Annotated in this window: 55 protein-coding genes and 1 riboswitch (2 of these 56 only partly in view); of the genes, 30 read left to right on the forward strand and 25 right to left on the reverse strand. The window is 54.4% G+C overall.

Features of this window, described 5'->3' with window-relative positions:
* Positions 1-296 carry the 3' portion of a sugar O-acetyltransferase gene (locus J2T37_RS01415; RefSeq protein WP_253353411.1) on the forward strand. Its footprint begins 301 nt before the window's first position, so the window shows 296 of its 597 coding nt (coding positions 302-597); its start codon lies beyond the left edge, outside the window; its stop codon occupies positions 294-296.
* A 146-nt stretch (positions 297-442) separates the two neighbouring features.
* Here J2T37_RS01415 and J2T37_RS01420 read toward each other — a convergent pair whose 3' ends face one another.
* From J2T37_RS01420 to J2T37_RS01430, 3 genes are all read right to left on the reverse strand, one after another.
* A complete protein-coding gene (locus tag J2T37_RS01420; RefSeq protein WP_253353412.1) occupies positions 443-1048 on the reverse strand; it encodes a hypothetical protein in 606 nt (201 codons plus the stop codon).
* Between the two features lie 67 nt (positions 1049-1115).
* A complete protein-coding gene (gene lapB / locus J2T37_RS01425; RefSeq protein WP_253353413.1) occupies positions 1116-2285 on the reverse strand; it encodes a lipopolysaccharide assembly protein LapB in 1170 nt (389 codons plus the stop codon).
* 17 nt (positions 2286-2302) lie between these two features.
* Positions 2303-2623: a LapA family protein gene (locus J2T37_RS01430; protein ID WP_253353414.1), complete on the reverse strand. Its 321-nt coding sequence runs from the start codon at positions 2621-2623 to the stop codon at positions 2303-2305.
* A gap of 358 nt (positions 2624-2981) precedes the next feature.
* On the opposite strand from J2T37_RS01430, the gene ilvE reads away from it, so the two are divergent.
* The 3 genes from ilvE (at position 2982) to J2T37_RS01445 (ending at position 4671) form a co-directional block, all read left to right on the forward strand.
* Positions 2982-3980: a branched-chain-amino-acid transaminase gene (gene ilvE / locus J2T37_RS01435; protein ID WP_253353415.1), complete on the forward strand. Its 999-nt coding sequence runs from the start codon at positions 2982-2984 to the stop codon at positions 3978-3980.
* 130 nt (positions 3981-4110) lie between these two features.
* Positions 4111-4308 carry a zinc-finger domain-containing protein gene (locus tag J2T37_RS01440; protein WP_253353416.1) on the forward strand — a complete coding sequence of 66 codons (198 nt, stop codon included), beginning with the start codon at positions 4111-4113 and terminating at the stop codon, positions 4306-4308.
* 15 nt (positions 4309-4323) lie between these two features.
* Positions 4324-4671: a hypothetical protein gene (locus tag J2T37_RS01445; protein WP_437179429.1), complete on the forward strand. Its 348-nt coding sequence runs from the start codon at positions 4324-4326 to the stop codon at positions 4669-4671.
* Positions 4672-4748: 77 nt separating this feature from the next.
* Here the strand turns inward: J2T37_RS01445 and J2T37_RS01450 are convergent, their stop codons facing one another.
* The 6 genes from J2T37_RS01450 to metK form a co-directional block, all read right to left on the reverse strand.
* Positions 4749-5573, reverse strand: a complete 825-nt coding sequence (locus tag J2T37_RS01450; protein ID WP_253353418.1) for an undecaprenyl-diphosphate phosphatase — start codon at positions 5571-5573, stop codon at positions 4749-4751.
* Between the two features lie 253 nt (positions 5574-5826).
* Positions 5827-6468 (reverse strand): thiol:disulfide interchange protein DsbA/DsbL, encoded by a 642-nt coding sequence (locus tag J2T37_RS01455; RefSeq protein ID WP_253353419.1) that lies wholly within the window; start codon positions 6466-6468, stop codon positions 5827-5829.
* Positions 6469-6483: 15 nt separating this feature from the next.
* Positions 6484-7542: an SPOR domain-containing protein gene (locus J2T37_RS01460; protein WP_253353420.1), complete on the reverse strand. Its 1059-nt coding sequence runs from the start codon at positions 7540-7542 to the stop codon at positions 6484-6486.
* Between the two features lie 165 nt (positions 7543-7707).
* Positions 7708-9204, reverse strand: coding sequence for a YifB family Mg chelatase-like AAA ATPase (locus J2T37_RS01465; RefSeq protein ID WP_253353421.1), 1497 nt, complete (start codon positions 9202-9204; stop codon positions 7708-7710).
* A 14-nt stretch (positions 9205-9218) separates the two neighbouring features.
* On the reverse strand, positions 9219-9542 hold the full coding sequence (locus J2T37_RS01470) for an accessory factor UbiK family protein (RefSeq protein WP_253353422.1): 324 nt from the start codon (positions 9540-9542) through the stop codon (positions 9219-9221).
* 154 nt (positions 9543-9696) lie between these two features.
* On the reverse strand, positions 9697-10866 hold the full coding sequence (gene metK, locus J2T37_RS01475; protein ID WP_253353423.1) for a methionine adenosyltransferase: 1170 nt from the start codon (positions 10864-10866) through the stop codon (positions 9697-9699).
* 183 nt (positions 10867-11049) lie between these two features.
* Positions 11050-11160: riboswitch (SAM-I-IV-variant riboswitch) on the reverse strand.
* 121 nt (positions 11161-11281) lie between these two features.
* On the opposite strand from metK, the gene J2T37_RS01480 reads away from it, so the two are divergent.
* Together J2T37_RS01480 and J2T37_RS01485 are read left to right on the forward strand one after the other, a co-directional pair.
* The gene (locus J2T37_RS01480) at positions 11282-12178 is read left to right on the forward strand and encodes a lysophospholipid acyltransferase family protein (protein ID WP_253353465.1); all 897 of its coding nucleotides are present in this window, start codon (positions 11282-11284) and stop codon (positions 12176-12178) included.
* A 293-nt stretch (positions 12179-12471) separates the two neighbouring features.
* On the forward strand, positions 12472-13185 hold the full coding sequence (locus J2T37_RS01485; RefSeq protein WP_253353424.1) for a Spy/CpxP family protein refolding chaperone: 714 nt from the start codon (positions 12472-12474) through the stop codon (positions 13183-13185).
* A gap of 117 nt (positions 13186-13302) precedes the next feature.
* Here J2T37_RS01485 and cysE read toward each other — a convergent pair whose 3' ends face one another.
* Positions 13303-14130 carry a serine O-acetyltransferase gene (cysE, locus tag J2T37_RS01490; RefSeq protein ID WP_253353425.1) on the reverse strand — a complete coding sequence of 276 codons (828 nt, stop codon included), beginning with the start codon at positions 14128-14130 and terminating at the stop codon, positions 13303-13305.
* 197 nt (positions 14131-14327) lie between these two features.
* On the opposite strand from cysE, the gene grpE reads away from it, so the two are divergent.
* The 6 genes from grpE (at position 14328) to J2T37_RS01520 (ending at position 19330) form a co-directional block, all read left to right on the forward strand.
* Positions 14328-14873, forward strand: coding sequence for a nucleotide exchange factor GrpE (grpE, locus tag J2T37_RS01495; protein WP_253353426.1), 546 nt, complete (start codon positions 14328-14330; stop codon positions 14871-14873).
* 331 nt (positions 14874-15204) lie between these two features.
* Positions 15205-17139, forward strand: a complete 1935-nt coding sequence (gene dnaK, locus J2T37_RS01500; RefSeq protein WP_253353427.1) for a molecular chaperone DnaK — start codon at positions 15205-15207, stop codon at positions 17137-17139.
* 829 nt (positions 17140-17968) lie between these two features.
* The gene (locus tag J2T37_RS01505; protein ID WP_253353428.1) at positions 17969-18241 is read left to right on the forward strand and encodes a hypothetical protein; all 273 of its coding nucleotides are present in this window, start codon (positions 17969-17971) and stop codon (positions 18239-18241) included.
* A 91-nt stretch (positions 18242-18332) separates the two neighbouring features.
* The gene (locus J2T37_RS01510) at positions 18333-18599 is read left to right on the forward strand and encodes a hypothetical protein (protein ID WP_253353429.1); all 267 of its coding nucleotides are present in this window, start codon (positions 18333-18335) and stop codon (positions 18597-18599) included.
* A gap of 125 nt (positions 18600-18724) precedes the next feature.
* Entirely contained in the window at positions 18725-18958 is a 234-nt protein-coding gene (locus J2T37_RS01515) for a hypothetical protein (RefSeq protein WP_253353430.1), read from the forward strand.
* Between the two features lie 174 nt (positions 18959-19132).
* On the forward strand, positions 19133-19330 hold the full coding sequence (locus tag J2T37_RS01520) for a hypothetical protein (protein WP_253353431.1): 198 nt from the start codon (positions 19133-19135) through the stop codon (positions 19328-19330).
* A gap of 119 nt (positions 19331-19449) precedes the next feature.
* Here J2T37_RS01520 and J2T37_RS01525 read toward each other — a convergent pair whose 3' ends face one another.
* Positions 19450-20853, reverse strand: coding sequence for a DEAD/DEAH box helicase (locus J2T37_RS01525; RefSeq protein WP_253353466.1), 1404 nt, complete (start codon positions 20851-20853; stop codon positions 19450-19452).
* Between the two features lie 240 nt (positions 20854-21093).
* Positions 21094-21870, reverse strand: a complete 777-nt coding sequence (locus tag J2T37_RS01530) for a FadR/GntR family transcriptional regulator (RefSeq protein ID WP_253353432.1) — start codon at positions 21868-21870, stop codon at positions 21094-21096.
* A gap of 640 nt (positions 21871-22510) precedes the next feature.
* On the opposite strand from J2T37_RS01530, the gene J2T37_RS01535 reads away from it, so the two are divergent.
* From J2T37_RS01535 to J2T37_RS01555, 5 genes are all read left to right on the forward strand, one after another.
* Positions 22511-22750 carry a hypothetical protein gene (locus J2T37_RS01535; RefSeq protein WP_253353433.1) on the forward strand — a complete coding sequence of 80 codons (240 nt, stop codon included), beginning with the start codon at positions 22511-22513 and terminating at the stop codon, positions 22748-22750.
* 173 nt (positions 22751-22923) lie between these two features.
* Complete coding sequence (locus tag J2T37_RS01540; protein ID WP_253353434.1) at positions 22924-23718, forward strand: Cof-type HAD-IIB family hydrolase; 795 nt, start codon at positions 22924-22926, stop codon at positions 23716-23718.
* 143 nt (positions 23719-23861) lie between these two features.
* Complete coding sequence (locus J2T37_RS01545; protein WP_253353435.1) at positions 23862-24266, forward strand: type IV pilin protein; 405 nt, start codon at positions 23862-23864, stop codon at positions 24264-24266.
* 314 nt (positions 24267-24580) lie between these two features.
* On the forward strand, positions 24581-26095 hold the full coding sequence (locus J2T37_RS01550) for a sodium-dependent transporter (RefSeq protein WP_253353436.1): 1515 nt from the start codon (positions 24581-24583) through the stop codon (positions 26093-26095).
* Positions 26096-26104: 9 nt separating this feature from the next.
* On the forward strand, positions 26105-26209 hold the full coding sequence (locus J2T37_RS01555; RefSeq protein ID WP_253353437.1) for a methionine/alanine import family NSS transporter small subunit: 105 nt from the start codon (positions 26105-26107) through the stop codon (positions 26207-26209).
* Between the two features lie 66 nt (positions 26210-26275).
* On the opposite strand, the gene pheA is transcribed toward J2T37_RS01555, so the two are convergent.
* The 7 genes from pheA to J2T37_RS01590 form a co-directional block, all read right to left on the reverse strand.
* Positions 26276-27358, reverse strand: coding sequence for a prephenate dehydratase (gene pheA, locus J2T37_RS01560; protein ID WP_253353438.1), 1083 nt, complete (start codon positions 27356-27358; stop codon positions 26276-26278).
* A gap of 146 nt (positions 27359-27504) precedes the next feature.
* Complete coding sequence (locus J2T37_RS01565; RefSeq protein WP_253353439.1) at positions 27505-28758, reverse strand: multidrug effflux MFS transporter; 1254 nt, start codon at positions 28756-28758, stop codon at positions 27505-27507.
* A gap of 493 nt (positions 28759-29251) precedes the next feature.
* Complete coding sequence (locus J2T37_RS01570) at positions 29252-30727, reverse strand: efflux transporter outer membrane subunit (protein ID WP_253353440.1); 1476 nt, start codon at positions 30725-30727, stop codon at positions 29252-29254.
* A gap of 63 nt (positions 30728-30790) precedes the next feature.
* Complete coding sequence (locus tag J2T37_RS01575) at positions 30791-31894, reverse strand: ABC transporter permease (RefSeq protein ID WP_253353441.1); 1104 nt, start codon at positions 31892-31894, stop codon at positions 30791-30793.
* Between the two features lie 23 nt (positions 31895-31917).
* Positions 31918-33045 carry an ABC transporter permease gene (locus J2T37_RS01580; RefSeq protein WP_253353442.1) on the reverse strand — a complete coding sequence of 376 codons (1128 nt, stop codon included), beginning with the start codon at positions 33043-33045 and terminating at the stop codon, positions 31918-31920.
* A 109-nt stretch (positions 33046-33154) separates the two neighbouring features.
* Positions 33155-34933: an ATP-binding cassette domain-containing protein gene (locus tag J2T37_RS01585; RefSeq protein ID WP_253353443.1), complete on the reverse strand. Its 1779-nt coding sequence runs from the start codon at positions 34931-34933 to the stop codon at positions 33155-33157.
* A gap of 448 nt (positions 34934-35381) precedes the next feature.
* Positions 35382-36389: an HlyD family efflux transporter periplasmic adaptor subunit gene (locus tag J2T37_RS01590; RefSeq protein WP_253353444.1), complete on the reverse strand. Its 1008-nt coding sequence runs from the start codon at positions 36387-36389 to the stop codon at positions 35382-35384.
* 178 nt (positions 36390-36567) lie between these two features.
* On the opposite strand from J2T37_RS01590, the gene J2T37_RS01595 reads away from it, so the two are divergent.
* Together J2T37_RS01595 and J2T37_RS01600 are read left to right on the forward strand one after the other, a co-directional pair.
* Complete coding sequence (locus tag J2T37_RS01595) at positions 36568-37215, forward strand: TetR/AcrR family transcriptional regulator (protein ID WP_253353445.1); 648 nt, start codon at positions 36568-36570, stop codon at positions 37213-37215.
* A 112-nt stretch (positions 37216-37327) separates the two neighbouring features.
* Entirely contained in the window at positions 37328-38857 is a 1530-nt protein-coding gene (locus J2T37_RS01600) for a helicase HerA-like domain-containing protein (RefSeq protein ID WP_253353446.1), read from the forward strand.
* A gap of 394 nt (positions 38858-39251) precedes the next feature.
* Here J2T37_RS01600 and rbsK read toward each other — a convergent pair whose 3' ends face one another.
* The 3 genes from rbsK to J2T37_RS01615 all read right to left on the reverse strand — a co-directional run bounded on the left by rbsK (position 39252) and on the right by J2T37_RS01615 (position 42947).
* Positions 39252-40160, reverse strand: coding sequence for a ribokinase (gene rbsK, locus J2T37_RS01605; protein ID WP_253353447.1), 909 nt, complete (start codon positions 40158-40160; stop codon positions 39252-39254).
* Between the two features lie 158 nt (positions 40161-40318).
* Entirely contained in the window at positions 40319-42304 is a 1986-nt protein-coding gene (locus J2T37_RS01610) for a DNA topoisomerase IV subunit B (RefSeq protein ID WP_253353448.1), read from the reverse strand.
* A 121-nt stretch (positions 42305-42425) separates the two neighbouring features.
* On the reverse strand, positions 42426-42947 hold the full coding sequence (locus J2T37_RS01615) for an RNA pyrophosphohydrolase (RefSeq protein WP_253353449.1): 522 nt from the start codon (positions 42945-42947) through the stop codon (positions 42426-42428).
* 361 nt (positions 42948-43308) lie between these two features.
* Between J2T37_RS01615 and J2T37_RS01620 the strand changes: the two genes are divergently transcribed.
* Positions 43309-44457, forward strand: a complete 1149-nt coding sequence (locus tag J2T37_RS01620) for a polyamine ABC transporter substrate-binding protein (protein ID WP_253353450.1) — start codon at positions 43309-43311, stop codon at positions 44455-44457.
* A gap of 262 nt (positions 44458-44719) precedes the next feature.
* Here J2T37_RS01620 and rpoD read toward each other — a convergent pair whose 3' ends face one another.
* The 3 genes from rpoD to J2T37_RS01635 all read right to left on the reverse strand — a co-directional run bounded on the left by rpoD (position 44720) and on the right by J2T37_RS01635 (position 49656).
* Entirely contained in the window at positions 44720-46675 is a 1956-nt protein-coding gene (gene rpoD / locus J2T37_RS01625) for an RNA polymerase sigma factor RpoD (protein WP_253353451.1), read from the reverse strand.
* Between the two features lie 254 nt (positions 46676-46929).
* Complete coding sequence (gene dnaG / locus J2T37_RS01630) at positions 46930-48711, reverse strand: DNA primase (RefSeq protein ID WP_253353452.1); 1782 nt, start codon at positions 48709-48711, stop codon at positions 46930-46932.
* A 345-nt stretch (positions 48712-49056) separates the two neighbouring features.
* On the reverse strand, positions 49057-49656 hold the full coding sequence (locus J2T37_RS01635; RefSeq protein ID WP_253353453.1) for a tetratricopeptide repeat protein: 600 nt from the start codon (positions 49654-49656) through the stop codon (positions 49057-49059).
* A 252-nt stretch (positions 49657-49908) separates the two neighbouring features.
* On the opposite strand from J2T37_RS01635, the gene hisC reads away from it, so the two are divergent.
* The 10 genes from hisC to J2T37_RS01685 all read left to right on the forward strand — a co-directional run.
* Positions 49909-50988 (forward strand): histidinol-phosphate transaminase, encoded by a 1080-nt coding sequence (hisC, locus tag J2T37_RS01640; protein WP_253353454.1) that lies wholly within the window; start codon positions 49909-49911, stop codon positions 50986-50988.
* A gap of 51 nt (positions 50989-51039) precedes the next feature.
* Positions 51040-51996 carry an imidazoleglycerol-phosphate dehydratase HisB gene (gene hisB / locus J2T37_RS01645; protein WP_253353455.1) on the forward strand — a complete coding sequence of 319 codons (957 nt, stop codon included), beginning with the start codon at positions 51040-51042 and terminating at the stop codon, positions 51994-51996.
* Positions 51997-52232: 236 nt separating this feature from the next.
* On the forward strand, positions 52233-53099 hold the full coding sequence (locus J2T37_RS01650; RefSeq protein ID WP_253353456.1) for an NAD(P)-dependent oxidoreductase: 867 nt from the start codon (positions 52233-52235) through the stop codon (positions 53097-53099).
* A 153-nt stretch (positions 53100-53252) separates the two neighbouring features.
* Complete coding sequence (gene hisH, locus J2T37_RS01655) at positions 53253-53897, forward strand: imidazole glycerol phosphate synthase subunit HisH (RefSeq protein ID WP_253353467.1); 645 nt, start codon at positions 53253-53255, stop codon at positions 53895-53897.
* 188 nt (positions 53898-54085) lie between these two features.
* Positions 54086-54829, forward strand: coding sequence for a 1-(5-phosphoribosyl)-5-[(5-phosphoribosylamino)methylideneamino]imidazole-4-carboxamide isomerase (gene hisA / locus J2T37_RS01660; protein ID WP_253353457.1), 744 nt, complete (start codon positions 54086-54088; stop codon positions 54827-54829).
* Between the two features lie 323 nt (positions 54830-55152).
* Positions 55153-55470 (forward strand): multidrug transporter MatE, encoded by a 318-nt coding sequence (locus tag J2T37_RS01665; protein ID WP_253353458.1) that lies wholly within the window; start codon positions 55153-55155, stop codon positions 55468-55470.
* An 80-nt stretch (positions 55471-55550) separates the two neighbouring features.
* Complete coding sequence (hisF, locus tag J2T37_RS01670; RefSeq protein ID WP_253353459.1) at positions 55551-56318, forward strand: imidazole glycerol phosphate synthase subunit HisF; 768 nt, start codon at positions 55551-55553, stop codon at positions 56316-56318.
* A 62-nt stretch (positions 56319-56380) separates the two neighbouring features.
* Positions 56381-56782: a phosphoribosyl-AMP cyclohydrolase gene (hisI, locus tag J2T37_RS01675; RefSeq protein WP_253353460.1), complete on the forward strand. Its 402-nt coding sequence runs from the start codon at positions 56381-56383 to the stop codon at positions 56780-56782.
* Between the two features lie 81 nt (positions 56783-56863).
* Positions 56864-57187, forward strand: coding sequence for a phosphoribosyl-ATP diphosphatase (locus J2T37_RS01680; RefSeq protein ID WP_253353461.1), 324 nt, complete (start codon positions 56864-56866; stop codon positions 57185-57187).
* A 180-nt stretch (positions 57188-57367) separates the two neighbouring features.
* Positions 57368-57671: the 5' portion of a histidine triad nucleotide-binding protein gene (locus tag J2T37_RS01685; protein WP_253353462.1), read on the forward strand. It continues 20 nt past the right edge of the window; the window shows 304 of its 324 coding nt (coding positions 1-304); the start codon lies at positions 57368-57370; its stop codon lies beyond the right edge, outside the window.

Genomic DNA, 57671 nt, shown 5'->3' on the forward strand with positions numbered 1-57671 from the left:
ACGTCTTCATCGCGCCCGACTGCGGCTTTTACACCGCTGGACACCCTATTGACAGCCAGCGGCGCAGTCAGGGCTTGGAATTTGCCCACCCGATTACGGTCGGCGACAACGTATGGATAGGCGGCGGCGTAAAAGTCATGCCGGGTGTGACCATAGGCAGCAATGTGGTGATTGCGGCGGGCAGCGTGGTTACCAAAAATATTCCCGACAACGTGATTGCCGGCGGCGTTCCCTGCCGCGTATTGCGCGAAGTTACCGAAAAGGATAAGGAAAATCTGCACCGTTTTGGCGAGTAACATCCGTCAAACATAGTGCAGCGCATATTGCCTGCTCACATCCCTTGCTGACCAAGCCCAAAGGCCGTCTGAAAATGACAAATCCCAAATGATTTGTCATTTTCAGACGGCCTTTTCCCTACCCAACGCATTAAAACGAAAAGCAATTATTTAAACGGGCAGCCGTCCGAGGCCAAACACCCGACCGTCATCGCCGTTGCCAGCGGCACCACCACCACCGCCGCACCCAAAATCACCGGCGCTCCAATCACCGTTTTCAGGCCGTCATTCAACAAATAACCGCGCTTGGTATGGCTCAGGCGGACTTGTTCGGCTTTGCGCCAACGGTGCTTCTGCAACATTTCCGCCTTGTTTGCCAGCGTTACCACGCGCCCTTGCGCATTGAAATGAATGACACGGTATTTTTGCCCGTAGGTTTGCGTCAGCTGCTCCTCCTGATGCGGCGTCAGCTTTTCCTGAAACGCCACGCGGTAGCCGATTTGCGCCGCCTGTTTTTCGTTGACACGGATTTCCATCGAAGTGCGCGTTTTCAGGCGTGCCAATGGCGAACGGATGAATCCGGCGAATTTGCCGATGTCCGCGCCGTCAAACTGATAATCGTACTTCTCTCCCGCCAAATAAAGCGTATTGCCGCTAATCATCGCCGCCTGTATCGTTTCCGTCTCGCTTTTGTGAACCCGATCGACGCTGCTGCATGCGCCCAACATGGCCATGCCCGCAATAACGGCGACACCATAATACTTGCTTTTCATACGGCCTCCTTGCGCTTCGCGCTGATACACAAAAGCCGCCGATAACGAATACCGGCGGCTTTTCCCGTTAGACCTCAATCTTATTCGGCGTAAAGGTTTCCCATTTGTTGCACGCCGGACAGTGCCAGAAAAAGACCTGTGATTTGAAATGGCAGTTGCGGCAGCGGTACATCACGCTTTTTTGCAACTGGCGGCCGATGACCGAACGCATCATGTCTGCATCGGCTTTCCATGTCGGATTCATGTCGCTGAGTTTCAAGCCCAATAAGCGGTACACGCCGCTCAAATCGGGTTTTTGCCGCACCAGCTCCACCGCCGTTTGCGCAGCTTCAGTTTCGCCTTTGAGCAGCAGCGATTTTTCATAAATGACATTAATCAAATCCAAATCGGGGAAGGTCTGCATATAGCCGATCAACTGGTTCAAACCCTCTTCTTTTTTGCCCTGCGCGGCATAAGCGTCGTAGAGCTTTTCGCCGACCATGCTCAAATAAGCGTGGTTTTGCTGCTCAATGGCGCTGTATGCGTCCACCGCTGCGGCAAAATTACCCTGTTTGAACTCGATATCGCCCAAAATCATATTGGCGCGGGTACATTTTTTATTCGCTTCCAACGCTTTCTGCACATTGTAACGCGCCACGTCAAAATTGGATTTGAACAAGGCCGTTTGCGCCAATTCGCAATAAAACTGCGCGATTTCAAACTGGTAAGTCTGCTCCTCATGGCTCAATAGTTGCGCCAATTCGATGGCTTTTTCCCAGTCGCGATCCTGCTGGTAAATGCTCATCAGGTGCTGGCGGGCTTCACGCGCCATATCGCCATCCTGTAAGCCGAGAAAAATCTGCTCGGCGCGATCGACCAAGCCTGCATTTTGGTAGTTTTCCGCCAATTCAAACAGCACGCGCTCGCGCTTTTCATTCACGGTATCGGGCGACTCCAGCAAAGCCTGGTGCATATTGATGGCTTTGTCGTTTTCCCCGCGTTGGCGGTAAAGTTTGCCCAAGGTCAGGTTCAATTCATAAGACTGCGGCTGCTGGTCAATCACTTCCGCCAACTCGCGTGCGGCGCGGCCGCTGTTACGGTCAACCAGCGCATCCAAGCTGCGGTAGAAACCGGCCGGAATGCTTTTGGCCTGTTTCAACACCGTTTTCATATCCACGCGGGCGGCAAACCAGCCCATTGCGAAAAACACCGGCAACAGGATAATCGGCAGCAAAATCATCCAAAGTTCGTTATCCATCATCTTCCTTTACTGTTTCAGGCTTTGGGCTGAGCGGCGTTATCTGCGGCAGGCGCAGGCGAGGCCGTCTGAATATCGTGTTCGCTTACGCGGGCAGATTTTTTCACTTCCGCACGCAGGCGGCCGTTTTCGCCGCGTAGCGACAGCAAACGGCCAAACAAGGCAAACATGCCGAACACAATCCCAATCACAAACGCGCCGAACAACACCACAATCAGCGGCAAATCCAGCAGCTGGCCGGGCAGGTAATAAAACGATACCGTTTGCGTATTGCTGACAGCCAGCAAAAGGAATATCAATAAAATCAGAATTTTAATGATATTGTAAACAATCTTCATGATAATCTCTCCATGATATTTTGCGCAGCCGACCGCCCGCAGATACATGCGCAGCAAAGGCCGTCTGAAAATAATTCGCGCTTAGTTTAAACGATTTAAGGCTTTTAGGATAGGAAAAGCCGCACCCTCCGCCCACCGCCGCCGCGTTCGCCCGATACCGCAACGCCGTTATATTGCTGACAATTCACCCCGTTTTTCTCAACCGCTTTTCCCGCCCGACAACCGTTTGCGCCGCGCCCGCCGTTAAAAAACCGTCAAAATCCGCCGCACCCCCCTTGCCAATCCCTTTGCTCAAGCGTATTGTTTAACCTTTTATTCTATGCAAATACTCTAATCAAAATAAGAAAGGCAATTCATCATGAGCAGACCCGTTCCCGCCGTATTCGGCAGCGTATTCCACGCCGAAATGCCCGTTATCGCATTCAAAGACGGCGCATGGCAGCCTGTCGAGTGGCAAACCTCCAAAGAGCTGACCCTCGCCCCGGGTGCGCATGCGTTGCACTACGGTAGCGAATGCTTCGAAGGCCTGAAAGCCTTCCGCCAAGCCAACGGCAAAATCGTGATGTTCCGCCCCACCGCCAATATCGCGCGTATGCAGCAAAGTGCCGACATTCTCCACCTGCCGCGCCCCGAAACCGAAGCCTACCTGAACGCTTTGGTGGAATTGGTCAAACGCGCTGCCGACGAGATCCCTGATGCGCCGGCCGCCCTGTATCTGCGCCCGACCCTGATTGGTACCGATCCGGTTATCGGCAAAGCCGGTTCGCCGTCTGAAACCGCGCTCTTGTATATTTTGGCTTCTCCCGTCGGCGATTATTTCAAATCCGGCTCGCCGGTGAAAATCTTGGTGGAAACCGAGCACATCCGCTGCGCCCCGCACATGGGTCGCGTGAAATGCGGCGGTAACTACGCCTCCGCCATGCCGTGGGTCTTGAAAGCCAAAGCCGAACACGGCGCCAACCAAGTCTTGTTCTGCCCCAACGGTGACGTACAGGAAACCGGTGCGTCCAACTTTATCCTGATTAACGGCAACAAGCTGATCACCAAACCGCTGACCGACGAATTCCTGCACGGCGTGACCCGCGACTCCGTCTTAACCGTCGCCAAAGACTTGGGCTACACCGTGAGCGAGCGCAACTTTACCGTTGACGAGTTGAAAGCCGCCGTAGAAAACGGTGCCGAAGCCATCCTGACCGGTACTGCCGCCGTGATTTCTCCGGTAACTTCTTTCGTGATTAACGGTCAAGAAATCGCCGTCCAAAGCCAAGAGCGCGGCAACATCCTGCGCAAAGCCATTACTGACATCCAATACGGTTTGGTTGAAGACAAACACGGCTGGTTGGTCGAAGTGTGCTGATTATCCTGCCGATGTAAGCGGTAACAAGGCCGTCTGAAAGATGTTTCAGACGGCCTTGTTTCAAAGATTTACCGATTTGGCTATAATGAATACCGCCTTACCAGAATAATTTGCTTAAAGGAAACACACCATGACCGCCGTCCGCGAAAATCCCGTTGTCGAAATCAGTCCCGCCGATTTGCCGCTGCACTGCTCCGGCCCGAAACATGAAACTTGGAACGGCCATCCGCGCGTTTTCCTGCCGATTCAGTCCAACGGCGACATCGAATGCCCCTACTGTGGCACTTATTATCATTTGAACGGCGAAATCCCGCACCACCATTACTGATTCCTAACCGCCATGCTGAAGTCTGCCCCTTTCCTACTGCTTGCCCTACTCTGCACCGCTTGCGGCTCCTATAAGGCCGTGCGCCCGGAAGCGCCCGTGCCGACCGTAGCCGAAGCGCAAAACTATTCCGTCCGCTACAAAGCCGCTGACGGGCAAACGGTAACGGCGGTTTATCTCAACAGCCACAGCCCGCTGGAAATGGAGCTGCACCAAGGCAACACCGTGGAAACGCTCAAGCAGTCCGCCACTTGGACGAAAGGCGTGGAATACAGCAATTTCAGTACCAAATGGAACGTGCAGGAAGGCTCCGCCACCCTGACGCGCGGCCAGAAAACCGTGGTCTTTACAGAAATTGTGGAATAGCATTCTGTTATTTTAATCAAAAGGCCGTCTGAAACCCGTTGCTTTGGTGTCAGACGGCCTTTTATAGTGCAGCGGTATTATTCCGCCCAGTTGACCCAGCCCATCGCCCATGTCAGCAAAATCAGGCCGCCGAACACGATACGGTAATAGGCAAACGGCACATAGTTTTTGCTTGCCACAAATTTCAGCAGCGCCTTGACCGCCAGCAAACCGGCGCAGAATGCGGCAATAAAACCCACCGCAATCAAGCCGATGTCTTCCAGCGTAAACAGCTTGTAATGTTTCACCACATCATAGCCTGTCGCTGCAATCATCATCGGCACGGCAAGGAAGAAGGAAAATTCAGTCGCGACTTTACGCTCCAAACCCCACAACATACCGCCCATGATGGTACTGCCCGAACGCGAAGTACCCGGCACCAAGGCGCAGATTTGCGCGCAGCCGACCACAAAGGCATCAATCGGGCGCATATCATCGACTTTGGTCACTTTCGGCGTTCTATTTTCCTGGCGTTTTTCTACCCACAGGATAAAGAAACCGCCCAACACCAGCATGGTAGCCACGGTAATCGGGTTAAACAGATACAGCTTAATTTGCTTGCTGAACAGCAAACCGACCACCGCCGCCGGCACAAACGCCACCGCCAGATTCAACACAAACCGGTTGGCCGTGCGGTCGCGCCCCAAGCCGCCGATGATGTGCGCAAAGCGCTGGCGGTATTCAAAAATCACCGCCAATACCGCGCCTAATTGAATGGCAATTTCAAATACTTTGCCGTTGCTGTGGAAATTCAGCAAATCGCCGAACACAATCAAGTGGCCTGTACTCGAAATCGGCAGGAATTCGGTCAAACCTTCGACTATGCCCAAAATCAGGGCTTTTACAAACAATAAAATATCCATTACATCTCTTTCAGACGGCCTTGATAACGGCCGGTTCAAACAAAGCAGGCAGCACCTGATGCGCCCCTAAACAAACGATATCCCGCATCATGAAACGGATTAAAACCTACCGCTTTTCGGTTTGGTTTCATTTCACCATGCAGCGCATATCGCCATACAGTTTACCCGGGCATGATTATATGAAACTTAAAAAATTCAAGCAGCCGTTACCGGCTGCCCGTTATTAATTTTGCGCTTATCGGTAGTCTGCGGGTCAGCGTCGGGCGGATTTTCCCGCGCCGCGCTCGCTTCTCACCTTAGCAATCAATTCGTCAATGGTCTTCATCCCGACCTCATAGCCGTTGTCGAATTTGACCTGATATTTGCCGCCGACAATGACCGTCGGCGTATTTTCAATGCGGTAGGTTTCCGTCAGCGTCTGCATTTTCTTGGCCTGCGCCGCGCTCACCGGCGAGTCGTAAGCCGCAATCAGCTTGGCGCCGTCAAATCCGCGCTGCGCCGCCGCCCATTGCTTGAAGGTGGCGCTGTCGGCCAAATTGATTTTCTGCTCGTAAACCGCTTTGAACACCGCCGGATTTGCCTGATGTTTCAAACCCGAGCTGTTAACCGCAGCGGCCACGCGCGCCAAGCCGAGCATTTCCGGCTGCCACACCACATGCTCGGTACGCAGATAAGTATCCGGCGCAAAGGTTTTGCTGTGCGCCAGCAAAACCGGATCGAGATGGTAGCAATGGACGCAGAAGTAGCCGAAAAATTCCAACACTTCCACTTTACCGCTTTGCAGCTGCGGCACCGGTTGCGCCAAAACCGTATAGTCTTTGCCCACCATTGCCGCCTGCGCTGCCGTCATGCCCAATAAGGCAACGGCGGCAGCGAATAATGCTTTCATCTTCATCAGGATTCATCCGTTTTACTGTGCCGCACGGGTAAAGCTGCTGACGCCGTTTTTCTGCAAGGTCTGCTGCACGCGTTTGGCCGCATCCTGTCCCATCACGCCGCTTTGTACGCGGTACACGTTTTTGCCGTTGGCGGTGCTGGATACCACACTGGATTGCACGCCCATCATCGCCAGTTTCGCACGCTGCGCGTCCGCACTGTCTCGGTCGGCGTATGAACCCATCTGCACGATAACTTTCTTACCTTTAGCGCCCTCTTTCACATTAGCTTTGGCGGCGTCGGCTTTACGGCCGTCTGAAGATTTGGCAGAAGCGGCTTTTTTCTCGGCCGGTTTTTCGGCGGCTTTGCGTTTCGCCTCTTCATTGGCCGCTTTACGGGCTTTTTCGATGTTGCCGCTGTCGAGGATTTGCTCAGGCGTCGGTTTGGCCGGTTTTTTCGTGGCTTGCGCTTTAGCTTTCTGCTCGGCAGCTTTTTTCTCAGCAGCCTTTTTCTCGGCCAATTTACGCTCGGCACGGGCTTTTTGTTTTTCGCTCAATTCGGCTGCGGCCTTTTTGTCGGCAGCCGCTTTGTCGGCTTTGGCTTTGTCGGCGCGTTTTTTCGCCAACTCAGCTTTCAGTTCGGCTTGGCGTTGTTTTTTGGCAGCCGCTTCTTTTTCCGCCGTCAGTTTGGCTGCGGCAGCAGCTTCGGCGGCTGATTGCTCTTCCTCAGCTTCTTGCGCACGCTTGGCTTCTTCGGCTTCACGCTCCTCCGCCGCACGCTGTTGCGCTTCTTTTTCACGCGCAGCTTGGGCAGCAGCCTCGGAAGCGGCTTTTTCTTTCTCTTCAATCAAATCGCGCAAAGGATCGTCTTGCGTACTGGCCGGTACAGGCTGCGGCTCGGGCGCCGGTTTGGACGGCTCCTGCGGTTTCAACACTTCAGGTTTCTCCGACGGCTGGGTGCGCTGGCGGTCTTTAAACACGTTTTGATTGCTTTCGCTTAGGAAAAACAAAATCCCGACAATCACCGCCGTTGCCAGCAGCAGACCGGCCAAAAAGCCGGACAGACCCTTACCATGTTGTGTTTGCTTATTCATACCATAACCTTAACTATTTTCAGACGGCATCGGGCGCTACCACTGCCGTGTCTCCAAAGCGCACATTCTATCAATATCTGCTATGTTCGGCAAAACCGCGCCGACGGTTTACATTCTTTTTACGCCGCACGCAACGCCATAAGGCAGAGGCCGTCTAAAAACGCCTCACAATGCGCGGCGGAAGCCGACGGCTTTTAATACATGCACACGCGACACTTCTTCATCGCCCGCCAAATCCGCCAGCGTGCGCGCCACGCGCATAATGCGGTGGAAGCTGCGGGCGGAAAGGGAAAGTTTTTCCAACATCGCGCCCAATGCCTCCTGCGCTTCTTTTTGAATCCGCGCCACGGTTTCCAATTCGTTGACACCCAAAGCGGCGTTGACCTTGCCCTGCCGCGCATATTGGCGCTCGCGGGCGGCGCTGACGCGCTGCAACACGCTCGCGCTGCTATCGCCCGCCGCCTGCTGCATAAGTTCCGCCGCCGACAGGCTGGGGACTTCAATCGTCAAATCAATGCGGTCGAGCAGCGGGCCGGAAATTTTGCTGCGGTAGCGGGCAATGCTTTCGGGCGTGCAGCGGCAGGGTTTGCTCGGATGGCCGAGATAGCCGCAAGGACAAGGGTTCATCGCCGCGACCAATTGAAACTTGGCCGGATACACCGCCTGCCGTGCCGCACGGGAGATGTGGATTTCGCCGTTTTCCAGTGGCTCGCGCAATACTTCCAACACTTTGCGGTCAAATTCGGGCAATTCGTCGAGAAACAATACGCCGTGGTGCGACAATGAAATTTCGCCCGGACGCGGGTCAGAGCCGCCGCCCACCATCGCAGCGGAACTGGCGCTGTGGTGCGGCGAACGGAACGGGCGCGTGTGGTCGAGCTGCTGCTGGTGGTTGGGCAAAAGCGAACGCAACGCCCACGTTTCCACCAATTCGTCTTCGGTCAGCGGCGGCAAAATGCCGGGCAGCCGCTGCGCCAGCATGGATTTTCCGGTACCCGGCGGCCCCATCATCAGCAGGCTGTGTCCGCCTGCGGCGGCGATTTCCAGCGCCAATCGCGCGGTATGCTGGCCTTTGACATCGGCCAAATCGGGCAGCCTGCCGTGTTCAGACGGCCTGCCGCCCGTGTCGCACACAGCTTGCGCCAAAGGCTCGATACCGTTGAGGTGCGCCGCTACCGCACCCAAGGAATCCGCGCCGTACACGGCAATATTTTTCATCACCGCCGCTTGCTTGGCGTTTTCAGGCGGCAACACAAACGAGCGCCCCGCCTGCATGCCCTGCCACGCCATTGCCAAGGCGCCGCGCACGGGGCGCAGCAAGCCCGACAAAGCCAGCTCGCCGGCGAATTCGTATTGCGCGAGTTTTTCGGAACTGATTTGGCCGGAAGCGGCCAGAATGCCGACGGCAATCGGCAAATCGAAGCGCCCCGACTCTTTGGGCAAATCGGCAGGGGCGAGGTTGACGGTGATTTTTTTGGCGGGGAAATCGAAACCGCTCTGCACAATCGCCGCCCTGACGCGGTCGCGGCTTTCCTTGACCTCGGTATCAGGCAGGCCGACGATGTTAAACGCAGGCAGGCCGTTGGCGAGGTGGGCTTCCACCTCAACCAAGGGCGCATTCATGCCGCTGAGGGCGCGGCTGTACACCAGTGCGAGCGACATGGGTTCAGACGGCCTCAGATATTGTCGTTTTCAACCGCTTCGGCGGCTTTTTCGGCAGCCTGCTCCACTTCGGCGGAAACGGGCGCTACCGCTTCTTCCGCCGGATTTTGCGCGGCTTCCAAACGCGCCAGACGCGATTCCAATTCAATCAGCTTGGTACGGGTTTTAATCAACACCTGCTGCTGGATGTCGAATTCTTCGCGGGTGACCAAATCCATTTTGTTAAACGCGCTGCCGAGCATGGCTTTGACGTTTTTTTCCACGTCTTTGGCGGGGCTGTTGGCGATGGTTTCGCCGATTTTGGAAGTCACTTCGTCAAACAGGTTTTTGCCGAACATTTTGAGCCGTCCTTTTGGTTTACTGGTTTACTTGGAAATAAAAAGAAACAATGGGCTTATTGTATAAGGAAAAAGGCCGTCTGAAAATGTTAATATTTTCAGACGGCCTTTTTTACCGGAAAACCTGCGCGTTCAAGAGAAAAGCGCCATCGGTTTACAAACCGGCAGCCGCACGCAGCTCGGCGGCTTTATCGGTACGCTCCCAAGTAAATTCCGGCTCTTCGCGACCGAAATGACCGTAGGCGGCGGATTTGCTGTAAATCGGGCGCAGCAAATCGAGCATTTTCACAATCCCTTTCGGGCGCAGGTCGAAGTGTTCGCGCACGATTTTAATCAACTCGGCTTCGTTGAGTTTGCCCGTGCCGAAGGTGTCGATGGCAATCGACGTCGGCTCGGCAATACCGATGGCGTAAGACACTTGGATTTGGCACTGGCTGGCCAAGCCTGCGGCCACAATATTTTTCGCCACATAACGGCAGGCATAGGCAGCCGAACGGTCCACTTTAGACGGGTCTTTGCCGGAGAACGCGCCGCCACCGTGCGGGGCTGCGCCGCCGTAAGTATCGACGATAATCTTACGGCCGGTCAGACCGCAGTCGCCTTTGGGCCCGCCGATAACGAATTTGCCGGTCGGGTTAATCAGGTATTTGGTGTCTGCGGTCAGCATTTCAGACGGCAATACCGGCTTGATAATCTGCTCGATGACCGCTTCGCGCAATTCGTCGTAGCTGACGTTTTCATCGTGCTGCGTTGACAACACCACGGTATCAATGCGCTTGGCTTTGCCGGTTTCGCTGTCGTAAACCACAGTAATCTGCGCTTTGGCATCCGGACGCAGCCACGGCAGACGACCGTCGCGGCGCAGCTCGCTTTGGCGCTGCATGAGGCGGTGGCTGTAATAAATGGCAAACGGCATCAATACCGGCGTTTCATCGCAGGCATAGCCGAACATCAAGCCCTGGTCGCCCGCGCCCTGATCCAAATCCAAACCCTCGCCTTCGTTCACACCTTGCGCGATGTCGGGCGACTGCACGCCGTAGTTGAGCAAAACTTTGCAGCTTTGCGCATCAAAGCCCAATTCGGGGTCGTTGTAACCGATACGGGCAATGGTATCGCGCGCCACTTGCTCGTAATCGACATCGGCGGTGGTGGTGATTTCACCGGCCAACACACACAAATCGGTTGCCACCAAAGTTTCCGCCGCTACGCGCGCTTTCGGGTCTTGCGTAAAAATCGCGTCCAAAATCGCGTCGGAAATCTGATCCGCCACTTTATCGGGATGGCCTTCAGACACAGACTCGGAAGTAAACAGAAATTCGCTCATTGTAGATTTTCTTTCTTAAACAATATTTTTGCGCAACAGCCCGCCGGTTTCAGACGGCCTGCCGCTTCATCAAACAAACAGCGGAAATCATAGCAAAATCCGCCGACCGACACCACTCAAATAAGATCTATTCTTATTCAAGCAGCAGGCATTCATTTTCAACAGATAAAAAAATGCCCGCATTAAGCGGGTCTGGATTGCTCGAAACGAGCCACATCGGTTTCGCAACCGTCCACCTTACCTTTCCGAGTGAAAAGCAGGTTGGCATGGAATTCCCAACTCTTAATGCAAGTGCGGATATTAACAGATTCATTATCTTAACGCAAGGCAGGCAGGCCGTCTGAAATTTTGGTTTCCTGCTAATTTCCATTACAATCCGAGAAAATGTTTCTACCGCATGAAAAATAACAACGCTATGCAAACCCTGATTACCCTGCTTTTCAAATTTTTCGCCGCCCTGCCGCTGCCGCTTTTGCACAAACTCGGCAACGCATGGGGCGCTTTGGCTTACTGCCTGCTGCGCAAAGACCGCGAGCGTGTGTATGCCAATATGACCCAAGCCGGTCTGCATCCGACCGCCTCCGATGTCAGGGCCGTGTTCCAAGAAACCGCCAAAGGTGCGCTGGAATTGCCGGTGGCGTTTTTCAGACGGCCTGAGGCCATCGAAACCCTGTTTACCGAAATCCATGGTTGGGAACACGTCCAATCTGCGCTGGAAAACGGCGAAGGTTTGCTATTGATTACGCCGCACTTGGGCAGCTACGATTTGGCCGGACGCTACATCAGCCAGCAACTGCCCTTCCCACTGACCGCCATGTACAAACCGCCGAAAATCAAAGCGTTTGACGCCATCATGCAGGCGGGGCGCGTGCGCGGCAAAGGCAAAACCGCGCCGACCAACCTGCACGGTGTGAAACAGGTTATCAAGGCGCTGCGGGCGGGCGAGGCGACCATCGTTTTGCCCGACCATGTGCCCGCACCGGAAGAAGGCGGCGACGGCGTATGGGCGGAATTTTTCGGCCAACCGGCCTTTACCATGACGCTGGCGGGCAAACTGGCGCAGGTCAAAGGCGTGAAAACGCTGTTTTTCTGCGGCGAGCGCCTGCCCGATGGTAAAGGCTTCGCCCTGCATATCGAACCGCCGCAAGGCGAATTGAACGGCGATAAGCAGCATGACGCGCAAACCGTCAACCGCAATGTGGAATATTGGATACGCCGCTTCCCGCAGCAGTATCTGTTTATGTACAACCGCTACAAGCACCCCGCCGGAGCGCCGCTGCCGCCCGCGCCATCCCAATCATTCGACCGATAGCAGGAAAACTTGATTTTCCATGCGGGTAGCTGATGTTTGCATTCATTTCAAAGTCCAAAGGCCGTCTGAAACCTTGCATTTTCAGACGGCCTTTGCCGTTTTGTTTACCCTTTCTGACAAAACCTGCCGACAATCCGCCGCTGCATTTCTATCGGCGGACGTTTGTTTACATCGGCAAAAACGCTTTTACGCAAACACAAACCGCCTTAACCCGCTTCTTGTTTATGATTCGCCCCGTTGTCTGAACGACATCCACTTTACAGAAACGACATCCACTTTACAGAAAGAAATCCATGAAAAAAATCACTTTAGCTGCTCTGACCATGATGACCGTTGCCGGCCTGGCTGCCTGCGGTCAAAAAAACGACCAACCCACTCCGCCGGCACAACCGACCGCCGCTTCGCAACCTGCACCGCAAGGCCAGCCGGGTGAAGCGCCTGCTCCGCAAGGTCCGCAAGGCCAACAAGGTCCTGAAGGCCGCGGCCCGCAAGGTGCGCCTGACCAAGCCCGCATGCAGGACGGCATTCCGCCGATGTTCGCCGACTTGAACCTGAGCGAAGAGCAAAAAGCGCAAATCAAAAAAATCCTGAATGACAACAAACCGGCACAAGCCGAAGGCAAAGACGACAAACGCGCCGAATTTGAAAAACAATTCGAAGCCCGCCGTACCGCCGAAGCCGCTTTGCTGAAAAACGCAACTTTCGATGAAGCCGCTGCGAAAAAACTGATTGAAGAAGGCCAGCAAAACAAAGCCGAACGCGACGCCAAACGCGCCGAAATGGAATTGAGCATGCTGAAAACCCGCCACGCCATTTTCCAAGTGTTGACACCTGAACAACAGCAAAAACTGCTGGAACGCAAACCGATGGAAGGCAAACCGGGTGAAGGCCACGGCAAACCGGGCGAACACAAAGGCCCGCAAGATCCTGCCCCTGAAGGCCGCGGCCCGCAAGGTGCACCGCACGACGCTCCGCCGCCTGCTCCGCAACAACAACCGGCTAAATAATCCGGTCGGGTAAACCCATGAAAAGGCCGTCTGAAACGTGAAATCCGTTTCAGACGGCCTTTTGGTATCCGGCTTCTATGCTTAAGCGTTACACCCAATCATAAAAACCATTCAAGCTCAAATCACAAAATCCAAACCGGTATAGTCGATATTCTGATTCATATCCTGCGCCGGTATTTTATTGGAACGCCCTACCGGTCTGGCCGGCACGCCCACTACGGTAATCGAAGCGGGGACATCCGCCACCACTACGCTGCCGGCGCCGATTTTGGCGTTTTCGCCGATACGGATATTGCCCAACACCGAAGCATTCGCGCCAATCATCACGCCGTCTGAAACTTTCGGATGGCGGTCGCCACTTTCTTTGCCCGAACCGCCGAGGGTCACGCCGTGCAGAATGGAAATATTGTTGCCCAATACCGCTGTTTCGCCGACCACAAAACCGGTGGCGTGGTCAAGCATCAGGCCGTGGCCGAAGCGGGCGGCGGGATGGATATCAACGCCGAACACTTCCGACATGCGGTTTTGCAGGAAATAGGCCAGCGTTTGGCGGCCGCTCTGATACAACCAATGGTTAATGCGGTGCGCCTGAATCGCGTGGAAACCTTTGAAATATAAAAGCGGCAGCGAATATTCGTCACAAGCGGGATCGCGCTCGTACACGGCTTTCAAATCGGCTTCCACGCAGTCGATAATGCGGCTGTCGCTGCTCAAAGCCTGCAAATACATTTCGTAGAGAATGCGCGCGTCCATTACCGTGCTGGCGAGTTTGCTGGATAAATGGTAGGCCAAAACGGAAGCCAGCGAATTGTGGCGCAACACGGTTTGGTGTAAGAAACTGGCCAAAAGCGGTTCGGCTGCAACCGCCGCTTCGGTTTCTTCGCGGATGGTTTGCCACAAATCGAAATCGGGGGTGTTGATGTGATTGTGTTTTTGGTTTTTCATGGTGCGTATGCCGTCTGAAATGGTTATGCGGGCTATCTTACCGTTTATCGCGCATGAATCATAGCGGATTAACGCATAAGTTTATAACGCCCGATTCTATCATTGCGGCAAACACGGCGGCATGGCTTGAAATCTGTTCAGACGGCCTTATATGCTTACCAACACCATTCAAACCTATTTCGATAAAGGAAGCCGACATGAGCGAACAAAACCAACCGATTGAAGAAGAAAAAGTAACGGACGCCGCCGCAGAACCTGCCGCCCAAGCGCAAGACACGCCGCCTTCTTACGAAGACTTGCAGGCGCGTGTGGCCGAATTGGAAGGCCAGTTGAAAGACGAGCAGCTGCGCGGTTTGGCCAACGAGCAAAACCTGCGTCGCCGCCACCAGCAGGAAATCGCCGACACGCATAAATTCGCCGGTCAGAAATTCGCCGCCGAAATGCTGCCGGTAAAAGATTATTTGGAAATGGCACTCTTAGACCAAAGCGGCAATTTCGACGCTTTGAAAATGGGCGTGCAAATGACCTTAAACGAATTGCAAAAAGCCTTCGATGCCACCCACATCAAAGAAATCAACCCGCAGCCGGGCGACAAACTTGACCCGCACCACCATCAGGCCATGCAAACCGTGGTCAGCGAGCAAGAGCCGAACACCATCGTGAATGTCTTGAAAAAAGGCTACACCCTGTCCGACCGCGTTTTACGTCCGGCGATGGTGGTTGTGGCGAAAAAAGAAGATTGAAAGTGCCGCCTGATTTTATTTGTCAGGCACAAAATTTTCAGACGGCCTTATCCGCTTGCGGTTGAAACCCTTATCCTGTTGGAAGATTGTTCCGATTCATCGGAAACAACACCCCGGCAGGAATCTGATAAAAGGCCGTCTGAAAGATAATTTCACAGGCTTGTGGATAATTAAATCAAGCATTTGAATTGAAAAATAAAAATATCGCATATTTTTTTTCATTTCCATACTTGAAATACGCTGAATCAACCTTATCTACAAGCCAACAGAACGAATGTTCTACCCGGTTTATTAAATATTTATCTATTTTTATTTTTTGGAGCAAACAATTATGGCAAAAGTAATCGGTATCGACTTGGGTACCACCAACTCATGCGTGTCCATTTCTGAAAACGGCCAAACCAAAGTGATTGAAAACGCCGAAGGCGCGCGCACCACGCCTTCTGTCATCGCCTACCTCGACGGCGGCGAAATTCTGGTCGGCGCTCCGGCCAAACGCCAAGCCGTAACCAATGCGAAAAACACCATCTATGCGGTTAAACGCTTAATCGGTCACAAATTCGACGACAAAGAAGTGCAACGCGACATCGACTCTATGCCGTTTGAAATCGTTAAAGCCAGCAACGGCGACGCTTGGGTAAAAGCGCAAGGCAAAGAGCTGTCTCCTCCGCAAGTTTCCGCCGAAGTATTGCGTAAAATGAAAGAAGCTGCCGAATCTTACTTGGGCGAAAAAGTAACCGAAGCAGTGATTACCGTACCGGCCTACTTCAACGACAGCCAACGTCAAGCCACCAAAGACGCCGGTCGTATCGCCGGTTTGGATGTGAAACGCATCATCAACGAACCGACTGCCGCCGCATTGGCTTTCGGTATGGATAAAAACAGCAAAGGCGACCGCAAAATCGCCGTGTATGACTTGGGCGGCGGTACTTTCGATATTTCCATCATCGAAATCGCCGACGTTGACGGCGACAAACAATTCGAAGTATTGGCTACCAACGGCGATACCTTCTTGGGCGGCGAAGACTTCGACCAACGCCTGATTGACTACATCATTGCCGAGTTCAAAAAAGACCAAGGCATCGACCTAAAAACCGACGTGATGGCGCTGCAACGCCTGAAAGAAGCGGCCGAAAAAGCCAAAATCGAATTGTCCAGCGGCCAGCAAACCGAAATCAACCTGCCGTACATCACCATGGACGCGACCGGCCCGAAACACTTGGCATTGAAAATTACCCGTGCCAAACTGGAAAGCCTGGTTGAAGATTTGATCGAACGCTCTATCGAGCCTTGCCGCATTGCCTTGAAAGACGCAGGCTTGAGTACCGGCGACATTGATGACGTGATTTTGGTCGGCGGTCAAAGCCGTATGCCGAAAGTGCAAGAAGCCGTTGAAAAATTCTTCGGCAAAGCGCCGCGTAAAGACGTGAACCCGGACGAAGCCGTGGCCGTCGGCGCAGCCATCCAAGGCGAAGTATTGGGCGGCGGCCGCAGCGACGTGTTGCTGCTGGACGTGACCCCGCTGTCTCTGGGTATCGAGACTATGGGCGGCGTGATGACCAAGCTGATTCAGAAAAACACCACCATTCCGACCAAAGCATCACAGGTATTCTCTACCGCCGAAGACAACCAATCGGCCGTAACCATCCATGTGTTGCAAGGCGAACGCGAGCGTGCTTCTGCCAACAAATCGTTGGGTCAGTTCAACTTGGGCGACATCGCACCGGCTCCACGCGGTATGCCGCAAATCGAAGTGACCTTCGACATTGACGCCAACGGTATCCTGCACGTTTCCGCCAAAGACAAAGGCACCGGCAAAGCCGCCAACATCACCATCCAAGGTTCTTCCGGCTTGAGCGAAGAAGAAATCGAACGCATGGTGAAAGACGCAGAAGCCAATGCCGAAGAAGATAAAAAACTGACCGAACTGGTCGCTTCACGCAACCAAGCCGAAGCCCTGATTCACTCAGTGAAAAAATCTTTGGCCGACTACGGCGACAAACTTGACGCTGCCGAGAAAGAAAAAATTGAAGCCGCATTGAAAGACGCCGAAGAAGCCGTCAAAGGCGAAGACAAAGCCGACATCGACGCCAAAGCCGAAGCTTTGGGTACTGCCAGCCAAAAACTGGGCGAAATGGTTTACGCCCAAGCGCAAGCTGAAGCCCAAGCTGCCGAAGGCGGTGCACAGGCTGAATCATCTTCTGCCAAAAAAGACGATGACGTAGTCGATGCAGATTTTGAAGAAGTGAAAGACGACAAAAAATAATTGAGGCCGTCTGAAAAAAGCGCGAATCTTAGGATTCGCGCTTTTTTATTTTCTACTTTTAGACTGCGCTCCCTTTAAGCCCATCCCATCCGGGTTAAAACTTCCTGCTGCATTTTTACCGTTTTCCCTCATAAATTCTCTTTCAGACGGCCTTTTTCAATTTTTCCTTCTAAACCTTATGCTATTTTCGCTCGAAAACAACGCCGGTTTACACCGCTCAGACTTAAGATACCCCCAACGATAAGCCAAATAAGCGCTGTCGTTTTCCATAATTCATCGACAGATTGATAGAAAGAAAAAAGAGGACATCATGAAAAAACTCATCACTTTCTCCATACTCTTATTCATCTCCGGCACGCTGATGGCCGCACCGGAATATCCCGAGCCGCAACCCCAACCGCACCCTGAGGCCGTACAGCCCGCACCTAAAAAAGCACCGCCCCGCGTCCGAAAAGCGCCACCCAAACCGCGCCGCGTTACATCACCGCCGAAACCACGCCGTGCTGCCCCTCCCCCTAAACCACGCCGTGCCGCACCGCCGCCCAAACCCGCACCGAAACCGGCACCGGCGCCCCAACCGCACCCCATTCCTGAAGAATAGCATCCAACCCGGCGGCAGGTTAAAACTTCCTGCCGCTTTTTTTTAACCCATTCCCTTTACAAATCCCCGTTCAGACGGCCTGTTCTGCGTTTTATCAGATAAAAATTATTTCAATTTCGCCGAGCGCTAACGCTGATTAACACTCGAAATAGTAAGATACAACCAATGGAGCAACGGCAACAATGCTGCTCTTTCCCTTACCCCTTACACTAAAGAAGAGTGTTTATCATGAAAAAAATTCTGACCGCCGCCGTATTGTTAGCCTTTTCCGGCAGCCTGTTGGCTGCGCCCCAATCCAACGAACCGCGTCGTGACGACCGTCCGGCTCCGCAGGCGCAACAGCAGCAAAAACCCAAAGTCGAGCAACGCCGCGAACAGCGCCAACAGGTGCGCCAAGAGCGCAACAACCGCCGCGAACAAGTACGCAAAGAGCGCCAACAAAAACGCGAAGTGCGCAAAAACAATAAACAACAACGCCCGCAACCGCGTCCCGAGCGTTAATCTGACCGACAGCAACCTTTGCAACCCGCCTGTTTTCAGACGGCCTGCATATTCCCAAACCGTTTAGGTTTGATTTCAAAAGGAAAATATCATGAAAAAACTGCTGACTTTTGCTACCCTGCTGATGGTATCCGGCGGTCTGATGGCTGCCCCGGGCGACCACGAACCGCAACCGCCGCGCCCTGACCGTCCTGCCGCAGTAAAACCTGCGCCGAAAAAAGCTCCGCAGCGCAAAGTACGCCGCGCACCGCGCAAAGCCGTGAAAAAAGCACCGGTACGCCATGCCCGTAAAGCTGCGCCGAAACCGCGTCGTGAGCAACCACGTCCGCAACCGCGTCCGGCTCCGGATCAACGCTAATCCGTATCCGATAAACCAAACCCTCAGTCCGGGAAAGCCGGTTTCCCTGCTGCCCGGACTGATATATACTCTGACAAGTCGGTCTGTCCGACACACATTCACTTAAAATTTTGAAAGAGAATCCCATGAAAAAATTGGCTACCCTTGCTACCCTGTTGCTGGTTTCCGGCGGTCTGATGGCTGCTCCGGGCGAACCTGCGCCGCAACACCAACACAAACCGGCTGCCGTGAAAAAAGCTCCGGCTAAAAAAGCACACAAAGCCCCAAAACGCCAAGTGCGCAAAGCCGCTCCGAAAAAAGCCGTAAAAAAAGCCCCGGCCAAACGCGCCCATAAAGTTGCGCCCAAACGCCACCACTAATCGCTGAATATGGGGCGGTTTCGGCCAATGTCGGGACCGCCCCATGTTTATTGACATTTAGCCCTCCTTTACATTGTTTTTAAAGCAGGTTAACACCGTTTAATCCGAATGGGCATTATGATTTACCCGCCTTACGGCAATGTCCGACTGACTTTATTTTAGAAAGATTCCAACATGAAAACTCTGACCAAACTGGCTTCCCTGGTAATGATTTCCGCAGGCTTGGTAGCTGCGCCGATGGCTTCTGCCGCGCCAAAAAAAGCACCGGCTAAAGTAGCAGTGAAAAAACAAAACAAAAAAGTCGTAAAAGCCAAAAAAGCAGCGCCGAAAAAAGCGGCTAAAAAAGCAGCTAAACGCGCCGTAAAACGCTAATCCGCCACGGTTACGAATAGAAAAGGCCGTCTGAAAAAATATTCAGACGGCCTTTTGCATATCTGCCGCTATTCAAGCATCAGATAAAAAAGCGGCTGGTAAACATACCGGCTGCTTTTTTATTTACCGTAATTGGGCTGCAACAGCGCACAAGGCTGGCGCTCGCCCCTGCGGTGGCGACGGCTGCTGCGGCCGGCGATTTTGCCGCAGGCCGCGCCCGGATCGTTTTTATCCGCAGACGCTTTATCATGGCGATCGTTGTAACACTCGTTGCGTTCGTTGCGGGAACGGTCGCTGCGCTCGCTTCGGCTGCTGCGGTTTTCAGACGGCCTGCGCTCGGCGGGCGCGGCTTCGGCAGCTTCAACGCCCCACCAGCTCGGTTCAAAACCTTCAATGCGTTCCACCACCAAATCGTTGCCGGTCAGTGCTTTGATGGCTTCAAACATTTTCTGTTCGGTTTTGTCCATCAGCGAAATGGCCACGCCATCGGCACCGGCGCGACCGGTACGGCCGATACGGTGCACATAGTCTTCCGGCTGCGTCGGCAGCTCGTAGTTAATCACAAACGGCAGCTCGGCGATGTCCAGACCGCGTGCGGCTACATCGGTCGCCACCAAAACGCGCAGCGTGCCTTCTTTAAAGGCGTTCAGCGTTTCCAAACGGGTTTGCTGCGATTTGTCGCCGTGGATGGATTGGGCGGACACATTGCGGCGCACCAAATCGCGCGTGACCTGATCCACGCTCTGCTTGGTTTTGCAGAACACAATCACTTGATTCATGTCCAAATCGACAATCAGGCGCTCCAGCAGGTTGCGTTTTTTCAGGGTGTCAACGGCGATGATGTGCTGCTCGACATTGGCATTGGTGGTGTTTTGCGCGGCCACTTCCACCAGCTCGGGCGTGTTCATAAAATCTTGCGCCAGCTTGCGGATGGGCGGCGAAAATGTGGCGGAAAACAGCAAAGTCTGGCGCTGCTTGGGCAACATCTGCATGATTTTGCGGATGTCGTCGATAAAACCCATGTCCAACATACGGTCGGCCTCGTCCAAGACAACGATTTCTACTTTGCTCAAATTGATGTTTTTCTGCTTCACATGGTCGAGCAGGCGGCCGACGGTGGCGACGACGATTTCGCAGCCAGCGCGCAAATCGGCGGTCTGCTTGTCCATGTTCACACCGCCAAACAAGACGGTATGGCGCAAAGGCAGGTTTTTAATGTAAGCCTGCACGTTTTGGTCGATTTGGTCAGCCAGCTCGCGGGTCGGCGTCAACACCAGCATGCGCACGGGGTGCATGGCGGGCGAAGTGCTGGGGGTTGCGTAGCGTTTCAGGCGCTCCAAGCTGGGCAGCATAAAAGCGGCGGTTTTGCCGGTACCGGTTTGGGCAGCGGCCAATAAATCGTGTCCGGCCAATGCCTTAGGAATAGCGGCAGCCTGAATCGGGGTCGGGGTTTCATACCCCTGCTGGGTCAGGGCGGAAACGATTTCGTTGCCCAACCCGAGTGATGCAAATGGGTTCATAATCAATCATCTTTCGTTCAGACGGCCTGCATGATGGTAAGGCCGTCTGAAAAACAGGAAGCCGCAACAGTTTCATCAAAGCTGCGGCTGAAAACGGAATCGGATAGCCTGCGCCGGATATGGGCGGGCAGTGTTCCGATTATGCCACAAAATGCTGTCTTCTACCTTATCCATTTGGTAGTTGGGCGCAATCTGAGGCCGTCTGAACATCGGCGGATTCAGACGGCCTCGGGGTGGAAGCGGCTACCAATTTTTGACTTTGTCCAAGTCGTTGGAGGCCAGGGTATCGGCGTGTTCCTGCCGGATTTGGTAATCGCGTTCCAGCTGGATACGCTCGGAAACATAGGTCAGATGGGATTGCGCAATGGCGGCAGCCTGCCCTGCGTCTTGCTGGCGGATGGCCTCAAACAGCATGCGGTGGTGCTGCATCAGGGTCGGGCGCGGGTTATCCGATTGGTTGACATGCACAATGCCGCTGCGCGTGCGCTGATACAGCATACGCAGCAAGCCGCCCGACAAGTGGCCGAACAAAATATTATGCGTGGCGTCGGCAATCGCCTGATGAAAGCTGACATCGGCTTCGGCCTGATGGTCGCGGTTGCCCTCTGCGCAGGCGTTTTCAAATTTCTGCAACCAAAATTCAATCCGTTTCAAATCCGCTTCGGTACGCCGCTCCGCCGCCAAAGCCGCCATGCAGCCTTCCTGCTGGCGGCTGAAATCGTAAATATCGTGTTCCCAGTTAGAATGTTTGCCCAACAGCTCCTGCCAACTGTGTAAAAAATCCTGTTTGGGGCGGGCGGAAATATAATAGCCGTCGCCCTGCCGCGCTTCCAACACGCCCTGCGACACCAAAACACCCAGCGCCGCCCTGACCGACGGACGGGACACGCCGAACTCCGCCGCCAGCGTACGCTCCGGCGGAATCCTGCTGCCTTCGGGGTATTCGCCCTCAATAATCCGTTCTTCCAAAACGGCTAATACTTGATCGCTGACTTTTTGCGGTCTGATAAGTTTGCTCATGGATGGTCTGCCTTTGTTTGATTTGGGTTACGGATTCAGGCGGGAAGCCGCTGCTGTTCCGTATTGTCTTTATTTGGATTGGATACTTAAATTGGTATAACCAATTCGGGCGTTATTGTAGCACGAATCCCGCTTTTCTCCCCAACCGTTCATGTTTTACCCGATACACCAATCTTTAGCATATTTTTCAGACGGCCTTTTCTTTTCAAAGTCTTATATCCTTTTCTAAAAACTGAATTTTTTAAAAACGATTAAAATATATTTATATATGAATAAAAAACAAACCCTCCCAATCACAATCTATTCCCTTAATTTCCATCCTCAAAAAATCTATGCCCCAATCTTTTTTCAGTTTATTTTCCGGAAACAAAAAATCAAATAAATCCTTGAATAAAATATATTAAATATTTAAATATTAACTTTTCTTACAAATTTTCGGCAGTAAAATTACATCTTCCACGGAAACCAATTCTATCCGGCAAACTCTTACATCTGTGGCCGCCATACCACATCCTCAAGATAATATGTTTATATGTTATTAATAGAGATGATTTAAGCTTATAATGCATGCACGCCAAGCAACAGGGCTTAAATCCCTCTCTTTTTATAGCAATCCCCCTCAATTCAGGAATATACGATTATGAAAACTTTATTGATTTCCATCGCAGCTTCTGCACTGCTGCTGACTGCTTGTGCCAGCAACAAAACCGAAAACGCGCCGAAACAGCCGCAACAAATCAGCGTGGAAGAGGCGCTCAACCAATGCAAACAAGCCGCCGGTGACAACCAAGACCGCGCCACCTTCGACTCTTGCATGAAAGACAAAGGCTTCCTGCGCAAATCCGACGCACAAGCCCAAACTCCTGCTGCGGCGCAATAACCTCCGCCCGCGCTAAGTTATCAAGGCCGTCTGAAATTGTTTTTCAGACGGCCTTGACGTATCTCCATTCCTGCAAACAGCAGCAAATCATACCGCTTTTCCCGCAAGATTCGCCCTCTTCCCGCCGCTGTTATACAATAGAGGCCGTCTGAAACTTTCTACCGGCTCCCGACATGCAGAATCCTAAAATCGTATTTTTCGATATTGACGACACCATTTACCGCAAATATACCGATACCCTGCGCCCTTCCGTGGCGCAAGCCATGAGCGCTTTAAAGCAGCGCGGCATTCTTACCGCTATTGCCACCGGCCGTGCGCCCGTGGCGATTCCCGCCAAAATTCAGAATTTGATTCGGGAAGCCGGCATTGATTTGGTGATTACCATCAACGGCCAGTATTGCGAATTCCGCAACCAACCGCTGCGCGAGCGCCCGCTGGATACCGACACCATCGCCAAAATGTGCCGCTTTTACGACAGCAAAGGCATTGCCTATGCCTTTGTCGGCAGCGACAATATCGCCGTTTCCGAACCGACCGAATGGGCAGAAGAGGCGCTGGCGAAAATCCTGCCGGTGCACCTGACCGACAAAGATTATTACCTCAACCATCCCGTATATCAGATGTTGGTGTTTTACGACGAATCGCAAGATGCCGAGATGAACGCGGAAGCGGCCAAAGCCGGTTTGAAAAACGTGCGCTGGCACGCCAAAGCGGTGGACACGCTGCATGCGGAAGAATCCAAAGCGCAAGGCATCGCCGCTGCCGTGGGCATGTTGGGCATTGATATGCAAGACGTGATGGCTTTCGGCGACGGCCTCAACGATGTGGACATGCTCAAAAGCGTCGGTTTCGGCGTGGCAATGGGCAACGGCACCGAGCAGACCAAAGCCGCCGCAAAATACGTCTGCCCGAGTGTGGATGAAGACGGCGTATTGCGCGGTTTGCAGGCTTTGGGCGTGATTGATTAAATACACTTAGGCTGCTTTCTGCTGCTTTTTTCAGACGGCCTAAACCGGTATCATACTTATTTGTCATGCATATTATCTAACAACCCAAACAGCCTCCGGTAAAACGCTCGGCGGCTTTTAACTGATTCTTCGCAAACAAACCCATGAAATCCAAATCCCAAGGCTTTACGCTGGCCGAAATGATGATTGTTGTATTGGTTTTGGCTATTTTGGCCACCATCGCCTATCCTTCCTACGCCCGCTATATCCGCCAAACCCGTTTGAACAACGTGCGCGCCGACCTGATTCACAACGCCAAAGCGCTGGAGCGCTATTACGCCCAGAAAAATACCTTCGTCGGCTTCAGCGCCAGCACCCTGACGCAAAACGATTATTTCGACATCAGCTTCTCTTCTGAGGGCACGGCTTCCGGCTTTACCCTGCAAGCCATCCCCAACAGCAGCAACAGCGACGAAACCTGTACCGTGTATATCAACGACAGCGGCATTCTGTGGGCGGTTTCCAGCGGCTCGGACGACTGCCCGGGCTACGACCGCCTGTCTTCATAAATAAACAGCCGTGTTCTCATCGCGGCCGTTCCGCCCCTTTCAGGCCGTCTGAAACCACCAAACTGAGGCGTGTTTCAGACGGCCTTTTGCGGCGAAAACTTGCCAGAATACAAACTTTTGTTTACGATGTAGCCCCGTTTGCAGCCCATTATTTACCTTTGCGGTCACAAACATAAAGAAACCGCCGCCCGGCTGTTCCTTTTTTATTAACGGAAATGACCGATAACAATAAGCAACCGTCGCAAGGCGGCAACGGCTTATCACGGGTTGCGCTTGCAAGACCGTTTCAAACACCTGATTTTGAGGATGACATTATGTCCGACAACACTCCGCAACGGGCGACGTTTGCCAGCCGCCGCTCGTTTATGTTTGCTGCCATCGGCTCTGCCGTCGGCCTCGGCAACATCTGGCGCTTCCCCTACATCGCTTACGACAACGGCGGCGGCGCGTTTATGATTCCCTATCTGGTGGCGCTGCTGACCGCCGGCCTGCCGCTCTTGTTCCTCGACTATGCCATCGGCCACCGCTATCGCGGCTCGCCCCCTATGGCGTTCCGCCGTATCAGCAAAAAATTCGAGCCCTTCGGCTGGTGGAACGTGATGGCCAACGTCGTTATCTGCCTGTATTACGCCGTGATTCTCGGCTGGGCGGCCAGCTACACCTTCTATTCCTTTACCGGCGCATGGGGTGCAGACCCGAAAACCTTCTTTTTCGGCGATTATCTGCACATGGCCGACCAAGTGCATTGGGGCTTTGATTTTGTCGGCAAAATCGTCGGCCCGCTGATTGGCGTGTGGCTGTTTACCCTGATTATCATGGCCTTGGGCGTAGAAAAAGGCGTGGCGCGTTCGTCATCCTTCTTTATGCCGCTTTTGGTGATTATGTTTGTGCTGCTGGTCGGCATTTCGCTAACGCTGCCGGGCGCTGCCAAAGGCTTGGACGCGCTGTTTACCCCCAACTGGGACAAGCTGAAAGAACCGGGCGTATGGATTGCCGCCTACGGCCAGATTTTCTTCTCGCTCTCCATCTGCTTCGGCATCATGGTTACCTATTCTTCTTACCTGAAGAAAAAATCCGACCTCACCGGCACCGGCATGGTGGTCGGTTTTGCCAACAGCAGCTTTGAAGTATTGGCCGGTATCGGCGTGTTTGCCGCGCTGGGCTTTATGGCGGCGGCTTCCGGCAAAGAAGTGGCCGATGTAGCCGGCAGCGGTATCGGCCTGGCCTTTATCGCCTTCCCGACCATTATCAACCAAGCGCCGATGGGTGCCTTAATCGGCGTATTGTTCTTCGGCTCGCTGGTGTTTGCCGGTCTGACCTCCATGATTTCCATCTTGGAAGTGATTATTGCCACCGTGCAGGACAAATTCAAACTCGGCCGCGTATCCGCCACCTTTGCCGTCGGCGTACCGATGGCGGTGATTTCCACCGTCTTGTTCGGCACGACCACCGGCCTGCCGGTGTTGGACGTGATGGACAAATTCGTCAATACCTACGGCATTGTGGCCGGCGGTATGCTCTACATCGCCGCGCTGATTTTGACCAAACGCCTGCCCATGCTGCACGAACACATCAACAGCATTTCTTCCTTCAAGCTGGGCAAAATCTGGTATGCCTGCGTCGGCCTGACCACTTTGGTTTTGGCCTATATGCTGTACCAAGACACCGCCGGCCTGCTGGAGAAAAACTACGAGGGCTATCCCGACAGCTTCCTGCACATCTTCGGCTGGGGCTTGACCATTACCTGTATCATTCTGTCTTTCGTTTTGTCGTTCCTGCCGGGCGGCAAAGACAAAGAGCCGTTTGACGCCGACAAAGAACACGAATAAGGAGCCGACATGAGTACCACAGCGATTGTGATGATGATTATTTCCCTGCTGGTGATTTGGGGCGGTCTGGTGTTTGCCCTGTTGCGTCTGCCTAAAGACCAGTCTGCAGAATAAGCCGACGCTCAAAATAAAATGCCGTCTGAAAACCATTTTCAGACGGCATTTTCTATGCGGCAAAACTTACAATACTGCCGTAGGATACGAACCAATCACCTTCACAAACGACGCACGTTCGCCCAACAGTTTCAAAGCCGTTTGTACTTTTTCATCGTCTTTATGCCCTTCGATGTCGATGAAAAACAGGTATTCCCACAGCGCCGATTTGCTCGGGCGGCTTTCAAATTTGGTCATAGAAATGCCCGAATCGGCGAAAATCTGCAATACGCCCAATACCGAGCCGGAGCGGTTGGGGGTAGAAATCACCAGCGAAGTTTTGTCGCTGCCGGTAGCAGTCGTGTCCTGATGGCCGAGCACCAAAAAACGGGTGGTGTTGTTCGGCTCGTCTTCGATACATTCAGCAGCCATGTTCAAACCGTAGATTTCAGCAGCGGTCACACCCGCGATGGCGGCCAGCGTGCCGTCGTCGGATTCGGCCACCAAGCGCGCGGCTTCGCCGTTGCTGGACACCGGTACGCGTTCGGCATTGGGCAGATTGCGGCCAAGCCAGTCGTTGCATTGCGCCAATGCCTGCGCGTGGGCAAACACTTTGGTAACACCGTTAATCTCATGGCTGTTTTTGCGCAATAGATTGTGATGGATGCGCACCACCACTTCGCCGCAGGCTTTCAGCGCGGACACGGCCAGCAAGTCTAAAGTGCGGCCGATAGAGCCTTCGGTAGAGTTTTCCACTGGCGCCACCAGATAATCCGCCTGACGCGTTTCCACCAGTTTGAAACAATCGTCAACCGTGGTGCAAGCCCGGGTGTGCGCGGCATGGCCGAAATGCTTGATGGCGGCCTGCTGGGTAAAGGTTCCGCGCGGGCCGAGGTAGGCGATGGTCAGCGGACGCTCCACCGCCAGACATTCGCTCATGATTTCGCGGAACAGGCGGGCAACGGATTCATCCGGCAGCGGCCCTTCGTTCAGGCTCTGAATGCGGCGCAACACGGCGGCCTCGCGCTCAGGACGGTACACCGTGCCCGTACCTTTCAATTCGCCGATGGTATGTGCGTGGGTGGCGCGTTGGTTTAAGAGCTGTAAAACAGTGGCGTCGATTTCGTCAATCGCGTCGCGGTGGGGTTTCAAGGGGTCGTCAATCGACATGGCTGGCTCCCGCTAAAGTTCATGAATGGCGTAGATTTTAGCATTAAAAAGGCCGTCTGCGCGGGATGGGCGCAATCTTTGCTTGCCCGTTGCCCCGTTCAGACGGCCTTGTTATCGTAAAATAGCAATAAACCCATTCAGACGGCCTATTTAAACGCCTCTTTATTCTTATCGTTTTCAATCCATGCCTGATGTGAGCAGCCCCACAGCAGCACAATACCGCACACTGTCGACGTCAGCATCATGCCCGCCATCACCAGCGCCGAACCGTTGTGCAGCCAAGTGGTCAGCAAGCCCATGCTCGCGCCAATCACCGACTGGCACACGCCCAGCACCGCATTGGCGCTGCCGCCCTCGGCCTTAAAGTAAGCCATAAAACAGGCCTGCGTATTCGCGCCGACCAAACCCTGCGTGCCCACGGAAAACATCACGCACATCACCAGCGCCCACAAAGGCGGCAGTTTCAGCAGCAAAACCAGCAAAACCATCGTCAGGTTGGCGGTAAACTGCATGATAATGCCCCAGCGCAGGATATTCTGCGGGTGGACACCCGTTTTCAAGCGCCACGCGGTCACGCGGTTAAACGTCGCCATCGTAATGATGTTCAGCGCAAACACCAGCGCGTAGCCGTGCGACGACAGGCCGTAGAGCTTCATATACACAAACGACGATTCGGTCAGAAAGGCAAACATCGAGGCAAAGCTGAAGGCTTGGAAAAACAGAAAACCCATCGCTCCGCGCGTACTCAAAACCCGTTTGAAACGCCCCGCCACCACGCCGAAAATATCCGCGCCGATTTTATCGGTTTTCACCGGCGCAGGCAAAAAGCGCCGGATTAACACCAGCAGCAACAGGGTATAAACCATCAAAAAGCCGAAAATCGAGCGCCAGCCGCCAATCATCAGCAACACCGAACCCAACATCGGCGACATCAGCGGCACAATCATCAGGATAATGCCGATGAGCGCAAACATCTGCGCTGCCTGACGGCCGTCGTAATAATCGCGCACCGTCGCGCCGACCACCACCACCGTCATGCCCGCCCCAAACGCCTGCACCGCCCGCAACAGCAGCAGCTGCTCCGCCGACGTGATAAAAATCAACCCGATGACGCTGACCAAATGCACCGCCAGCCCCGCCAGCGCCACCGGCTTGCGCCCCTTGATGTCCGACACCGAACCGCCGATGAGCTGGCCGAAGGCCACGCCGAACAAAAACATGCCCAAGCTTTGCTCAATACGGTGGATGTCCGCACCCAGCGCCTGCGCCATTTCGGGAATGGCGGGCAGATAAGCGTCGGTAGAAAACGGCATCAGCGCCACCAACATCGCCATCAGCAAAGCCATCTGCTTTTGCGGCAGCGGAAGCGGCAGATTGCCGTTTGTTTTGGGTTCCGTCATAGAATCCTCTCGTTAAGAATAAAATAAACCGCGCTAGGGGCTGTTGGCCGTTCATCCGTGAAACAGATTTTCGAGTAAAAAAGCGCGGATGCAAGGCCAAAAGCACAGCAAGGTTGAACACCTTGCGCGCATTTTCAACGCAGCAGACACGCTTTTTTGCCGAAAAGATGTCGCAGATGAACGGCCAACAGCCCCTAGATGATTGAATCAAAATAGAATAGTGGCGGGATTATACACGATTTTCAGACGGCCTTTAAGCTATTCGATATACGGACGTACCCGTAGGGTGGGCACTCGTTGCCCACGCGATTATCAGAAATAAATCGGTTGTCCGACCCGTTCACAAACCAATATAAGAAACCGAATACCGCGTGGGCATAAATGCCCACCCTACACGGATTTGCTTGCTGCTTGGGCTTTCCAATCCTTTTACGGCAAATGCCGTCTGAAAACTCATGATTTTCAGACGGCATTTTCCTTATCCGCGCCCCGTTTACTGCGCCGTGTCCGGCACATTGCCCACGGCTTTATTGATGGCGACATAGCGCGTATTCAGACGGCCCAAGCTGTCGGCCAAATCGCGCCGCGCCTGCAAATAGCTGCGCTGGCTGTCAAGCACGCTTGAAAAATCTTCCATGCCGCGTTTGTAGCGCGCCTCGGTCAGGCGGTAGGCTTCGCCTGCGGTGGCGGCACGTTTTTGCAGGGCTTGGTATTGCTGCTGCTCGGCGGCGTAGGCGGTCAGGGCTTCGTCGATTTCTTTCCATGCGCTCAAGACGGTTTTTTGGTAGGCAACGGCGGCTTCCTGCTGTTGCAGCTCGCGCAGTTTGACGGTGGAGACTCGGCGGCCGTGGTCGAAAATCGGCAAATCCAAAGTCGGGCCGATCGACCAAGTGCGGCTGCCCCACTCGCCGAAACTGCTGCCGCTCAAGGCTTCTGTGCCGAATTTCGCGCCGATGCGGATGCTCGGATAGAGCGCGGCTTTGGCCACGCCGATGTCGGCGGTGGCGCTGTGCAGCTTGGCTTCGGCGGCGAGGATGTCGGGACGGCGGCGGGCGACTTCGGAGGGCAGGCCGATGGCCAAATCGGGCAGTTTGGCGGCGGGCATGGTGCGGCTGTCGTCCAATAAATCGTTTAACACGCCCGGCCGTTCGCCCAATAATAGGGTCAGCTTGCCGATATAGGCGCTCTCCTGCGCCTGCAATGCGGGCAGTTGCGCTTGCAGGGCGGCCAGCTCGGTGCGCTGGCGCTGCATGTCGATGTGGTTGTTCATGCCTTTGGCAACGCGGGAGGCGAGCAAATTGGTCTTTTCAGTCAGGGCGCGGATGTCTTCTTTCATCAGGCGGATTTGCGTTTGCGTGGTGCGCAGCTCGGCATAGTTTTGCGCCACTTCCGCCGCCAGCGTCAGCCGCGCCCAATCCAACAGCGCACCCTGCTCTTGCACTGCGGCGTCGGCGGATTCGACGCCGCGGCTGATGCGCCCCCATAAATCAGGTTCCCACGAGGCGTCGAAACCGACTTGATAAAGATTATACGGCGAGGCCAATGCGCCGATATAGCGGCTGCCGTTACTGCCGCCGAGCAGATTAATCATGCGTGTGCTTGAGCCGTCTTCGCTCAAGCGGTTGCGGGTGGCGCTGCCGCTCAAGTTGACATCAGGGCCGTATTGCGCGGCGGTGCCGACGCGCTGCATACGCGCTTGGGCAGAGTGCAGCGCGGCGGTTTGTACGTCCAAACCATTGGCCAGGGCGTGGCTTTCCAGTTGGTTGAGCACGGGGTCGTTCAACGCCGTCCACCAGTCGGCGAGCAATACGGCGTCGCTGATTTTGGGCAGCTGCAAGGCAGTGCCGTTGTGCTGGCCTTGCCAAGTATCGGCGCTTTCGACTTTGGGTTGTTGGAAATTCGGGCCGACGGTACAGGCGGAGAGAGCGAGTGCGGCGGCTAAGGGAAGCAGGCGGGAAATGGGTTTCATGATGTTTTTTCCTGTTTTCCGACGGCCTTGAAATCGGGAAAGGCCGTCGGAAAAATAAGGTTTTTACGACAATTTATTGCGGAACAGCCATGCCGCCAGCGGCAGGGTCAGCGCGGCAATCACAATCAGCGGGATAAAGTTGTGCGCAATCTGGCCGAATCCCGCGCCCTCCAGATAGACGCGGCGGATGATTTCAATACCGAAACGCAGCGGGTTGACAATGGTGGCCGTCTGAAGGATTTGCGGCATGTTTTTCACCGCTGTCAGCATGCCCGAGAGCAAAATCATCGGCATAATCAGCACAAAAGTGTACAGCATGGCTTGCTGCATAGTGGACGACAGCGCGGAAATCGACAGGCCGATACCCACTGCCGCCAGCGTAAAGCTCAACAGCCCCAGATACATCAGCCACAGCGAACCGGCCATCGGCACTTCAAACCAAAAACGGATAATCAGCAAAATCAGCGTCGATTGCAGCAACCCGACGCACACCGAGGGCACGGCCTTACCAATGAGGATTTGAAACGGCGTCAGCGGCGTCACCAAAAGCTGGTCAAACGTACCCTGTTCTCGTTCGCGCGCCACCGACAAAGCCGCCAGCAGCAGCGTCTGCATCACGCTGAGGGAAGCAATCAGCGCGGGCATAATCACCCAGCGCGTTTCCTGATTCGGGTTGTACCACATGCGCCGCACCACGGTGATTTGCGGGGCTTTGCCGCTGCGTTCCTGATTGTAGGCCGCCACGATATTCGACAGATAAGTGGCGGCGAAACCGGCGGTGGTCGAGTTGCGCCCGTCGAGAATCACCTGCAAGGGCGCGGCTTGGCCGTCTGAAAGCCTGCTTTCAAAATCAGACGGAATGCTCAATACCAATAAGGCCTTGCCGCTGTTGACGGTATCGGCGATCTGATTGGCCGAGTCCAGCGTCGCCACGCGCTCAAACACGCCCGTACCGTCCAAATCCGCCACCAGCTTCGTGGCAGCCGCACCGTGGCTCTGGTCAAGCAGCGTGTAAGGCACATGGTTCAAATCGTAAGTGGCGGCGTAGCCGAACAACAGCGATTGCAGCAACACCGGCACAAACAGTGTTACGCGGTTGGCAGGGTCTTTAAAAACCGCCAAAAATTCTTTTTTAATCAGGGCAAAGATTTGCCAAATGGTTTCCATAATATTTCCGTTTTCAGACGGCCTTAATCCAGTTTTTTACGCAACATCCGCGCCGACAGCCAAACCAAGGCCGCCGCATACGCCGCCAAAATCAGACAGTTTTTCACAATCATCGGCCAGTAGTTTCCGCCGAGGAACAACATTTTCACCAGCTCCATAAAATACGTTGCCGGCAGCGCATAGCTGATGGTCTGCATGACTGCCGACATATTGCGGATGTCGAACACAAAGCCCGACAACATCATCGCCGGCATAAAGCCTGCCATCATCGCAATCTGGCTGGCTTGGAACTGGTTGCGCGTAATACCCGAAATCACCAGCCCGGTACACAGCGACACCAACAGATACAGCATAGACGACAACACAATTACCCCCAACGAGCCGCGCATCGGTACTTCAAACAGCCAATACGACATGCCCAAGCACACCGCCACATCTATCATACCGACAAACACATACGGCGTGAGCTTGGCCAGCGCGATTTCCATCGGGCGCACGGGGGTGACAAATAAGGATTCCAGCGTGCCGCGCTCCCATTCGCGCGCAATCAGAAGCGAGGTCAGGAACGCGCCGATTAAGGTCAATACCAGCACCAGCAGACCGGGCACTAGATACCAAGTGCTGATAGAAGCCTCGTTAAACCACATCCGCTGCACGATGGTCACGCCGCTGCCGCCCGATACGCCGCTGCGGTCGAGCGCGTGTTGCGCCCACATCGCAATCGCGCCGTTGACATAGCCCTCGACGGTCTGGCCGGTGGTGGCATCCACCCCGTTTAAAATCAGCTGCACTTGGGCATTGCCCGCTTTCAGGCGCTCATCAAAATCCGACGGCAGGCGCACGATCGCATCGACTTTGCCGTTTTCCAACAAGGTTTCGGCCGTCTGAAAATCGCCGACGCGGATGGGGTTGAGGTATTTCGAACCTTGCATGCCCGATAATACGTTTTGCGCCGTCGGCGTGGGATTGTCGAGCACCACCGCCACCGGCGCGTTGCTCACGTCAAACGACAGGCCGTAGCCGAACAGCAGAATCAGCGCTGCCGGCAGCAGCAGCCCCACCATCAGATTGCTCTTGTCGCGCAACATCTGATGGGTTTCCTTTTTTACCAAAGCGGTGTAGCGGCGGATAAAGCCGGTCAGGTCAAACATGGTTTTGCTTTCGTTTTCAGACGGCCTTTAAGCCGTAGGGTGGGTTTTAACCCACCATCACATGTTACTTGGCGGATAAATGGTGGGTTAAAACCCACCCTACCGCTTTTCAGACGGCCTTTCCCCGCCCCTGCTCCACAATCGCGATAAACGCGCTGTTCATATTCTGCGCCGCTGCGCCGCCCGCCTGTTGGCGCACTTGGTCTGGCGTGCCGATGGCCAGCAGCTTGCCCGCGTCCTGAATCATAATGCGGTCGCAGTATTCGGCCTCTTCCATAAAATGCGTGGTGATAATGATGGTCACGCCGCTTTGCGACAGGCGCGTAATCGTGCGCCAAAATTCGCGCCGCGCCAAAGGGTCAATGCCGCTGGTGGGCTCGTCGAGAAACAGAATACTCGGTTCATGCAACAGCCCCACCGCCATCGACAGGCGCTGTTTGTAGCCGGTGGGCAGAATGCCGCTGAGCGCGTCGCCGTCCAGCTCGAACTGTTCCATCACGGCATTTATCCGCGTCTGCAAACGCTTGCCGCGCAAGCCGTAAGCACCGCCGAAAAAGGTCAGGTTTTCTTTCACCGACAAATTGCCGTAAAGCGAAAATTTCTGCGCCACATAGCCCAAATTGGCACGGGCTTGGGCGCGGGCGGTGCGCAGGTTCATGCCGGCCACTTCCAAATGGCCGCTGCTGGCGGGCAGCAGGCCGCACAACATGCGGAAGGTGGTGGTTTTGCCCGCGCCGTTGGGCCCGAGCAGGCCGAAAATCTCGCCTTTGGACACGGCAAACGAGGTGCTGGCGACGGCGGTAAAATCGCCGAAGGTGCGCACCAAATCTTTGACCGCGATAATCGGTTTATCGTTGTCGGCCTGTTTTTCAGACGGCCTTTCCGCCGTATCCGACTCATCCGAGGCCGTCTGAACGCCCGAACCGTGCGCCGCTCCATGCGCCGCCGCGTGTTGGCGCAACAGCAGCATAAAAGTGTCTTCCAATTCCGCTTTGCGTGGCGTAACGGTCAAATCCGGCAGCAGCGCGGCGATGTCTTGCTCCGTCGCGTCGGGCTGGCGCACAAAATCCACCGCGCCGCCCTGTGGCACGGCATCAATCACCACATCCGCTGCGTCATACAGCTTGGCCTGAACTTCCCGCGCCGGTACGCCTTGCGGCGGCATCACGCGAAAGGTCATGCCTTCGGTGCGGCTTTTAAGCGCGGCGGGCGTGCCGTCGGCCAACACCACGCCCTGATTCATCACAAACACCTGCTCGCAACGTTCGGCCTCGTCCATATAAGACGTACTTACCAATACGCTGAGTTTTTCCTCTTCCACCAGCTGCATGACGATTTTCCACAAATCGCGGCGCGACAGCGGGTCAACGCCCACACTCGGCTCATCCAACAGCAACAGCTCGGGCGTGCGCACCAGCGTGCAGGCCAAGCCCAGCTTCTGCTTCATCCCGCCCGATAGCTTGCCCGCCGGACGGTCGGTAAAACGCTGCATATCCACCATTTCCAGCATTTTTTTAAAACGCGCCGCGCGTACATCTAGCGGCACGCCGTGCAAATCGGCATACAGATCCAGATTTTCCTGCACGCTCAAATCTTCATACAGGCCGAAACGCTGCGGCATGTAGCTGATTTTATCCTGCACCGTCTGCGGGTTTTGCGCCACATCCGTACCGAGCACGTTCAGACGGCCGCCGTCGGGCTTGAGCAGCCCGGCAATCATGCGCATGACGGTGGTTTTGCCCGCCCCGTCGGGGCCGACCAGCGCGGTTAAGCGGCCTTTTTCCACCGACAGGCTCACCCTGTCCACCGCATTGAAGGGCTTACCGTCGGGGGCGTTGAAAATTTTAATCAGGCCGTCTGAAACGACGGTGTGGACGGGTGTGTTCATAGAAATCAGTCAAATATTGCTGTTTTGGGTTCAGGCCGCAGCACTGCTCGGTGTAGGTTGGGATGAAATCCCAACAGAAATCTAGGTATCGTTGGGTTTACAACCCAACCTATACGCTATTTAACGTGAGTTCAGGATAAACGTTTTGAATATTTTATTATTTTCAGAATCATACGAAATCCCAGCAGACAGAAAATCGCCAGATTTTCGTCATTAGCTGCGCAAGTCCGCTACGCTACCCCCGCGCAGGCGGGAATCCAGACGTTTGAGCTTCTGATACTTTAAAAACATTACAGAAATACTGGGCTTCTGGATTCCCGCCTGCGCGGGGGTAGCGTAGCGGACTTGCGCAGCTAATGACGAATCCTCGCGGATCCTGTCTGCCGGAAGAAACACGTTTCTGAAATTTAAAAAAATATTCTATCTGCTTATCCCGAACTCACAGCCTTTAATGCGCCGCCACCGCTGTATGCAGTTTCACCGTCGCCGGCTGCCCCATGCGCAGGGCATTGGCCTTGTCATCGACGTTAACGCGCACTTCATACACCAAACTCGAGCGCAGCTCGGTGGTCTGCACTGCTTTGGGGGTAAATTCGGCGACCGAAGAAATATAGCCGACCGTGCCCTTCACCGGCTTATCCGGCGCGGAATCGGTGGTTACGTCCGCGTTCATGCCCTCGCGCACTTTGTCCAAATCAGTTTCGCTGACATACACGCGCACCCATTTGGGCGAGGACAACGCCAGCGTATAAACCGGCGTTTGCGGTGAAGCCATATCGCCCGGCTCCAGCAGGCGCGAGCGTACCACCGCATCGACCGGCGCTTTCAGTTCGCCCTGACCGATTTGGTAGTCCAGCAAATCTTTTTTCGCCTTCAAGGCTTTCACTTGCGCGGCAGCAGCAGCGATGTCTTCCTTGCGCAGGCCTTCTTCCAGCAAACGCAGTGCGTCGCAGCTCTCGTCGGCCTGCGCCTGCGCCACTTTCAGGGCGCTTTTGGCCGCGTCCAACTCGTGTACGCTGGTGGCCTTGCCGTCGGTATCGGCCGCAATCGCCTGCAAACGCGCCAAATCGCCTTTGGCCTGAACCACCTGCGCCTCGGCCGCTTTCAGACGGCTTTGCCCTTGGGTAATTTCCTGACGGCGCGAACCGTTTTTCAAACGCTCAAAATTGGCCTGCTGCGCCTGAATCTGCGCTTCGGCATCGGCTTTTTGCAATTCCAGCGCCTCAGTGTCCAAATGCCCCACCACCTGCCCGGCGGTCACTTTATCACCCTCGTTCACCAGCAATTCGCGGATACGGCCGCTGCCGTCAAACGACAGCGATACCTGGCGGATATCCACATTGCCGTTTAACACCAGCTCGGCGGGGTTTTCGGCAGTATGGTGCTGCCAATAATAGATACCGCCGCCAATCAGCGCGGCGGCCGCAACAGCGGCAATTACGGTTTTTTTATTCATATTCGGCGTTTCCAGAAGGTTTGAAGGCGGTGTATCCGCGCTCCGGTCTGTTCAATACCGCGCATGATAGCACAGCCGCACTATAATTTAAAATAATTTTAAACTAAATTTGAATTAAATTTAAATTTCGGGCAAAATAGGCCGTCTGAAAACCCTGTTCAACGCATACAAATCAATAATGACAAATTCCTCTACCAACACCCCCCGCCCCAGCCGCACCGACGGCGCCGCCACCCGCGCCCGCATTCTCGAAACCGCAGGCGAGCTGATTGCCGCCAACGGTTTCGCGCAAACGCCGAATAAAGCCATCGCCGCCGCCGCCGCTGTCGATTTGGCTTCCATCAACTACCATTTCGGCAACCGCAACGGGCTGTATCAGGCCGTGTTGCAGGAAGCGCACAAGCGGCTCATCAGCCTCGAGCGCCTGCAACAGACCGCGCAAAGCGGCCTCAGCGCGGAAGAGAAACTGGCCGAGCTGATGAATCAGGTCGTACACAATCTCTTAGGCAATACCGGCTGGCCGGTGCGCATTATGGCGCAGACGCTGCTCCAACGCAGCGAAACCCTGCAACTTTTGGAAAGCGAAGTTTTGCCCAAAGCCGCCCTCGTGCGCCAAATCGCCGCCGACATCAGCGGCCTGCCCGCCGATTCCATCGAACTGCGCCGTTGTATGCTGAACATCGTATCGCCCATGTTTGCCCTGTTTTTGTTTCAAGACGGCCTTCCCGCCCCGCTGCGGGGAATCGAACAAGATTCCGAAGCGCTGGCGCGGCATTTGTGCCGCTTTGCCGTGGCAGGGTTGAAAGCAGCGGGCTCGGATAGGTAATCCTTCAAGCAAAGTCCGTCTGAAAACAGTTTTCAGACGGACTTTGCCGCGCTTGCCCTCGCCTCCGTTTCATACGAAAATACCCCTTTGCAAACACATTAGGACAACCGTCATGACCACTTTCCCCATTGCCCGCGCGGGCGACAGCGTATTGGAAATCCAAGGCAAAATGGCCAACCGCCACGGCCTGATTGCGGGCGCGACCGGCACCGGTAAAACCGTGACCCTGCGCCGCATGGCCGAAGCCTTCAGCAGCGAGGGCATTCCGGTGTTTTTGGCCGACGTTAAAGGCGACTTGTCGGGCATTGCCAACGCCGGCAGCGACAGCGGCAAAGTGGGAGAACGCATTGCCGAATTCGGTTTGGGCGCAGATTGGCTGCAAAGTTTCCCCGTGCGCTTTTGGGATGTATTCGGCGAAACCGGCATTCCCGTGCGCGTAACCGTATCCGAAATGGGGCCGATGTTGCTGGCGCGTTTGATGAATTTGAACGACACCCAAGAAGGCCTGCTCAATCTGGTGTTTAAAGTGGCCGACGACAAAGGCTGGCACATCCTCGATTTGAAAGACCTGCGCAGCATGCTCAAGCATGTCTCCGACCATGCCGCCGACTACCGCACCCAATACGGCAACGTCTCCGCCGCCAGTATCGGCGCGATTCAGCGCCAACTGCTGACGCTGGAAAACGAAGGCGCGGAGCAGTTTTTCGGCGAACCGGCGCTGAATTTGGAAGACTGGCTGCAAACCGACGGCAACAAAGGCATCATCAACATCCTTAATTCGGAAAAACTCATGCGCAGCCCGCGCATGTACAGCGCGTTTTTGCTGTGGATGTTGGCTAAATTATTTGAAATGCTGCCCGAAGTCGGCGATTTGGAAAAACCCAAATTCGTGATGTTTTTCGACGAAGCGCATTTAATTTTCGACAACGCTGCTTCCGCACTAGTGGAACAGGTGGAGCAGGTGGTGCGCCTGATTCGTTCCAAAGGCGTGGGCGTGTATTTCGTGACCCAAAACCCGCTGGATTTGCCCGACACCATTTTGGGACAACTGGGCAACCGCGTGCAGCACGCCTTACGCGCCTTTACCCCGCGCGACCAAAAAGCCGTGCGCGCCGCCGCAGAAACCTTCCGCAACAACCCCGACATCAACGTCGCCGAAGCCATCGCCGAATTGGGCGTGGGCGAAGCGCTGGTGTCTTTCCTCGACGACAAAGGCATGCCCACGCCGGTAGAACGCGCCATCGTCTTGCCGCCGCAATCCTCCCTCACCCCGCTGACAGCGGAAGAGCGCAACGCCAAGTTCCAAAACGACGATTTGTACCCAGCCTACAAAGACATGGTGGACAACTACTCCGCCTTTGAAGCCCTCGCCGAAGCCGACGCGCAGGAAGCGCAGGCGCAGCAAAGCGCCGCCGCTGCCAAAGAGCAGGCCAAAGCGGATAAAGCGGCGGAAAAAGAAGCCGAAAAATCCGAACCCGGTTTGGTGGACGGTTTCCTCGGCGGCTTAATGGGCGGCCGTAAAAAATCCAACCAAGGCGTAGGCTACAACGTCGCCGACGCCGTAGGCAGCCAAATCAACCGCCAAGTCACCAACGCCATTTCGCGCAGCATTATGGGCGTGATTAAGAATTTGTTGAAATAACGTGTGTTCGGGATAAGTGAATAGAATGTCTTTTTGAATTTCAGCAATGTATTGGATTAGGCAGACAGAATCCGCAAGGATTCGTCATTCCCGCACAGGCGGGAATCCAGACGTTTGGATTTCTGATAGCTTGAAAACATTGCAGAAATGTTTGGCTTCTGGATTCCCGCCTGCGCGGGAATGACGAAAATCTGGCGATTTTCTGTCTGCTGAAATGCATACCATTAAAAAATTAAAATATTTAAGATACTTATCCTGAACTCACGTGAAATAAGCGGCGGAGATGGGAAAGGCCGTCTGAAACAGCGTTTTCTGTTTCAGACGGCCTTTTGGTTGCGTGTATTGTTTGGAACGCGTAGGGGGTGTGCGGTACGCACTCACCCTACAACAATTACTACACCACCTCTTTCCCGCTCAAAAACCCTTCCAACGCCGCCAACGTCGGCATACCGCCCTGCGCCCCCGCTTTCGTCACCGACAATGCCCCCGCCGCACAAGCCTTGCGCACGGCGGATGCCATGCCCTCGTGCCAAAACACTGCCAACGCGCCGTTAAACGTATCGCCTGCGCCGGTGGTATCGACGGCGCTTACCTTAAATCCCTCTGCCTGTTTCAGACGGCCTTGTTTGTCGTGATACAACGCGCCTTTGCTGCCCACCGTCATCACCACGGGGCAAGGTGTGCGGGTCATCAAATCTTGCGGCGGCAAATTCTGCGGCAGGTTCAGGCTGATGGCCAGCTCATAGGCATTCGGCGTCAGCAGCGTCACGCAATCCAATAATTCAGACGGCAACGGCTGCGCCGGCGCAGGATTGAGGATAAACGGCTTGCCGTGTTTCTGCGCCAAACGCGCCGCCGCCATCACGCAGTCCAGCGGAATTTCCAACTGAGCCAACACCACGTCCGCCGCCGCAATTACCGCTTCCTGCGCGACAATATCGGCGGGGGTCAGGCCAAAATTCGCGCCTGCCACCACGATAATCGTGTTTTCGCCGTCGGCCACGGTAATATTCGCCAAGCCGCTGTGTACAGCGTCCAACACCTTTACGCCGTCGGTGTTCACGCCCTCGCGTTGCAGATTGGCCGTCATCTCGCGGCCGAAATCGTCATTGCCCACCGCGCCAATCATACTCACCCTCGCACCCAGCCGCGCCGCCGCCACCGCCTGATTCGCCCCTTTGCCGCCCATATAGCGCTGGAAATCCACACCCATAATCGTTTCGCCCGCCGCCGGAAAACGCGGGCTGCGGGTCACCAAATCCATATTCAGGCTGCCGATAACGGCGATATTGACGGGGTTCATAGCAAGGGTTCCTTGTGAGATTGATGGTTTTCGGTATTGTAACGGAAATGGCGTACAAACATCAGGTGGCTGACACCGCTTGATAATATTGGGTTCAGCCAATACAAAGGCCGTCTGAAAAATAGTTTCAGACGGCCTTTTAATTAAAAATCAAACTGTTAAACATCCACTTCCGCCGTATCACCTTCGGCTTCCATCCAGGCGCGGCGGCTGGCGGCTTCGCCTTTGCCCATCAGTTTCACGAAGATATGCTGCGTTTCTTCGCCCGCGCCTTCGGGAATGCGCACTTGCAGCAGGCGGCGGGTGTCGGGGTGCATGGTGGTGTCTTTGAGCTGGTCGGGGTTCATCTCGCCCAAGCCTTTGAAGCGGCTGATGGAATATTTGTTTTCGTTCAGCCCTTCCTTTTGCAGCCGCTCCAAAATGCCGTCCAGCTCAGCCTGATCTAGGGCGTAGAATTTGCGGGCGGGTTTGGATTTGCCCTGCGCGTTCACATCCACGCGGAATAGCGGCGGCTGGGCAACGTAGATATGGCCTTCGTCTATCAGCTTGGGGAAATGGCGGTAAAACAGGGTCAGCAGCAGCACTTGGATATGCGAGCCGTCCACATCCGCGTCCGACAACACGGCGATTTTGCCGTAGCGCAGGCCGCTCAAATCGGGGCTGTCGTTGACACCGTGCGGATCGACGCCGATGGCCACGGAAATATCGTGAATTTCGGCGTTGCCGAAAAGCTGGTCGGGGTGGACTTCAAAGCTGTTCAGCACCTTGCCGCGCAGCGGCAGAATCGCTTGGGTGGCTTTGTCGCGCGCGAGTTTGGCCGAGCCGCCGGCAGAGTCGCCTTCCACCAAAAACAGCTCGTTTTCGCGGATGTCTTCGCTTTCGCAGTCGGTCAGTTTGCCCGGCAACACGGCCACGCCGCTGCCTTTTTTCTTCTCGATTTTTTTCACCGAACGCATCCGCGCCTGAGCCTGCTTGATGGCGAGTTCGGCGATTTTTTTACCCGCTTCGACGTTTTGGTTGAGCCACAATTCCAGCGGGTCGCCCGCTACGGCGGCCACCAGCTTGAGCGCGTCGCGGTTGGTGAGCTTGTCTTTGGTTTGGCCTTGAAACTGCGGGTCGAGCACGCGCGTGCTCAACACAAAGGCGACTTTGCCGAATACATCGTCGCTTTGCACTTTTACGCCGCGCGGCAGTAAATTGTGGTGGTTGATGAAATTGCTGACCGCTTGGAACACGGCCTGTTTCAGCCCCGCTTCGTGGGTACCGCCCAACGGGGTGGGAATCAGGTTGACATAGCTTTCGTTGGCGCAACTGCCCTCTTCCAGCCAGGTCAGTGCAAACGCCGCGCCCTCGCCGGTGGAAAAATCCCCCTCGTGGCCGTCTGAAATATAGTTTTCGCCGGCAAACACCGGCACGGCTTCCTGCGCTTCGCTGATGAGGTCGGCCAGATAGCTTTTGAGGCCGTCGGGGTAATGCCAGCTTTGGGTGTGCGGCTCATCCCGGCCTTTCAGACGGCGGGTCAGGGTAACGGTTACGCCCGGCAGCAGCACGGCTTTGGCGCGCAGCAGCCGCTCCAGCTCGGGAATGCTGTATTGCGGGCTTTCAAAATATTTGCCGTTCGGCCATACACGCACTTCGGTGCCGGAATCTTTGACCGCGCATTTGCCGGTTTCGGCCAAGGGCTCGATGACAAAGCCGTCTGAAAACACGATGCGCCGGATTTTGCCCTCGCGCTTTACGGTCACTTCCAAGCGCGTGGAGAGCGCGTTGGTGACGGATACGCCCACCCCGTGCAGGCCGCCGGAAAAATCGTAGGCGCCGCCGTCTTTTTTGTTGAATTTGCCGCCCGCGTGCAGTTGGGTAAACACCAGCTCCACCACCGGCAGGCCTTCGGTCGGATGCGGGCCGGTAGGAATGCCGCGGCCGTTGTCTTTTACCGACAGCGAGCCGTCGTCGTGGAGGGTAACGTCGATTGCGGTAGCATAGCCGCCCAGCGCTTCGTCGGCGGCGTTGTCGATGACTTCCTGACAGATGTGGGTGGGGCTCTCGGTGCGGGTGTACATGCCCGGACGTTCTTTGACGGGGTCTAAGCCTCTGAGGACGGTAATGCTCGATTCGCTGTATTGGTTGGATTTTTGTGTCATGTCTGTTGTCGGTAAGGCCGTCTGAAACATTCAGACCTGCCGTAGGGCGGATAATCAGGCCGCCCCGATTGGTTCTCAAGAAAAACAACGCTTTCAGACAGCCTGAAAGCGTTGTTGCGGTTTAATTGTCAGGATGTTTCGTGCGCTGCATAAATTCGCCGTAGCTTTCTAATCCCCGCAGGAAGCGGGACAGTTCGCTCAACGCACCGAGATATACATTATGTTTGAAATCAATCACTTCATCTACCGGCGCCCAATATTCGTGCCAACGCCAGCCATCAAACTCGGGATGGCGCGTGGCGCGTAAATTGACGTCGCTTTCGCGGCCGGTCAGACGCAAAAGATACCAAATCTGCTTTTGCCCGCGATACGAACCGCGCCATTCGCGCCGTACCCAGTGGCTCGGCACATCATAACGCAGCCAGTCGCGCGTGCGCCCTAAAATTTTCACGTGTTGCGGCAGCAGGCCGACTTCTTCCATCAATTCGCGGTACATCGCCGTTTCGGGGCTTTCGCCCGGCTTGATACCGCCCTGCGGAAACTGCCACGAATGTTCGCGTACGCGTTTGCCCCAAAATACCTCGTTGCGGTCGTTGGTCAGGATAATCCCGACATTGGGGCGATAGCCTTCTCTGTCTAACACGGTGTCGCCCTTTGCGGATAGTTAAAATTCAATAGCGTAATTTTCCCACAAATCAGACGGTTTTGACAAATCGCGCCGCTTTTGGGGGCGGTGCTGCCGCCATACCGCTCAGGCCGTTTGAATATTTTTCTGTTTGATGTGAGAACGATAGCGTTATAAATGTTAAAATCTGTTGTCTTTACACGATTAAGGTCTTGCAATAGCAGGACTTTTGCCGTTTAATGCGAACTTTCTTTCCGAAACCCAAGGGCTGCAAGCGGAATTTCCGGGCGGCCGCCCCCACAGTTTTCCTTTTGTATGTGGCCTTCTTTCGCCACCGCTGCAAGATTTTATTGACCTTCTACACAAAAGGACTGTATCCATGAAAAAATCCCTGTTGGCAGCAGCCCTCGCAAGCCTGATTCTGGTCGCTTGCGGCGGTGTGGAAAACAAACCGGCCGAATCCTCTTCCCAACCTCAAACCAACGCCGAAGCGCAAAAAGGCGGCGAGTTGAACATCTACAACTGGTCGGACTACGTTGATCCGGCGACTTTGGCCGCGTTTGAAAAAGCCGACAACATCAAAGTGCGCTACGATTATTACGACAGCAACGAAGCGCTGGAAGCCAAAATCCTGACCGGCAAATCCGGCTATGATTTGGTCACGCCCTCCATTTCCAACGTCGGCCGCCAAATCAAAGCGGGCGCGTATCAGGAAATCGACAAAAGCAAAATCCCCAACTACGGCAACATCGACCCCGAGCTGCTGAAAATGATGGAAACCGTCGATCCGGGCAACAAATACGCCGTGCCGTATTTCTGGGGCATGAACACCTTGGCCATCAATAAAGACATGGTGACCAAAGTATTGGGCACAGACAAGCTGCCGGAAAACGAATGGGATTTGGTGTTCGACCCGACCTACACCACCAAGCTCAAATCCTGCGGTATCAGCTATTTCGACAGCGCCATCGAGCAGATTCCGCTGGCTTTGAATTATTTGGGCAAAGACCCCAACAGCGAAAATCCCGACGACATCAAAGCCGCCGTGGAAATGATGAAAAAAGTGCGCCCCGACATCAAGCGTTTTACCTCATCAGGCTATATCGACGATATGGCGGCGGGTAATCTGTGTGTCGCCATCGGCTACGGCGGTGATTTGAACATCGCCAAAACCCGTGCCAAAGAAGCGGGCAACGGCATTAACATCCAAGTCTTGACCCCCGCATCCGGCGTGGGCATTTGGGTGGATTCGTTTATGATTCCGCGCGACGCGCAAAACATTGCCAATGCGCACAAATACATCAACTACACGCTAGACCCGGAAGTGGCGGCGAAAAACGGCAATTTCGTTACCTACGCCCCTGCCAGCCTGCCGGCACGCAAGCTGATGGAGCCGCAATACGCCAATGACAATTCGATTTTCCCGAGCAAAGAAGTCATGGAAAAAAGTTTTGTCGTCTCGCCCAAATCGTCCGATGCCAGCAAACTGTCGGTACGCCTGTGGCAGGGCTTGAAAGCAGGTCAGTAATCCGACTTGGTTTAAGAACGAAAATGCCGTCTGAATTTTTTCAGACGGCATTTTGTTTGCAATCGCTCCGAACACATACCTATGGTACAATTATTTAAAAACCAAACTGTCGATACGGTGTAGGTTGGGTTGTAAACCCAACATTTATCTAAACTTCCGTTGGGATTTCATCCCAACCTACGCAGTTTGGTTTTTTTACTTATTTCACTATATAAAAAGGCCGTCTGAAAATTTCAGACGGCCTCGCGTTTCAAAAAGCCGTTTACGACTTATTGTCTTCGCTGTCTAAGAAGCTTTTCAAGCGGTCGCTGCGGGTCGGATGGCGCAGTTTGCGCAGGGCTTTGGCTTCGATTTGGCGGATACGCTCGCGTGTGACGTCAAACTGTTTGCCCACTTCTTCCAGCGTATGGTCGGTGTTCATGTCGATACCGAAGCGCATACGCAATACTTTGGCCTCGCGCGGGGTCAGGCTTTCCAATACCTCTTTGGTCACTTCGTGCAGGCTGGAATACATGGCCGCGTCTGCTGGGGCGACGTTGTTGGCGTCTTCGATGAAATCGCCCAAGTGCGAATCGTCGTCGTCGCCAATCGGCGTTTCCATGGAAATCGGCTCTTTGGCGATTTTCATGATTTTGCGGATTTTGTCTTCCGGCATTTCCATCAGCTCGGCCAGTTTCGCAGAATCGGGCTCTTCGCCGGTTTCTTGCAGATATTGGCGCGAAATGCGGTTCATCTTGTTGATGGTTTCAATCATGTGCACCGGAATACGGATGGTACGCGCTTGGTCGGCAATCGAGCGGGTAATCGCCTGACGAATCCACCAGGTTGCATAGGTCGAGAATTTGTAACCGCGACGGTATTCGAATTTGTCCACTGCTTTCATCAGGCCGATGTTGCCTTCTTGAATCAAATCCAAGAATTGCAAACCCCGGTTGGTGTATTTTTTGGCGATGGAAATCACCAGACGCAAGTTGGCCTGAATCATCTCCTGCTTGGCGGCAGCGGTTTCTTTTTCGCTGATGACCATGTTTTTGTTGATGTCTTTCAATTCGTCCAAAGAAATTTTGGTTTCTTTTTCCAAATTGGCCAACTCGGTTTGTTTCTCGATGATGGCATGGCGGAAACGGTCGAGCGCATTCGCCCACACGCGGCCTTTGGCGACTTCCTCTTCCACCCAGTTCAGGTTGGTGATGTCGGGCAGGAAGTTTTGGATGAAGTAGTCTCTGTCCATGCGCACGCGGTCAACGCAGATGTCGCGGATTTCGCGTTGCAGCTTGCGGATGTTTTCCACATGGCCGCGCAGCTTGCCGCTCAGGTTTTCAATCTGACGGGTGGCAAAACGCACTTCCAGCAGCTTGTGCGCGATGGCGTCGCGGTAGTGCAGGTAGTCGGCGTCTTGGCTGTCGGCTTTTTCCAACGCTTGAATCATTTTGGCGTAATCGGCTTGAATGCCGTCAAAATGCGCCAATACTTTCTGCTTGAGCTCTTCCAGATTGGCGGCGGACATGGCTTCGGCGTCGCTGCCGGAATCATCGCCCTCTTCCTCATCGTCTTCTTCGTCTTCGCCTTCTTCATCGGCCTCGTCGCTGCTGTCGCTCTCTTCCGGCGCGGCGCTTTCCAAATGACCCAAACCCAATTCGTTGAGCAGGACTTCATTCGGGTCGATGATGGCTTCTACCACTTCATCGACGCGGATTTCATCATTGCGCACCTGCTCAATCAGTTCCAAAATATCGGCCACGGAACCCGGACAGGCGGAAATGGCCTGTACCATGTTTTTCAGGGAGTTTTCGATTTTTTTGGCGATGATGATTTCGTCTTCGCGCGTGAGCAAATCCACCTGCCCCATTTCGCGCATATACATGCGCACAGGATCGGTGGTGCGGCCGAACTCGGAATCCGCGCTGGAGAGGGCGGCTTCGGCTTCTTCTACGGCGTCGTCATCGGTAATGGTTGCGGCGTTGTCGCTCAGCAAAATATCTTCGGCATCCGGCGCCTGCTCGGTCACTTGGATACCCAAGCCGGAAATCATGCTGACGATGTTGTCGATTTGGTCGGCGTCGGACATATCATCCGGCAGGGCGTCGTTGATTTCGGCGTAGGTAATGTAACCGCGCTCTTTACCCATGATGATGAGCTGGCGCAGACGGGCGCGTTGCTCTTCGACGGTCAACGGGCGGTTGTCGTCTTGATCGTGTTCTTCGTGATTTTTAGACATAATAATCTCGTTGTTAACTGAAGAAAGGCCGACGGTTTACAGCATACGGGCTGTACCTGAAGGCACGGCAGAGCGGCATCTTGTAGAGGGCAATCCGTTCAATCCCCGGCGATACAGGCTCTGAGGCCGTCTGAAACTGGAAAACGGGTGTTCTGCGGGTTAAGATAATCGCAGCAAAAGACAATGTTTTCAGACGGCCTGCTAATATTAAAGACTGGGTTACTGCTTAAAAATTCAATGCATTTCAATATGTTTCAATGCGCTTTCAACATCAGTAAAGACATCAGCAGCTTTTTCTCATAATCGCTCAAACCGCCTTGCACGTTTTTCTGTTTCAACGATTCGATTTGGCTGTAACGCAATTCGTCCAACAGCTTTTTCATGCCGATTTTGAAATTCTCGCAGGCTTCATCGCCGCTGCTCTCCACTTCTTCCGAAGAAAGAAAGGTGGACTGGAAAATATGGTTGACGGCCGCTTCGTAAGGCGAACCGCGCATGTATTCCAAAATCTGCGCACTGGTGGGCGGCACGGCATGGCTGTTGATGGTTTCGGCCAGACTGGCCAAGCAGGCAAAATCGCCTTCCAAAGCCAAATACTCCGGCAGGTCTATATATGCTGCCCAACTCGGATTTATCAAGAGGCTGCGGATTTGCCGCTGCACCAGCGTCAGCATGGCCGGCTGCTTGGCGGTTTCTTTGGGCAACTTGTAGCTTTTTTGGCGCACATGGCGCTTGGGCGCTTCCTGCCCCAATAACTGCGCCAAATTGCTCGGATCAATCCCCACCAGCTCGCTCAGGCGCTGTTTGAGCAGGAAACCCAAGGCTGGTGCGCTAATCTGCGCCAGCAGCGGCGAGGCGGTTTTCACCAATTCGGCTTTGCCTTCCTGCGTATTTAAATTAAGGCCGTCTGAAAGCTGTTCCCAAAAATATTCCGATAAAGGTTTGCTTTGGTGTAGCAAAGCGTCTTCAAACTGGGTTTTGCCGAAAGCACGCACATAGCTATCGGGGTCATGCTCTTGCGGCAGAAACAGAAAATGCAGCGATTTGTCATCTTTCAGCTGCGGCAAAGCGTTTTCCAACGCCCGCCACGCCGCTTTGCGCCCTGCGCTGTCGCCATCGAAACAGAAATAAATGCTGTCGGTCTGGCGCATGAGCAGTTTCACATGCTCGGCGGTGGTCGAAGTACCCAGCGAAGCCACGGCGTAGCCCACGCCGAACTGCGCCAGCGCCACCACGTCCATATAACCCTCCACCACCAAAATCCGCCCCGCCTCTTTAATCGCGGCACGGCCTTCGTATAAACCGTAAAGGTTGCGCCCCTTGTCAAACAACGGCGTATCCGGCGAATTTAAATATTTCGGTTTGGAATCGTCCAACACGCGCCCGCCGAAACCGATGACCTGCCCCTTGCTGTCGCGTATCGGGAACATAATCCGGTGGCGGAAACGGTCGTAATAGCGGCCTTGCTCTTCATTGTGAATCACCTGCCCGCTCTCAACCAGAGGCGTAGAGGGATAAGGTTGGAACACCTGCGCCAAGGGCTGCCAGCCATCGGGCGCATAACCCAAGCCGTAATGCGCGATGATTTCTGCATTCAGGCCGCGCTTGTCCAAATATTGCTGCGCTTCGGGCGCGGTTTTCAGACGGCCTTGATAAAAATCGGCGCATGCCTGCATGGTTTCTTCCAGCGTCTGCTGCTTTTTCTTGCGCTCGGCACGCTGCTCGGGATTGTCTGCACGGCCGCCGACACGCGGCACCACCATCCCCACGCGATCGGCCAAATACTGCACCGCTTCGGTAAAGCCCAAACCCTGATACTCCATCAAGAAACCGATGGCCGATCCGTGTGCGCCGCAGCCGAAACAATGGTAAAACTGCTTGCTCGGGCTTACCGAAAACGACGGCGATTTTTCTTTGTGAAACGGGCAGCACGCCATATAGTTCGCCCCGCCTTTTTTCAGCGGCACGCGCTCGTCGATAATATCGACGATATCTACTTTGGCGAGTAACTCGTCTATAAAGTCGGATGGAATCATAAAAACGGCAATGGCAGACACACAATCGGGCAACCTGCCATTATAGGTTGCCCGACGGTCGAATACAAGAAAAAAGAAAAAATCCGCTGCAAATAGCGTTTTGTTTACAGCATTTTAGCCCAAACAAAATGAAAAATCAAGCAGGGAATGGGACACAAGCCCCAGCCGTAAAACGGGCATTCCTGCCCGTCGCCTTGCGACAAAACAGAAAAACAGTTTTACCGGAAGATTGATTATTTTGCGAATAAATAACCGGCAGGAATGCCCGTCCTACCCACATAGTCGGTATGCCAAACAAGGCTTCGATTGTATTCGGCCACCTGATAGAGTTTATGTGCCGGACAATCAAGCGCCTTTTACGCCCAAACGCGCCAGCGCCGCCTGCGCCTCTTTATCGCCGACGGCAGCGGCTTTTTTATACCAAGCCACGGCCTCTTCCTGACTTTCCACCTCAGCCAAACGCCCCAGCGCAGTCATGGCAGGCGCAGCCACATGATCGCCGCGCCGGGCAGATACCTGATACCATTTTTCCGCCTGATCCATATCTTTTTGCACGCCTATGCCCTGCTCATAGCAATAGGCCAACCAGTATTGCGACGTAATGTCGCCCTGCTCGGCGCCTTTGGTAAATTCCGCTACCGCACGCATAGGGTTTTTGGTTACGCCGTAGCCGTTGAGGTACATCAGCCCGATATAGCGCGGCGCTTTCATATGACCGGCAGCCGAGGCTTGGGTAAACAAGGTCATCGCGTCGCTGTAATCGCGGCGGTTGTAAGCGTCGATGCCTTCATCCAGCAGCGCTTTGGCTTTTTCATTGGCGTGCTGGCTTTGTGCGGTATTCGGCACAGACTCGGCTTCATTGGATTGTGCGCTCTGATTGGGCGCGGAACAGGCGCACAATACCAAGGCGGCACACATGGCAGTCAGTTTGTTCATTTTTTTCATCACGGCTCTGTTTTTCGGCGTAGAATCATTGAAACAGCATTTTCTCAGACGACATCGCCTGCAAAACACCGCGTGTCATTGATTAAACAAATATTCCACGCGCTTTTTGTAATAAGTTTACATAGATTATAGGCCGTTTGAAAAAATATTGTGAACAATCCGGCTGATTTAATACGCTTTTTATGCTACATTACAATTCTTTGCGAACTGTGTAGCAGATGTGTCCCATCATCTTGTGAAAGGAATCCCCCGATGACCGCGCCGACCGATTTCATCCGCGCCGACATTCAAGCCATGACCGCCTATCATGTCGCCGATTTGCCAGAAGGTTTCATCAAACTTGACGCCATGGAAAGCCCTTACCATCCATTTGCCCGTTCCCCCGAATTGGCAAACGCATGGAAAGACTTGTTGGCTGCCGCCCCCATCCATCTTTACCCCAATCCCGCCGCCAGCGGCTTGCAAGAAGCGCTGCGCCAAGCGTTCGATATTCCTGCTGCTGCGCAAATTGCCTTGGGCAACGGCTCGGACGAGCTGATTCAATTTATTACCTTATTATTATCCAAACCCGGCGCGACTGTTTTAGGTGTCGAGCCGAGCTTTGTGATGTACAAACACAATACCGCCCTCTTCGGTATGAACTATGTCGGCATGCCGCTGAATGACGATTTCACGCTGAACCTGCCCGCTGTTTTAGCCGCCATTGAGCAGCATAACCCCGCGTTAACCTTTATCGCCTACCCCAACAATCCGACCGGCGTTTGCTTCAAACGCGAAGAAGTAGAAACCATTATCCGCGCTGCCAAAGGCATTGTGGTGGTGGACGAAGCCTACGGCGCGTTCAGCCACGACAGCTTCCTGCCGCTGGCGGGCAGCGTGGACAATCTGGTGGTCATGCGCACCGTCAGCAAAATCGGCTTTGCCGGTATCCGCATCGGCTATGCTTCAGGCAGCCCGGCCGTGATTAATGAGCTGGCAAAAATCCTGCCGCCTTACAATATGAACCAGCTCAGCCTCGCCACCGCCAAATTCGCCATGCAGCATGTCGAAGTGATTAATGAAACGGTATTAAAACTGAAAGCCGAGCGCGAGCGCGTGTTTGCCGAATTAGCCAAAATCGGCGCAGTCAAAGCCTTCCCCAGCGAAGCGAATTTTATTACCGTGCGCGTCCCCGACGCAGCCGTTTTATTTGACACCCTCAAGCAAAACAAAATTTTAATTAAAAAACTCCACGGCATGCATCCGCTGCTGGAACAATGCGTGCGCCTGACCATCGGCGCGCCGGAAGAAAATGATGCGGTATTGGCAGTTATGCGCAAACTATACTGCTGACATTTCCAAACAGATTACGTCTAATGCAATAAAACCAAAAGAGAACTCTTCATGAACAAAGCACAACGTCATCTGCAGAATTTTTATCTGCTGATTGAAGAAGCCGGTTCACTGACCAAACTGGCACGTAAATGCGGCTATGAAAATTCCGCCTCCCTGTCACAACTGAAACGCCGTTTGAAAACCCAAGGCGAAGACGACAAAGCGCGCGGCATCCGCCCGAGCTTGGCGGTTAAGCTGGAACAAGGCATGAGCAAGCGCAAAGGCTGGCTCGACCGTGACCACAGCAAAGACTTGGAAAAAGCCACCGCCAAAGCAGAAGCAGAACAGGCCGCAGCCTTGGCGATTGACGCGCCGGCTGTCGAAAGCGCCGTTATGCCGTCTGAAAATACCGATTTTGCCATCTCTACCGAAGGCCGCTTTGTCAGCGTGACCCGCAACACCAGCGAAACCCAAATCACCGTATCGCTGAACCTCGACGGCACAGGCAAAGCGCGTTTCGATACCGGCGTACCGTTTTTGGAACATATGCTCGACCAAATCGCCCGCCACGGCCTGATTGACTTGGACATCGTGTGCAAAGGCGATTTGCACATCGACGACCACCACACCGTCGAAGACATCGGCATTACCCTCGGCCAAGCCTTGAAACAAGCCTTGGGCGACAAAACCGGTATCCGCCGCTACGGTCATGCCTATGTACCGCTCGACGAAGCCTTGAGCCGCGTGGTCTTGGATTTGTCCGGCCGCCCCGGTCTGACCTACAACATCGAATTTACCCGCGCCCTTATCGGCCGCTTCGATGTGGACTTGTTCAGCGAATTTTTCCACGGTCTCGTCAACCACAGCATGATGACGCTGCACATCGACAACCTGCGCGGCACCAATGCCCACCACCAAGCCGAAACCGTATTCAAAGCCTTCGGCCGCGCCCTGCGCATGGCGGTGGAATTCGACGAGCGCATGGCGGGCAAAATGCCGTCCACCAAAGGTACGCTGACAGCGTAACAAAACGTAGGCTGTGTGGCGTAGCCTCGCACACGTTTTCCCGATTGCTTGCGTTTAACAAGGGATTGGAAAGCCGCATACGTGCGTACCGCACACACTCTGCGCATACCAAGGCAAAGGCCGTCTGAAAACAAACCATGTTTTCAGACGGCCTTTTACACGGCAAAATGTAATGTTATGATAAGCCCTGTATTACCTATCAATCAGCAAACCAATAACAACAGGAGAATCTCATCATGCAATCTTATACCAACATCGGCTGGATCGGCATCGGCCAAATGGGTGTGCCGATGGTCAACCGCCTGCTCGACAACGGCATCCAAGTCGGCATTTACAACCGTTCGCCCGACAAAACCCAAGATTTGCAGGCCAAAGGCGCGAAGGTGTACGCCTCGGCTGCCGAACTGGTGCAGGCGCATGAGGTGATCTTCCTGATGGTGTCGGACTACGCCGCCGTGTGCGACATTCTCAATGCCGACATGCAAAAACTGCTTAAAGGCAAAATCATCGTCAACATGAGCACCATCGCGCCGTCGGAAAATCTGGCGGTCAAAGATTTGGTCGAAGCCGCCGGCGGACGCTTTGCCGAAGCCCCCGTTTCCGGCTCGGTCGGTCCCGCCACCAACGGCACGCTGCTGATTCTGTTCGGCGGCGACGCGGATATTCTTGAGCCGCTGCAAAACGTGTTCTCCTGTCTCGGCAAAAAAACCTTCCATTTCGGCGCAGTCAGCAAAGGCTCGGGCGCGAAACTGGTGCTCAATTCTCTGTTGGGCATTTTCGGCGAAGCATACAGCGAAGCCATGCTGATGGCGCGCCAGTTTGAAATTGATGTCGATACCATGATTGAAGCCGTCGGCGGCTCGGCCATGGATTCGCCCATGTTCCAAACCAAAAAATCCTTGTGGAAAGACGAAACCTTCCCCGCCGCCTTTATGCTCAAACACGCCAGCAAAGACCTGAATCTGGCCTGCGCAGAGATGGAAAAAGCCGGCCGCAAGCTGCCCGCCGTCGAAACCACCGCTGCCAGCTACAAGAGCGCCGTGGCCGCCGGTTTCGGCAGCAAAGACGTGGCGGGCGTGTATTTGGATTTGAAACAGCGTTAATATCTGATGACAGGCCGTCTGAAACGGTAAGCGCGTTTTCAGACGGCCTCAACCGTTATCCGCATGAATTTTTTTGCGATTCATGCCTGCTTAGGGTGCGCGGTACACCGCCGCCTACCCTGTATCTCCCGCATCACCGCTTTGGAGCACACCATGAAAATTGCTGTTGTCGATTACGGCATGGGCAACCTGCATTCCGTTTTAAAATCCGTACAGGCCGCGCAGAAGCTGGCGGGTACGGCAGCCGAGATTTACCTCACCGACCAACCCGAAGCCGTGTTTGCCGCCGACAAAATCATTTTCCCCGGCCAGGGCGCCATGCCCGACTGCATGGGCGCATTGCAGCAAAGCGGCTTGGGCGAAGCGGTTTCAGACGGCCTCAAAAACAAGCCATTTTTCGGCATTTGCGTCGGGGCGCAATTATTGTTTGACCACAGCGAAGAAGGCGATACCGCCGGTTTGGGCTGGTTTGGCGGCGAAGTAAAACGCTTTGCGCCCAATCTGCACGACGCGCATGGCGACAAATTGAAAGTGCCGCATATGGGCTGGAACACCGTGCGCCAAACCCAGGCGCACCCGCTGTTCCAAGACATCGCCCAAGATACGCGCTTTTATTTCGTGCACAGCTATTATTTCGCCCCGAGCGACCCGCAAATCGTCTTGGGCACAAGCGAATACCCCGATGAATTTGCCTGTATCGTCGGCAGGGACAATGTCTTCGCCACCCAGTTCCACACCGAAAAAAGTCATGACGGCGGCCTGCTGCTGCTGCGCAATTTCTTGAATTGGCAGCCGTAATCCGATTGGAAAAGAAATCCCGTGTTTCATACCGCCCCATCGTTTCCTTCAATCATGTTGATGAACCGATTATATATTTGCGCAAACAATCGCTAATTTGTGTAAAATACAGCCCGACAAATTCATGATTTTTCAGACGGCCTGTTTGCCAAAGGCCGTCTGAAACGTAATCCACGGAATCTATAACCATGTTACTCATCCCCGCAATCGACTTAAAAGACGGCAGCTGCGTGCGCCTGAAACAAGGCCTGATGGAAGAAGCCACCGTTTTCTCCGACTCGCCCGCCCAAACCGCCGCCCACTGGTTCAAACAAGGCGCGCGCCGCCTGCATTTGGTGGATCTCAACGGCGCATTCGCCGGCGAACCGAAAAATTTTCCCGCCATCAAAGAAATCTTGGCAGCGGTAGCCAAAGACATTCCCGTACAGCTCGGCGGCGGTATCCGTGATTTGCAGACCATTGAAAAATATCTGGATTTAGGCTTAACCGATGTCATCATCGGCACGGCGGCGGTGAAAAATCCCGATTTCGTGCGCCAAGCCTGTAAAGAATTTGCCGGACACATCATCGTCGGCCTCGACGCCAAAGACGGCATGGTCGCCATCGACGGCTGGGCCACCGTAACCGAACACCATGTGATTGATTTGAGCAAACAATTTGAAGACGACGGTGTCAACAGCATTATCTACACCGACATCGGGCGCGACGGCATGATGAGCGGCGTGAACATCGACGCCACCGTCAAGCTGGCCGAAGCGGTGAAAATCCCCGTGATTGCCTCCGGCGGCCTGACCAACCTCGACGACATCCGCGCCCTGTGCGCCGTGGAAAAAAGCGGCGTGGCCGGCGCGATTACCGGCCGAGCAATTTACGAAGGCAGCATTGATTTTGCCAAGGCGCAGCAGTTGGCCGATTCATTGCAGGCCGTCTGAAAAATACCTGACGTTTAAAACCGGCGTGCCGCCCGCACCGCTTCACACTTTTCCCAAGCGGGCAACGCGCACGGTTCATCCGACGGCAAACGCCGTGATACCGCCCTACCGCCACTGAAAAAAATATTACAGGCAGGGTTTGATTATTTTTTGGGTGTGTCGACATTTCATCCGCGAAGCAGATTTTCGAGGGAAAATACGCGGATGCAAGGCGCAAATCGCAGCAAGGTTGGACACCTTGCGAGCATTTGCAACGCAGCAGCCGTGTTTTTTCACCGAAAAGATGCCGCGTAATGAAATGTCAACAGACCCTAGGGGTTCTCATGCTGGAAGCATTTGTACTGGGCTTTTGGTTGGTCTGGTCGGCAAACCGTGAAATCTATCCGCTGAGCGAAAGCCTGTGGTTTACCATCATTGCCGTATTCCTGCGCCAACTGACCGAATTCGAACTGCCGATGATTGACGGCCACTGGCTGGCGTTCAACGGCGTATTATGGGCGTATGTCGCCCTCGTGTTTATCTTGGTCAACCGCTGGAGCAACGGCTTCATGACCACCCTGCTGATGGCCGCAGCCGCCGGTATCGGCTATTTCCAACTGGTGCAGCACCTGCCCTACCTGACGGGCAGCTGGCTGGTTTGACCCGGTTTCACTTTATCCGTTATGCCGTCTGAACGCCCGATACGCTTTTTCAGACGGCCTGGCAAATAGAAGGCATTTTTATGGCACTGGCAAAACGCATTATTCCCTGTCTTGACGTGGACAACGGCCGCGTGGTCAAAGGCGTCAACTTCCTCGGCCTGCGCGACGCGGGCAACCCCGTCGATGTCGCCAAACGCTACAACGACGAAGGTGCCGACGAATTAACCTTTCTCGACATCACCGCCTCTTCCGACAACCGCGACACCATTTTGCACGTCATCGAAGAAGTCGCCTCGCAAGTGTTTATCCCGCTGACCGTCGGCGGCGGCGTGCGCTCCGTGGCCGATGTGCGCCGCCTTTTAAACACGGGCGCAGACAAAGCCAGCATCAATACCGCTGCCGTCACCAACCCCGATTTGGTCAACGAAGCCAGCGGCTTTTTCGGCTCGCAAGCCATCGTGGTCGCCATCGACGCCAAGGCCGTCAATGCCGACAACACGCGCTGGGAAATCTTTACCCACGGCGGCCGTAAACCCACCGGCCTTGATGCGGTCGAATGGGCGGTAGAAATGCAAAAACGCGGCGCGGGCGAAATCCTGCTCACCAGCATGGACAGAGACGGCACCAAAATCGGCTTCAACCTGCCGCTTACCCGCGCCATCAGTGAAGCGGTGGATATTCCCGTTATCGCCTCCGGCGGTGTCGGCAATGTGCAGCATTTGATTGACGGCGTGAAAGAAGGCAAGGCCGACGCGGTATTGGCGGCCAGCATTTTCCACTTCGGCGAAGTCAGCATCCACGAAGCGAAATTGGCGATGCGGGCGGCGGGAATCGAAGTGCGGCTGTAAATCCATCATCAGGCCGTCTGAAAAACAGTTTTTCAGACGGCCTCAACCCAATATACTGTGATATGAACACCGAAAACCTCCTAAAATCCGTCAAATTCGACGAAAAAGGCTTGGTCTGCGCCATCGCCCAAGATTGGCAGAGCAAGCGCGTTTTGATGGTGGCGTGGATGAACGCCGAAGCGCTGCAAAAAACCGCCGAAACCGGTTTTGCCCATTATTACAGCCGTTCGCGCCAAAAGCAGTGGATGAAGGGCGAAGAATCCGGCCATACGCAAAAGGTGCACGAATTGCACTTAGATTGCGACGGCGACGCCATTGTCATGCTGATTGAGCAAAACGGCGGCATTGCCTGCCATACCGGACGCGAAAGCTGCTTTTACCAGCAGTGGGACGGCGAAAAATGGCAAGCCGTTGATCCCGTTTTGAAAGACGAAGCCAGTATTTACGGGCATACCCACGCGTAACCCATGTAGGGTGGGTCTTGACCCACCATTATCCCTATCCCTCAAACCGGTGGGTCAAGACCCACCCTACCGAGTACCGCCATGACCGAATCCGTATTAAGCCAAATCCAAGACGTGATTGACTCACGCAAAAACGCTGACCCTGAAACATCCTATGTGGCGCAACTCCTACACAAGGGCGAAGACAAAATCCTGAAAAAAGTCATCGAAGAGGCTGGCGAAGTGCTGATGGCCTCAAAAGACGGCGAATCTTCCCATCTGGTGTACGAAGTGGCCGATTTGTGGTTTCACAGCATGGTCTTGCTCGCCCACCACGGCTTGCGCGTGGAAGACGTGGTAAACGAGCTGGCGCGCCGTCAAGGTTTGTCGGGCTTGGCGGAAAAAGCCGCCCGCAAAGAAAGCTGAACCTGACACAGCAAGCGCAAACTGTATTACAATCCCGTTTACTTTTTCCGGCCGTCTGAAAAAGGGTAGGTTGGGTTGTAAGCCCAACAATATTATGGCTATTGAAAATTGTTGGGTTTGCAACCCAACCTACGCATTGAATCATTGCCCTTTTTTCAGACGGCCTCTCGGAGCAAAACCATGAGCAACTGTATTTTCTGTAAAATCGCCGCCAAAGAAATCCCTTCCGGCGTGGTGTATGAAGACGACGATATGCTGTGCTTCCAAGACATCAACCCCGCCGCACCGGTACACCTGCTGCTGATTCCGAAAGTCCATTTCGATTCGCTCGCGCATGCCGAGCCGCAGCATGAAGCGCTGTTGGGCAAACTGATGTTGAAAGTGCCGCAAATCGCCGAGGCCGCCGGTCTGACCAACGGTTTCAAAACCCTGATTAATACCGGTAAAGGCGGCGGGCAGGAAGTGTTCCACCTGCATATCCATA

The sequence above is a fragment of the Neisseria perflava genome (assembly GCF_024170405.1).
Classification (GTDB): Bacteria; Pseudomonadota; Gammaproteobacteria; order Burkholderiales; family Neisseriaceae; genus Neisseria; species Neisseria perflava_B.

Bases quoted from the DNA above. Each gene is read 5' to 3' on its own strand.
- rbsK (WP_253353447.1), bottom strand. From the start codon at position 40,160: ATGAACCCCGTCAATATCGCCGTTATCGGCAGCCTGAATATGGATTTG.
- J2T37_RS01595 (WP_253353445.1), top strand. From the start codon at position 36,568: ATGACAAATTCCTCTACCAACACCCCCCGCCCCAGCCGCACCGACGGC.
- J2T37_RS01580 (WP_253353442.1), bottom strand. From the start codon at position 33,045: ATGTTTGACCTGACCGGCTTTATCCGCCGCTACACCGCTTTGGTAAAA.
- hisB (WP_253353455.1), top strand. From the start codon at position 51,040: ATGAACAAAGCACAACGTCATCTGCAGAATTTTTATCTGCTGATTGAA.
- rpoD (WP_253353451.1), bottom strand. From the start codon at position 46,675: ATGTCTAAAAATCACGAAGAACACGATCAAGACGACAACCGCCCGTTG.
- J2T37_RS01635 (WP_253353453.1), bottom strand. From the start codon at position 49,656: ATGAAAAAAATGAACAAACTGACTGCCATGTGTGCCGCCTTGGTATTG.
- J2T37_RS01575 (WP_253353441.1), bottom strand. From the start codon at position 31,894: ATGGAAACCATTTGGCAAATCTTTGCCCTGATTAAAAAAGAATTTTTG.
- J2T37_RS01480 (WP_253353465.1), top strand. From the start codon at position 11,282: ATGCAAACCCTGATTACCCTGCTTTTCAAATTTTTCGCCGCCCTGCCG.
- hisC (WP_253353454.1), top strand. From the start codon at position 49,909: ATGACCGCGCCGACCGATTTCATCCGCGCCGACATTCAAGCCATGACC.
- hisF (WP_253353459.1), top strand. From the start codon at position 55,551: ATGGCACTGGCAAAACGCATTATTCCCTGTCTTGACGTGGACAACGGC.
- J2T37_RS01545 (WP_253353435.1), top strand. From the start codon at position 23,862: ATGAAATCCAAATCCCAAGGCTTTACGCTGGCCGAAATGATGATTGTT.
- J2T37_RS01470 (WP_253353422.1), bottom strand. From the start codon at position 9,542: ATGTTCGGCAAAAACCTGTTTGACGAAGTGACTTCCAAAATCGGCGAA.
- J2T37_RS01610 (WP_253353448.1), bottom strand. From the start codon at position 42,304: ATGACACAAAAATCCAACCAATACAGCGAATCGAGCATTACCGTCCTC.
- J2T37_RS01510 (WP_253353429.1), top strand. From the start codon at position 18,333: ATGAAAAAACTGCTGACTTTTGCTACCCTGCTGATGGTATCCGGCGGT.
- dnaK (WP_253353427.1), top strand. From the start codon at position 15,205: ATGGCAAAAGTAATCGGTATCGACTTGGGTACCACCAACTCATGCGTG.
- J2T37_RS01535 (WP_253353433.1), top strand. From the start codon at position 22,511: ATGAAAACTTTATTGATTTCCATCGCAGCTTCTGCACTGCTGCTGACT.
- J2T37_RS01420 (WP_253353412.1), bottom strand. From the start codon at position 1,048: ATGAAAAGCAAGTATTATGGTGTCGCCGTTATTGCGGGCATGGCCATG.
- J2T37_RS01650 (WP_253353456.1), top strand. From the start codon at position 52,233: ATGCAATCTTATACCAACATCGGCTGGATCGGCATCGGCCAAATGGGT.
- J2T37_RS01460 (WP_253353420.1), bottom strand. From the start codon at position 7,542: ATGAATAAGCAAACACAACATGGTAAGGGTCTGTCCGGCTTTTTGGCC.
- dnaG (WP_253353452.1), bottom strand. From the start codon at position 48,711: ATGATTCCATCCGACTTTATAGACGAGTTACTCGCCAAAGTAGATATC.
- hisH (WP_253353467.1), top strand. From the start codon at position 53,253: ATGAAAATTGCTGTTGTCGATTACGGCATGGGCAACCTGCATTCCGTT.
- J2T37_RS01665 (WP_253353458.1), top strand. From the start codon at position 55,153: ATGCTGGAAGCATTTGTACTGGGCTTTTGGTTGGTCTGGTCGGCAAAC.
- J2T37_RS01590 (WP_253353444.1), bottom strand. From the start codon at position 36,389: ATGAATAAAAAAACCGTAATTGCCGCTGTTGCGGCCGCCGCGCTGATT.
- J2T37_RS01455 (WP_253353419.1), bottom strand. From the start codon at position 6,468: ATGAAGATGAAAGCATTATTCGCTGCCGCCGTTGCCTTATTGGGCATG.
- hisI (WP_253353460.1), top strand. From the start codon at position 56,381: ATGAACACCGAAAACCTCCTAAAATCCGTCAAATTCGACGAAAAAGGC.
- J2T37_RS01440 (WP_253353416.1), top strand. From the start codon at position 4,111: ATGACCGCCGTCCGCGAAAATCCCGTTGTCGAAATCAGTCCCGCCGAT.
- pheA (WP_253353438.1), bottom strand. From the start codon at position 27,358: ATGTCGATTGACGACCCCTTGAAACCCCACCGCGACGCGATTGACGAA.
- J2T37_RS01450 (WP_253353418.1), bottom strand. From the start codon at position 5,573: ATGGATATTTTATTGTTTGTAAAAGCCCTGATTTTGGGCATAGTCGAA.
- J2T37_RS01585 (WP_253353443.1), bottom strand. From the start codon at position 34,933: ATGAACACACCCGTCCACACCGTCGTTTCAGACGGCCTGATTAAAATT.
- J2T37_RS01430 (WP_253353414.1), bottom strand. From the start codon at position 2,623: ATGAAGATTGTTTACAATATCATTAAAATTCTGATTTTATTGATATTC.
- hisA (WP_253353457.1), top strand. From the start codon at position 54,086: ATGTTACTCATCCCCGCAATCGACTTAAAAGACGGCAGCTGCGTGCGC.
- J2T37_RS01555 (WP_253353437.1), top strand. From the start codon at position 26,105: ATGAGTACCACAGCGATTGTGATGATGATTATTTCCCTGCTGGTGATT.
- J2T37_RS01515 (WP_253353430.1), top strand. From the start codon at position 18,725: ATGAAAAAATTGGCTACCCTTGCTACCCTGTTGCTGGTTTCCGGCGGT.
- J2T37_RS01520 (WP_253353431.1), top strand. From the start codon at position 19,133: ATGAAAACTCTGACCAAACTGGCTTCCCTGGTAATGATTTCCGCAGGC.
- J2T37_RS01600 (WP_253353446.1), top strand. From the start codon at position 37,328: ATGACCACTTTCCCCATTGCCCGCGCGGGCGACAGCGTATTGGAAATC.
- J2T37_RS01505 (WP_253353428.1), top strand. From the start codon at position 17,969: ATGAAAAAAATTCTGACCGCCGCCGTATTGTTAGCCTTTTCCGGCAGC.
- J2T37_RS01680 (WP_253353461.1), top strand. From the start codon at position 56,864: ATGACCGAATCCGTATTAAGCCAAATCCAAGACGTGATTGACTCACGC.
- J2T37_RS01465 (WP_253353421.1), bottom strand. From the start codon at position 9,204: ATGTCGCTCGCACTGGTGTACAGCCGCGCCCTCAGCGGCATGAATGCG.
- J2T37_RS01530 (WP_253353432.1), bottom strand. From the start codon at position 21,870: ATGAGCAAACTTATCAGACCGCAAAAAGTCAGCGATCAAGTATTAGCC.
- lapB (WP_253353413.1), bottom strand. From the start codon at position 2,285: ATGGATAACGAACTTTGGATGATTTTGCTGCCGATTATCCTGTTGCCG.
- cysE (WP_253353425.1), bottom strand. From the start codon at position 14,130: ATGAAAAACCAAAAACACAATCACATCAACACCCCCGATTTCGATTTG.
- grpE (WP_253353426.1), top strand. From the start codon at position 14,328: ATGAGCGAACAAAACCAACCGATTGAAGAAGAAAAAGTAACGGACGCC.
- ilvE (WP_253353415.1), top strand. From the start codon at position 2,982: ATGAGCAGACCCGTTCCCGCCGTATTCGGCAGCGTATTCCACGCCGAA.
- J2T37_RS01540 (WP_253353434.1), top strand. From the start codon at position 22,924: ATGCAGAATCCTAAAATCGTATTTTTCGATATTGACGACACCATTTAC.
- J2T37_RS01550 (WP_253353436.1), top strand. From the start codon at position 24,581: ATGTCCGACAACACTCCGCAACGGGCGACGTTTGCCAGCCGCCGCTCG.
- J2T37_RS01620 (WP_253353450.1), top strand. From the start codon at position 43,309: ATGAAAAAATCCCTGTTGGCAGCAGCCCTCGCAAGCCTGATTCTGGTC.
- metK (WP_253353423.1), bottom strand. From the start codon at position 10,866: ATGAGCGAATTTCTGTTTACTTCCGAGTCTGTGTCTGAAGGCCATCCC.
- J2T37_RS01485 (WP_253353424.1), top strand. From the start codon at position 12,472: ATGAAAAAAATCACTTTAGCTGCTCTGACCATGATGACCGTTGCCGGC.
- J2T37_RS01570 (WP_253353440.1), bottom strand. From the start codon at position 30,727: ATGAAACCCATTTCCCGCCTGCTTCCCTTAGCCGCCGCACTCGCTCTC.
- J2T37_RS01565 (WP_253353439.1), bottom strand. From the start codon at position 28,758: ATGACGGAACCCAAAACAAACGGCAATCTGCCGCTTCCGCTGCCGCAA.